We start from the raw sequence: 57,315 nt of genomic DNA on the forward strand, positions 1-57,315 counted from the left end.
CAAGCCGGTGTTGTTAATGAAATGGGCTGGCTCAACGAGCAGCAGTTTTTGGATTCAGTCGCTGTTGCCATGATCACGCCTGGGCCCGTGGTGATTACAGTCGGATTTATTGGCTTTCTGGTTTCCGGCTTCGCGGGAGCCGCTGTTGCCGCACTGGGCGTTTTTCTCCCTTGCTTTGTTTTCACGGTCTTGCCTGCTCCATACTTTAAAAATATCTCTAAAAATACCAGCATAAAAGCCTTTGTGGACGGGATTACGGCGGCTGTGGTAGGCGCGCTGGTCGGTTCGGTGTTTGTCATTGCAACCCGCTCGATCGTTGATGTGGCTTCTGCGCTCATTGCCATCGTTACCATTCTTGCACTGATTTACATCAAGAAACTACAAGAACCCTACATCATTTTAGTGGCAGCCATTGTTGGCTTTTACATCAAATCCTATTTATAAAATACCCGCTTATTAGGACGAAAGAACATTGTAACGATGGCTGCTAAAAGCAGCGCGATAAGTCCCCCGATCATAAAATCATGGTCTGGGAACTTTGTGCCTAAAAAGCCCGCTACCGGATAAGCAATCGCCCACCACAAATGTGACCAGGCAAAGTGCGCCCCATATACTTTCCCTTGCTGCTCTGATGGGATCTGCTCTCCAATCAGGATCTCAGAGGGCATTTCTGCCAGGCTCTGCCCCAGGCCAGCCAATAGCCATAGGAGAAGCAAAACAGGAAATGGTGCCAGGTTGGCGCAGCTTACAGCCACGGCAAGAATAAAGATGCCGATGGTCAATGACTTTTGTTTGCTTGATGTCTTGTCAATACTGGCCGAGAGAAATGCGGCGATGGTCGCCCCGATCCCAAACGCAGACATCACCCAGCCATAATAACTATCTGCCAGGCCCAGCCCATCTTTGATGTGCCCGACCGTGTTGACCAGGACCATAGCCCCTGCAATGGCTGAGACAAATTCAATCAGCAGTGAAAAGCGGATGGTGACGGGTTTAAAAAGTAATGTCGTCCCTTTGATGACATCCTTCCAGATCTGGCCAGGATTTGTTTTCTGCCCGTTTGCTTCTGAGGGCGCGTGCGCTATGGCTGTTGCCGGTAAAAGGATGATCAAAATACCGGCCACAATAAAGGTAGCTGCATCCACAAAAAAGATTTCCCTGGCCCCAAGCCATACGGCCAGTATCCCTGCCATGCCCGGCCCCAATACGCTCAGAAGCTGATCAGTTGCATTGGACAAAGCGATACCTTCCCGGTAATAGCCCGCCTTTAAAACCTGGGCAATGACTGAGCGGTAGGTAGGCGTAAAAAACGCATTGAAGACGTTTAAAAGAAAAACAAGCAGGTAAATTTGCCACTCGGTTTGCATGAAGGGCATGCAACCGACAATGCACATCCGCGCGAAGTGGGTCAGGTAAAGCACCTTTTTTCGGTCTACAAAATCTGCCAATACGCCCGCAAAAGGCGAAAACAAGATAAAAGCAGTAACCCGCATGGTCAGCGCCAGCGAAAGCACCTTTGCGGAATGCCCCTGCCCGAACTGATAAGATATTAGCGCGATTCCTACCCAGGTAAAGGCATCACCCAACAGGCTGATCGTCTGGGCAAAGTATATCTTGGCAAATACCTGGTTTTTTAGCGAGCCAAAAGGTGCTGTAACACTTGAAAGCAGGGACATATTAGTTTAGTTGGTACTTGTACAAGTCTGTTGCCGTCAGTTGTAAATCCCGTTCAAGCTCGGCCAGGGTATCACTGGCAGCATACAGGTAAGTCGTTTCGAGCACATATTCAATGGCTGTGATCTGTGACAGCTTCAAAGCCGTATCCAGTAGCGGCAATGTCCCAAGCCCTTCAAGTGAGATGCGGTATTGGTCCAGACCTTGCTTTTGGACCTGGTAGAGCTCATAAAGCTGCACAATCGACGAGTAATGCTGACCGCGCTCTGCCGACAAGCGGGAAGTGCTCGAAAGCTGGTTGGCCTGCGCAAGCTTCACGGTATTAGCCTGCCCCCATAACGGAACAGATAGCCCGAAGTGGAAACCCTGGTAGCGCTGGCCTAAAATGCTCTGGTAATGATAACCCACCTGGAATTTGGGAAGTGTCAGCGAGCGGCTCAGCGCTAGTCGGGCCTGATCGATCTGGATTTGCTGTTTCAAGGAAAGAAGGCCTGGATCGGCAGCTTCAATCAGGCTGTCCAATACGGGCAGGCTCGCTAGCTCTGGAAGCTCGGGATATACCGTGTCTGGCAGCTGCATGGGGTTTCCGCCATTTAACTCGGCCAACCTTTGTAGCTGCTGGCGAAGCAGGCTGCCATTGAGCCGCAACTGGTTTTCAGCATCAAGCTTTTGCAAGCGGGCCTTGTTTAAATCCAGGGCAGTGGCTGCGCTCAATTTTAGCTTCTGGGAAATATCATCCACCAAACGCTGCGCCCTCTGGGCCCTTTTAGCTAACTCGACCTGCCTTTTGTTATGATAAACAATTTGAACGCAGACCTTTTTGGCATCAGCTAAAATGTCCTGGCGAATAGCCCTGGAATCTGTTTCACTTTGAGACGTGATTTGCCGGGCAACACTGCGCCTACGGGCATATGCAGTTGGAAAGTCCAGCTGCTGGGTGACGCTGAATTCCTGCTGCACCCCTGCGCCCTCGGGGCGTCCCGGAAGCCGGTCATATTCTATAAAAGGATTTTCAGGGTTAAGGCCTGTTTTACTTTCGATTTTGCGCGCAGCTTCATAGTCACGCTGGGCAAGGATGGTTTTGTTGTTTTGGCCGACAGATTGCAGTACCGTTTCAATACTGCCCTGGGCGGCTGCCGCCAGCGACGCAGATAAGAAAATGCTGATCAGCACAATAGAACTTAATGGTTTCATATCGTCTATATCGTTGAAGACTTTAAGATTTGGCGTTTGCGCACCATCAGGTACACCACCGGCACAATAAACAGGTTCAACAGCGTCGAGCTTAAAAGCCCGCCCAAAATCACCTTGGCCATCGGGCTCTGGATTTCGTTGCCTGGCTCGCCGCCAGCAAGCGCCAGCGGGATCAGCGCAAGCCCGGCAGTCAGAGCCGTCATCAGGATGGGGCTTAACCTGTCCACTGACCCGGCAATGACGGTATCGTGCAGGTTGTGGCCCTGGGATTCGAGTGTCCTGTAATGCGAGACCAACAGTATCCCGTTCCGTGTCGCGATCCCGAAAAGTGTAATAAAGCCAATCAATGCAGTTATACTGATCACACTGCCACCTAATGCCAAACTGATCACGCCCCCGATCAATGCCAGCGGCAGGTTCAGAAGGATAATCCCGGCTAGTGATGCCTGGCGGAACTCAGATAGTAGCAGCATAAAAATGATTAAAAGCGAAAGCAGCGACGCAATGCCGATAGTATTCGATGCAGCGGCTTCACTTTCAAACTGTCCACCATATTCCAGGCGGTAGCCTTCGGGCAGCTTGATACTGGAATTGATTGTTTTCTGCACATCCTGCACCACGCTGCGAAGGTCGCGGCCGGCAACATTGGCAGAAACCACAACCCGGCGTTGCACATTCTCACGGTTGATCGTGTTGGGGCCACTCGTTGATACCACTTTTGCCACCATGCCTAGCGGGATCTTTTGCCCGTTAGCCCCGTCAATCGTTACATTCTGCAAGGCTTCTATTTTTGAACGGCTTTTTTCGTCAAAACGGACGACCAGGTCAAAGCTGCGGTTTTCTTCAAATACGTCTCCCACCTTTTCACCCGCAAAAGCTACATCAACAAACTCGGTGAATTCACCCATCGTGATCCCGTAACGGGCGAGCATTTGCCGTTCAGGTTTGATCTGGATCTGCGGGATATCGACCTGCTGCTCAATGCTTAGATCGACAAGCCCCGGCGTGGTTTCAATGGCCGTTTTAATCTCTTTCGAGATGCTGTACAGGCGCGGCAGATCCGTTCCAAATACTTTAATGGCCAGGTTTGCCCTCGTTCCTGAAAGCATATGGTCAATGCGGTGTCCAAGTGGCTGACCAATCGTAATATTGACACCCGAAATCGTCGCCAGCTTTTCTCTGACATCGGCCATAAAGGCTTCCCGGCTACGGTCTTTGAGCAGAAAAGGCGCATCAATTTCAGCAGCATTCACACCTTGCGCATGTTCGTCGAGTTCAGCCCTGCCCGTTCTGCGCGTCGTTATGCTGATCTCAGGGACAGTCAAAAGCGTTTTTTCTACCAATGAGCCAATCTTGTTTGACTCGTCCAGAGAGATCCCAGGTAAACTCACGGCGCTCACAACCAAAGATCCTTCATTGAATTCAGGCAAGAAGCTCCGTCCCATTTTTGAAAGCAGAAGCAAAGCGCCAATCAGCAGCAAGGCACTGAAACCTAACAGGGCTTTCCCATAAGGCAAGCTGCGGTCAAGCGCTTTTTGATACCACCGGTTCAGGTGCTGCACCAGCCAGGAATCGTGCGATTGGCGTTGGAGCATTTTCTCTGAGGTCAGTAAGTAGCTGCACAAAACAGGGGTAACTGTCAGGGCTATAAAAAGCGAAGCAAGCAGCGAAACAACAAAAGACACGCCCAGCGGCATCAATAGTTTGCCTTCCATGCCACCCAGGAAAAACAAGGGAAGGAAAGCCGCAATGATGATAAATGTGGCTGAGATCACCGATGCACGGATTTCAACCGAGGCGTTGTAGATCACATCAATGACCGGCGCCCGCTCTGAAATTGGCAGGCGGGCATTTTCACGGAGCCTTCGATAGACATTCTCTACATCAATAATGGCATCATCTACCAGATCACCCACCGCAATCGCCATGCCGCCAAGCGTCATCGTGTTAATCGAAAAGCCTAGCCAGCGCAGCGTAATGATGGAAACCAGAAGGGAAAGAGGAAGCGCAACCAGAGATACCACCGTGATCCGCACATTCATTAAAAAGAGCAACAGGATGATCACCACGAATATAGCTCCCTCCAAAAGTGTCCGCTGGATGTTGTCGATGGACGCCGTGATAAAATCAGCTTGCCGGAAGATCCGGGTGTTGATCTCTACATCGGCAGGCAGGTTCTTTTTCAGATCCAGGATTGCGGAATCAATTTGCGCGGTCAGCTCCAAAGTGTTGGTGTTGGGCTGTTTCATCACGGTCATGATGATGGCGGGCTCACCTTTCAATGATCCCGAACCGATCTTGGGGGCAGCCCCGACCGTAAGATCACCAACGTCAGATAAAAGCACCGGAAGCCCCTGGTTTGTCTTGACAACACCGCTGGCGAGCTGCATGGTATCGTTTGTCCTGCCCATTCCACGCACCAGGTATTCATTACTGTATTGAGAGAGAAAACCTCCGGCAGCATTTCGGTTTGCATTGGTTGCCGCATCCATGATCTGGCTCAAACTCACCTGGCGGGCTTTCATTTTCAACGGGTCTAACAGCAGCTGGTACTGCTTGTAATCGCCGCCGATGATCACCACCTGAGAGACACCTCCTGTCGCCAGTAGTCTGGGGCGCAGTGTCCAGTCGGCTAGTGAACGCAGCTCCATGGCTGGCGTCTTTTTGGCTGTCAAGCCAATGAGCATAATTTCGCCCATAATCGAAGATTGGGGTGCAAGTGTTGGCGCGCCTGCGGCTTGCGGCAGCTGGCTGGCAATGGTTTGAAGCTTTTCGTTGACAATTTGCCGGGCACGGAAGATATCAGTTCCCCAGTTAAATTCTACCCACACGATCGAGATTCCGGCAGACGAAGACGACCGCACGCGCCGGACGCTTGTAGCGCCGTTCACGGAAGTTTCAATGGGAAAAGTGACCAGCCGCTCGACTTCTTCGGGTGCCATGCCATGTGCTTCTGTGAGCACGGCAACAGTTGGCGCTGTAAGGTCCGGGAACACATCGATTTCTGTGGTTGTGGCCGTATACCAGCCGCCAACCAGCAGCAAAAAAGCGCCAACCAATACACCAAACCGGTTTTGCAGGGCTGTAAGGATTATTTTGTTCAGCATAATATTTCCGGCTTAATGTTCATGGCCATGGGCTGGCAAGGCACCTGAAAGTGATGATAACCGGATCTGATAGCCGCCTTTGGTCACAACCCGCTCACCGGGCCGAACGCCCGAAAGGATCTGGACTTTTTCACCGTCCCTTTTGCCGGTCTTCACCTCGCGCTTCTGGAAAGATTCACCCGCTGTTTGCACGTAGACATAAAAATTGCCTTGCTCTTCAATGAGTGCCGATTCCCGGGTAACCAGTGCAGTTGCCTTAGGTTGAGTTTTCAGCCAGACATTGACAAAAGTGCCGGGCAGCAGCTCGCTGGCATTGTTGACCTGCAACATCACTGGTAGATAGCCTGTCTGCGGGTCTGCACTTCGACCATAAGAAAGGATCTTCGCACCCAGCTGCTCGCCTGAGATCGTCTTATCATTATATGGGATACGGATGGATGCAGAGCGAAGTTGACCGACAAGCCCTGCGTCTTTTTGGGAGACGTCCGCCCGAATGACCAGGCTTTGGTTTTTGGTGATTGTAAACAGGGACTCTCCCTGTGAAACATACTGGCCTGACTGTACCAACACGTTTCTAATAAAACCACTTGTGGGGGCTGGGATGGATTTACCGCCAACCTTGTAATTGGCAGACAAAGAGCTGAGCACTTTGCCGGTATTTTCAAACTCGGCCTTGCTGGCTTCCACTTCCCTGCCGGTGGTCAGCTGTTTGGCTATCAATTGTTGATCGCGTTCATAAGCAGCCTTTGCCCTCTCAAAGTCAGTCTGCGCTTTGGCAAGCTGCACGTCCAGGTTATTTTCCGTCAGCTGTTTTCCGTTGATGCTTAGCAGTGTTTGGCCGCTTTTAACGGCTTGACCACTTGCAAGGGGCCTGCTGCCCAGCTGCACAATGCCGTCAAGGGTTGCAGAGACCACGACTTCATCGCCAGGTGCGGGCTGGACTTGCCCGGTGGTATAGATCACATCAGAAAACGGCTCGATACGCGCGGGCTCATTGGCAAAGTCCACCTTCCAGGCCTGTTCTTTCAGGTAGCTGATATCACTGCCCGTGGCCGCTTCTTCTGGCTGCGCTGCAATGGCCGTCTTTTCATCTGGATAAACCTGGACACTGTCAATCACGAGCTGATCGGTGTATAATTTGGTTTTGATGTCAAATACCAGTTTCCCAATGCCCGCCGTAGCAGGCGTTAATGCCAGGCGGTAAATGCCGGGGGTACTTGGTTTGTCAGCCTTTTGCCTGATCCCTTTACCTGCCATTATCAGGCTAACGGTCACTGTACCCTGTGAGAGTGCCGAGAATTGTTCACCCAAAACTGTGACATGCGTTGCGAATTTAGAGGCCGAACCCACTACCAGTGGTTTGAACTCAACAAATACCTCACAGTACTGGCTGTATAAAGTGTAGGCCAGCGGCTCTAATCCGCCCGGCTCCTCATGGGGATGCCCATGCTCTTGTGGCTGTTCTTTTGGGTTACAGCTGCTGGTTAAGACAGCTGTAACCGCCAGAAATAAAATGAATTTATTCATTGCTGTAAAAGGAATATTAGTGCTTGTGATCATCTTCGCCATGCGGGTGTGCATGCGGCTTTTCTTTGGAAGCACTATCCGCGCTGGCATTGGCAGCACTGTCACCGGCTACGGTAAACTCCTCCTGTGCGGCAGTGCTATCAGCATGGTCAGCATGCGTCGAGCCATCAGCGTGTTGGTGCGAGCCTTCCTCATGGCTGTGATCGGATTCCTTTTTGTTACAGCTAAAAATGAGGCAAGAAGATATTGCTAGAAAAAAAGCGAGCTTTTTCATTTGGAAAATTCGGGAAAGGCACTTTTCCGGTCAATTAAATTGACGCGTTTAGGACGGATGCAAGCTGTGACGCTTGTTTTATACAGCCTAGTGGGTGCGAAATGATAGAATAGTTGAATGGGCATGTGCCAGGACTGGCCATGCAAAAAGGAACACTGCTGGGATCAGCAGGTGAAAGAAGAAATCGGGGGAGCTCGTAGTTGCCGGAATGAAAACTGGTTCGGTGGTGCTTTTGCGCAGGTATACTCCGGCCAGTTTGACTGGGAAATCAAACTTAAAGCACCAAACTGGTAATCAGTGCTGATTACAGCAGCAGCTGAGAAAGAATCAACATTTAAATGCTGGTCCTGACCTTGATTAAAATAGATATTGCTGGTCTGGCCTGCGCCGTGTGAATGGGCAAACAAGCCTATTACATCAAAGTCAATTGCTTGCTTGTCGTGCTGATTACCGTCATGATCGTGGTCATGTTCATGATGCTCATGACGTGCGGCCTGTATATGGCGGTGGGGTACAAAGTCGTGCCCTGCCAACAAAATGTAGGCAACAGCAAATAATATCCGACCAAGTAACCTTCCAGCCATAGAGGGTAAAGATAGGAATCAAATTCGAAAGAACCCGGCCATATGTCTTATTTGTCTTCCTACCTTATCTGCTTAGAAAATCGAAACATAAGAGGAATAGCAATTACAATTTAAGGTGGGGGTAGTTGAAGTAATATGAACCAAAACCCACTTTAGAACCGAGAAATAAGCAAATCTATAGAAATGAAAGGTTACAGTGATATTTCAGAAAAACGACCAGATTTTTACTCACTTGTAAGATATAGACGTAATCTATTAATAGTTACTTAAAGAGGAAGAATTGCTCAACTGAGGCCACCGGACTCGATAAATTCCGTCTTCGGCAAGGGTAGGAAACAGGCATAGTAATTTTTATATATAAGTTATTTATATATCATACTGGCAAGACCTGGTGCATACCGTTATCAAGTAACATAGGCAACTTTATCTAATTGGATCAAAAAGAACAGTGTTAGAAGATATCGGAATGTAGCATAGATAGCGATAAATGATAACAGAGAAAGATAACACAATTTGAGAAAATTTCATTATCTGAGCATTGACCTGCTGAAGTCCGCGGGTAGATGCAGTTCCAATGGTTTATAATCGTTGATGTGAGCACCCGATGTCTCACGATTTTTTGAGATTTTATAAAGCGGTACCTTTGATATTCAATTTCTAATGATCTGAACACAATTCACTAGTACAATGGAAGGCGTGTCTGGATCTTAAACTAAATTTTACAATGTTGCGCGTGCCTCTATGAAGTCCCAATTTACGATGCCTACCGTGCTAAAAATTAAAGATAAAATTCATCAAAGGAGCATTAAAATCGCTCCTTTTAAAAAGGACATCCGTAAAACCTTACCTCATAAACACAACAGTTATTTTGAGATCATTTATTTATCAGAGGGTACGGGCTTTCATTCTATTGATTCTATAAAATATCAGGTGCAACCGCCTGTCGTCTATACAGTCCGCAAAGAACAGGTGCATCACTGGGAACTGGAAAGCGAACCGGAAGGATATGTTTTGATTCTTAAGAAAGAGTTTCTCGATAACAGTTTAGACAAGCAGTTGAAAGATCTTCTTGCAAACATAAGTGCGTTTCCAAGCATTTGTCTAGCTGACCCACTCAGCATCACGCAATTATTCAAAATGCTGACAGACGAGTATGATCCGGAGCAAAGCAATAACACACCGGTAATAGAAGGGCTCCTTAAAGCGCTGCTTGCAAAAATCCTTCAGACAGGAAAGCCTTTACCGTCTGCCAAGGGTAAAAAAGATAATCTTTTTCAAGAATTTCAGCAGCTGCTTACACAGGATAAATTACTTAAAAATAGCGTAGCCTTTTACGCTTTCCATTTAAATACCAGCCCGCAGAACCTGAATGCAGCCTGCCGTAAATCCGCAGGGCAACCTGCTGCGCAAGTTTTGGCAGAGTTTATTATTAATGAAGCCAAACGCCTGCTGCTATATACAGATATGGCTGTATCTGAAATCTCCAATGTGCTGGATTTCAAGGATGATTCCCATTTTATCAAATATTTCAAGCGCCACTGTGGTCAAACGCCCAATGCATTCCGCGTACTTGTTTAGTATATACCATTCTATTTTCAAATAGACCACCGCTATATTTTCTGATTGTGCGAAATTTGCTACCATCTAATGGTGTATCAGACTATTCTTTGGTCAAACTGGCAATTTCTATGTTTCAGAAAATAATACAAACCGATTTTTCCAAGACAACACTGATCATCCGCCTGATGGTTGGTGTGGTATTTCTTTCTGAGGGCATTCAAAAATTCCTGTTTGCCGACGCGCTCGGCAGCGGAAGGTTTGCAAAAATTGGGTTGCCAAATCCTGAATTTTTAGGGCCCTTTGTTGGAGGCTTTGAGATTGTTTGCGGGGCGCTGGTGCTGATGGGCTTTCTGACAAGACTGGCCTCTTTCCCACTGATGATTATCATGGTGGTAGCTATCGCAACTACCAAATCCGAAGTATTGGCCAATGACGGGTTCTGGGAAATGATGCATGGCAGCCGGACGGACTGGGCCATGCTGCTTGGGAGCATATTCCTGATCATCGAGGGCGGTGGTAAATGGTCGGTCGATAAAAACCTAACGGCCCGTTAATGGAAATACTTATCCTTTCCGTTGCAGCTTTTCTGGTTTCTATCCTTACCTTCTTTTCAGGTTTCGGGTTAGGAACCATCCTCACACCGGTATTCATGATTTTCTTTCCGGTGGATCTGGCCATAGCACTTACAGGCATTGTTCATTTTTTCAATAATGTTTTCAAACTCGTCCTGGTCGGCGGCAAAGCCGACAGACAGGTATTGATCCAATTCGGCATCCCGGCTGTAATTGCCGCTTTTGCGGGCGCTTATCTGTTGCTGCGGATCACCGACACACACCCACTCTTTTCTTACAACCTCGTAGGCAGGAACTTTGAGGTGTATCCGGTCAAACTGATCATTTCTATTCTGCTGATCACATTCGCCATCATAGATCTGCTGCCTTATTTCGGCCGGTTGCAGTTTGGTAAAGATAAGCTGGCACTTGGCGGCGTATTGAGCGGATTTTTCGGCGGATTATCCGGAAATCAGGGTGCGCTGAGAAGCGCATTTTTGATTAATGCCGGGCTCTCCAAAGAAGCATTTGTGGCCACCGCGGTAGTTGTATCGACTTTTGTGGATTTCACCAGGCTTTCTGTTTATGCGACCAGGTTTACCAAGGCGGGCTTACAAGAGAACATCACATTGGTGGTAGCTGCAACGCTGTCGGCCATTGCAGGAGCATATCTGGGAAACAGGTTACTTAAAAAAGTCACACTGAAATTCATCCAGACATTGGTTGCATCCATGCTGATTTTGATTTCCCTGGCACTCGGTGCGGGGCTGATATAAAACTAAATTCTTTCCATGAAACCAGTTATTAGAAGGAAGAAAACGAGGCATAACCAGACAAAGCTTTTTTTGCTTCATGGTTTGTTGATGCTGTTGACGGTAAATGCCCTCGCCCAGCAGCCTGCTACTTTGACAGAACTATTACAGATGGCTGAAAGCAGCTATCCCCTGTTAAAATCAAAGAAACTGGACGCTCAGGCCGCCCAGAAGGCGGTTGACGTAAGTAAGTCCACATTTATCCCGTCAATGGATGCAGCCTATCAGCTCAATTATTCAACCTATAATAACATCACCGGAATGTCCTATCCCGGCCAGCTTCTTCCAATCAGCGGCCCGCCGTCCACTGATAATCAATACGGGGGCGTATTTGGCAGTGCTACAAGTCTGTTGCTTAACTGGCAGCCAATTACTTTCGGCCAGCGGAAATCACAGGTTGACTTTGCAAAATCAGGAGCTAAATATGCCAGTGCAGATGCGGCCAATGAAATATTTCAGCACAAAATTAAAGTAGTCAATGCCTATCTGGAACTACTGACCCTGGATGAGCTGGCAAAAGTCTATGACAACAACCTGAAAAGACTAGAATCGAATCTTTTAAATGTACAGTCGCTGGTAGAAAGCGGGATAAGGCCTGGCGTCGATTCCCCGCTGCTGAAAGCAGAAGTGTCCAGGGCAACGGTGGAACTTCTCAATCATAAAAATAAACAAGCACAGGCGCGGATCGGGTTATCCGAATTGCTGGTGGCCGATGTAAACAATAGCTTCTCAGATACACTGTTTTTTGACAAATTGCCTCAAACGGCCTATACCTCCGATTCGATTAAACACCCGCTGGCTGAGCTTTACCAGGCCAGTAATGAAATAAACCTTGCCAAAAAGAATGTACTCTCCAAAATGAGTATGCCTACTTTGGGCGTCTGGGGTACTACCTACGCAAGGGGTTCGGGCATTTCTTACGACGGCACTTTAAAATCAACGGATGGCCTGGGTTTTCAGCGCTTCAATTACGGGGTCGGATTTCAGCTCAGCGTACCGCTTCTTGCTTTTGCCCGCGCCAGGCCGCAGTTGCAGCAGCAGGATTTTGTGATCAGTGCCAGTCAGCAGAAAATGGAAGGCATTGCCCTGCAATTAAAAAAGCAGCAAGAATTAGCAGATACGACCCTGGTGAGCGCATTGGCAGTAACCCAGGAAAGCCCGCTTTATCTAGAATCAGCACAGTTCTCCTATAAAGCTGTCCAATCCCGCTACCAGTCGGGCCTGGCGAATTTATCCGATCTTTTTCAGGCCCAGTATGCTCTGGTAAAGGCGGAAACGGACTACAAACTGGCCTATATGGGTGTCTGGAAAGCACTTCTTTTTAAAGCAGCCGTTCAGGGTGATCTAAACCTATTTATCAATCAGGTTAAATTATGATACGACTAATAAAACTGGCCCTTCAAAACCCGATCGCAATCATCGTTGCTTTTATCGGCATCGTGTTTTTTTCCTGGCTGACGGTCCGGTCGATGAAAATTGATATTTTCCCCAAAATGGGTGTTCCGACTATTTACGTAGCCCAGCCTTATGGCGGACTGTCGCCAGAGCAGGTAGAAGGGTTTGTGACCTCCTATTACGAATACCATTTCCTGTATGTGACCGGGGTGAAGTTTGTGGAATCCAAATCAGTCCAGGGAGCCTCGCTGATCAAAATCCAGTTCAACGAAGGCACGGACATGAGTCAGGCGATGGGGGAAGTGGTTGGTTACGTCAACCGTTCGAGGGCTTTCATGCCACCGGGCACAGTCCCTCCCTTTATTACCCGCTTCGATGCGGGAAGCGTTCCGGTTGGCCAACTGGTGTTCCGCTCAGAAACCCGTTCGCTGGGCGAAATCCAGGATCTGGCCTTATTCAAAGTACGGCCCATGTTTTCCACGCTGCCGGGCGTTTCTGCGCCACCACCGTTTGGGGGCAACCAGAAAACAGTTATTATCAAGATCAATCCTGATAAATTAAGAAACTATAATTTTTCACCCGACGAGATCGTCCAGGCCCTGGCAAAGGCCAATAGTATTACCCCGGCAGGAAACATCCGGGTAGGCGACGAAACGCTGATCACCTCCCAAAATGCGGTGGTTGAAAACATTAAGGAACTGGAAAGCGTGCCCCTAAAAATTGGCAACGGCCCCTCGGTTTACATCCGCGATATTGCCAATGTGGAGCTGGGCGCGGATGTGACGACCGGATACGCGTTGATCAATGGCAAGCGTTCGGTCTATATCCCCGTTACCAAACGGGCTGATGCGTCCACCTGGGATGTGGTGCAAAGGGTGAAAGCCGCACTGCCGGATATGCGCGCCGCAGTTCCGGATGATATCCAGGTCAGTTATGAGTTTGACCAGTCGGGTTATGTAATCAATTCGATCAGAACACTTATCACGGAAGGTATTTTAGGCGCACTGCTCACTGGGCTGATGGTACTGCTGTTTCTGGGCGATGCCAGAGGTGCTTTTATTGTGGTAATCACCATCCCGCTTTCGCTGCTGTCGGCCTTGATTTGTCTGAACCTGTTTGGGCAAACGATCAATACCATGACCCTTGGAGGACTGGCACTGGCCATCGGTATCCTGGTCGATGAAACGACAGTAACCATTGAAAACATTCACCATCACCAGGAGCTGGGCAAACCCAAAAGACATGCTATCCTGGATGCCTGCCGTGAAATTGCATTGCCCAAGCTATTGATCCTGCTGTGTATCCTGGCGGTTTTTGTCCCGGCGTTTTTTATGACGGGCGTACCAGGCTCCATGTTTCTTCCTTTGTCGCTGGCCGTGGGGCTTGCCATGATCGCATCCTTTCTCTTATCGCAGACATTGGTCCCGGTTTTTGCCAACTGGATGATGAAAGAACGCGAAAGCGCCAAAGATGACCAGCCAAACCGCTTTGAAAGGTTCAAAAGATCATACTCATCCAGGATTGGCGGCTGGATCGCTTACAAGGCTTTCGTTGCACCTGCATTTGTTATTGTTTCCATCCTGCTGGTAGCATTCTGTTTTTTTACAATCGGAACAGAGGTTTTCCCAAAATCAGATATGGGGCAGGCCCAGGTTAGGCTAAGGCTGCCAACCGGAACCCGACTGGAAAGAACTGAGGAAGCCACTCAGAAGCTGCTTTCTCTGGCCAACAAAATTACCGACAACCAGGTGGAGATCAGCTCGGCCTTTGTAGGCACGCAGCCTTCAAGTTACCCTGTAAACCTGATCCATTTATGGACGAGTGGTCCGCATGAGGCGGTAATCAAGATCAATCTGAAAGAGGGATCGGGAATGGGTATTGAAGCTTTCAAGGAAGAACTTAGAAAGTCAGTTTCCGAAAATATAAAAGGCGCATCCATCTCCTTTGAACCTGGCAACCTGGCTGAGCAGGTCATTAACCTGGGCTCAAATAATCCGGTTGAAATTGCTGTACAGGGTAAAAATCTGGCACAGTCGGGTAAGATTGCCACTGATCTGGAAGCGAGATTGAAGAACGTCAATTTTTTCAGGGATGTGCAGATCGCCACGCCCCTGAATTATCCCGGCATGAGAATCAATATCGACAGGGTAAAAGCTGGTCAGCTTGGATTGACCGTTGACCAGATCAGTAAGTCAACCGTTGCCGCGACATCTTCAAGCCGTTTTACACAACCCAATTACTGGCTGGACAAAACCTCAGGGACTGCATATCAGGTTCAGGTGGAATATCCGCAGTATACGATGAACAGCCGGGATAAACTGGAAATGGTGCCGGTTTCAGGGAGCATTGATGCACCAGTGTATCTGCGTGATGTGGCTACGATCCAGAAAACCACTTCCCCGGGAGAATATGACCGCATCAACCAGCAGCGGTTCATTACTATCACAGCCAATATTTTCAACCAGGACCTGGGAACTTCAATCAAAGAGGTTAATAGTGCAATTGCATCGCTTGGCGAGCTACCGGCGGGCGTTAAAATCATGTTAAGAGGACAGGCCGACCTTTTAAGTCAGACGATGAGCGAGCTGCAATCCGGGCTATTAATAGCCATTGTAGTCATTTTCCTGATGCTGACCGTCAATTTTCAATCCTTCAAAATATCGCTCACCATTCTGTCCATCGTGCCGGCCGTTGTAGCGGGCAGCGCCCTTTTGCTGCTGATAACCGGGCAGACATTGAATATACAGTCCTATATGGGCACCATCATGGCCGTGGGTGTAGCAGTGGCCAATGCCATTTTGTATATCACCAATGCAGAGTTTAACAGGAAGGCTGATTTTGGTTCAAACTTTTCTGTATTGGCTGCCGGTAACCGGCTCCGGCCCATCCTGATGACAAGCCTGGCCATGATTGCGGGCATGATACCGATGTCACTCGGGCTTGGAGAGGGAGGCGAGCAGAGTGCGCCACTTGGCATAGCGGTGATCGGAGGGTTAATTTTCTCGACAATAAGCACCCTGCTTTTCTTGCCAATGATGTATGCCCTGATCAATGGAAACGACCCTTACAAAAACCCGTCTCTGGATCCTGAGCATGATGTTGAATCATCAAATTGACGGCTATAATTACAAAAAACACAACAGCAAACGCTGCATACATATGAGAACGATCCCGATAATAATGATTTTCACTCTTGGTGTGTTGCTGCTTCCGGCCTGCAAAAAAGAGGCTGAGAAAGAGCAGGAAGAAAAACCAAAACAAGATTCCACGGCTGTTTTTATCCTTAAAAAGGAAAGTTTTGACAAACAGGTTTCCTTTCCTGGTGAGTTGCTGCCGCTTGAAAGAGCAGAAGTGACGGCCAAGATTGCCGGGTATGTCAGAAGCATTAAGGTGGACATTGGCGACCGTGTCCAGAAGGGCCAGGTCCTGGTGACCATTGATGCGCCGGAAATGATTACCAACTATGCCCAGGTCAATGCGGACCTGCAATCGGCCAAATCAAAATTCCAGGGAAGCCAGGATGCCTACAAAAGGATTGTCCAGGCTGCCCGTGTGGAAGGAACGGTTTCTCAGGGTGAAATCGAGCGGTTTAAAACACAGATGCTCGCAGACAGTGCCGCTTATGTATCCGTAAAGTCGAAGTTGAACGCCGCAGGGCAGTTAAACGATTACCTGACGATACGCGCGCCCTATTCGGGCATTGTTATCCAGCGTAATGTTGATCCGGGAACGCTGGTCGGGTCCGGAAACGCCAAACCGATGCTGGTCATCGAAAATAACAGCACACTTCGGTTAAGGCTGCCCATACCAGAGGCTTACACTGCGGCAAATCCTGAAAACGCGCTAGTGAGCTTTTCAGTTGATGCATACCCAGGCAGGCTGTTTGAGGCAAAATTGTCGCGGAAATCAGGCGCGTTGGATCTGGCCAACCGCACCGAGACCTGGGAGTTTTTGTATCCCAACAAGTCAAATCAGCTCAAATCGGGTATGTTTGCCAATGCCAATATCAAGTTTACCAGGCCTGCACCGACGTTTTTTGTCCCGGCATCCGCAGTGGTCACCAATCTGGAAAGACGCTTTGTAATCAGGGTGAAAGATGGGAAGACCCAGTGGGTTGATGTTCGCAATGGGATTAGTGTTAACGACCGTACTGAAATATTTGGAGACATTATGGAAGGCGATACCCTGATCTCACGGGGAACTGACGAGATTAAAGAAGGTGCGGTTTTGACTATGAAAATCAAGTAGTGTAGCATTACATTTTGGTTTTTGACAGATACTTTCACCAGCAAGGTTCCAATCTTAGGTTTTTGGAAATGCAGCGCTGCTCTGTGCTGGTGGTTACTAACATTCTGGAGACGCGACTGGCTTGGACCCTAAGTGTGAGATTGAGGCTATTTGAAAGCTACACGGTCAATATTTTCAAGGACGGGTCATGTAAGGTTTCGCACAGTACAATTTAACGTGGCGATGAAGCACTAATCTGTAATATTTTGGCATCTTCTTTGCTAAAATCGCATGAATTACGACGTACGTTAGTTTTCGATTTAACCACCGATTAATTTGGCAGGTATCCGATATCGACAATATCTATAACGTAGCCTTAGACACGGAGTGACGTTGCCTTTCGGTAATACAGCCAGGTAAGAAATATCAGAACAAAAGTGAGAGCTGTAAAGATTAGGCTCAAATGATTATTTGCCAGCAGAAAGCCGCCCGCTAACGCACCAAACGCGGAACCAGCATCCCGAAAAGTTGCATTGTTTGATACTGCATGTGTTACATCAGCCACCCCCGCAGACGCTGCGCCAGCTGCCAGAGAAGCATTAACATTATAAAAGGTAAACACAAGGATCAATCCTGACATTACCCAGCCATTTGCTGCCAATATCAAACCCAGACAGATTAGAAGAATAGAACCTGAGTAGATGTTAGCAAGCCCGTACCGGTCAGCTGACCAACCTGCAAAAGGCGAAATTAAAAGGGAACATATCCTCCGGAAGCTAAGAAACCCGGCAGCGGCGGCAGTAATTTCAACCGGTGACCAATTAGGCTGCTCATCCATCAGCAGGGCCCCGATTAAAACCACGAGCATACCTTCCACTGCAAAAGCCCCTAAAAACGCTAACCGGTTAAAGACTGATGGAAATGCTATTTTGAAGCTAAATTGACGAGCTGGCGACCGGTCCCTTTCTTTAAGTTTGAGGGCAAAGTATATTCCCGGTGTCGAAAGCAGTGCAATCACCAAAAAAATTGAACTAGGACTCATTACATCGAAAAGCATTGGGCCGATTAATAGTGCCAGTAGCGGCCCAGATTCTACAATACTTTGGCTAACCCCTAAGGCCAAGCCTTTCTTTGGATAATCCATTGCATAGGTAATTGCCCCAACTCGAAGTATAGAATAGGATATGCCCCATAAGATCCTGAGCAGTATCAAAGTTACAATGCCAAAACGAGCACCATAGCCAGCTGTGGCTAATACGGAAATCGTTGCTGCAACGATAACCGGTATACGAAAACCCACAAGACTGAAAACGCGCAAAATAAGTGGGTTAAGCAGAATCCGTGTAAAGCGGTTGATTGATAGGATAATGCCTATCCAAATGATTGGAACGTGGATGCTGGGAGCATTTATTGGCAGAAACGAATATAGGAATGCATCACCCATTAAAGCGAATGTCAAACTGAAAGACGCATACATGGGCAATTCCATTTCGGCAATATGCTTTCTCATCCTTCCCAATCGGTTTATTTAGCCCTTACAAACCTTAATTTAACTGTATAGCTTGCGGCTGGATGATGATCAGGCAAAAATACCCTTTTGCCGGTCAGCTGGCGGATTAGATCGTTATTGAGCTCATCATCTCTGGTGAATACCTTCACTTTTCCTATGGCGCTACCTTCGTCGATAGAAAATTGTATCACAACTATTCCACCATTTGCCCCAAGAACAGCAGGATAATCAATAAGGGAAGATAATTGATTGCCTATTTCATGCGGCTTGTCCCAAACCGAAAAAGGAGAGCAAGTCGCCACAGTGGTAAAGATGACCGAAAACAAAAACATCAAACCTTTCATTTCGATAAAGGTTAATACGCTTTCCTTAGATTATCTGCAAATGCATCAGGAAGCAAGCTAAGCTCTACGGCCTTCGCGGCTTTTTCGACATCGTATTCAACCCTTAAAAATTCAACCTGAACAGCATCCTGGATTTTGATACCGGCTGTCTGATCAATCGTGATAAGTACATAACAAGCACGCGCGTCACCATCCTTGGGTTTACCAACGGAACCTGTATTAACCAGGTGATGAACACGGTCACTGCCATTTTCATCCGAGTGAATAATACGGTGATAAGGCTTGTGCGAGTGCCCAAAGCAAAGGATATCGGCTTTAAATTCCTTGCATAGTTCCAGCATGTACTGCTCTGGCAGCTCCTGCAATAGATATTCGTTAATGCTTCGCGGGCTACCATGCACAAGTAGCATGTGAAGCTGCTGATCATTGAGTTGAAACTCTAACCTGAGGTGCCTGGGCAGTGTTAGCAGGTAGTCCCTTTCCTTGTTTCCGACCAGCTTATAGGCATATTCGCTGTTTTCCGCTTTGCTGCAATCGCCTTCGGAAGGGAGTATTTTTGAAACTTTCAGGTCGTGGTTTCCTGCAATGGTCGCAATACCATGTTTTCGGATCAGACCGATTACTTGATTGGGCCACACATTGTAAGCAACCAGATCGCCCAGGCAGTAAACCGCATCAGGCTTTTGTATTTCGAGATCTTCCAACACTGCCTCGAAAGCAGGAAGGTTAGCATGGATATCAGATAGTAGTGCTATTTTCATTTTGCTAAACGTAGTGATTCAGCATATGCACCTGGAAGGATACTCTCTTCTACGGCTTTGGCTGCTTTTTCGACATCATAGTCAAAGCGTATAAACTCTACCGTAATGCTTTCCTTGCTTGATGTTGAAGCATCCGCATTAATATCAAGGATCACATAACCACCTCTTGGGTCTCCATCCTTCGGTTTACCCACCGATCCAATATTGATCGCGTGTCGGAAATGATCGGTGCCGTCGGCTTGTGCTGAATCGAGTATCCTGTGATAAGGTTTGTGAGTATGGCCGAAAAGCATTACATCTGCCCCGGCCTGCTCCATAATCCGCAGCATGCTTTTTTCATCCCGGTCTTCAAACAGATATTCATTGATCCGGCGCGGGCTGCCATGCACCAGAAGCACCGAAAGTGGTTTGTCATTCAGCTGGAAATCCAGACGAATGTGTGCAGGCAGCGTTCTTAGGTAAGACCGCTGCTCATCTTTGACAATCTCATTTGTAAAGTCAATCGATACTTTGCCATTTTCCTTTTCTTCGTCTGTCTTATATGCGCAGCCGCAGTCGTCGCTGCTTCTTCCGATCCCAAAGTCGTAATTGCCTGCAATGGTAGGGATTCCCCGTTTTCTAATCTGGTCTATAACTTCATTGGGCCAAATGTTATAACCGACCAGATCACCCAGACAATAAATAGCGTCAGTATCTCTGGTTTCAACATCTTTGAAAAATGCTTCCAACGCAGGAAGGTTGGCGTGAATATCAGAAAAAAGGGCAATTCTCATCGTTTCTGTATTTTTAAGTAATCAATAATTTCAGTAACTGTCTGACGTGCAGAGCGTCCCACCCCGATCAGGGTCGCTGATGCAAAGCCGGTAAAGCTTCCATAGCCCACCAGCCAAAGACCAGCAACGTCTGCGGATTTGGTACCCAGGCAATCCACTTTTCCTTTTTCGTTCAAAATACCAAGACCTTTTAGGTGACCGGTTGCAAATCCAAACCCGGTACACCATATGATTGCATCAAATGGTTGCCGGGTATCATCCTGCCAAACCACGCCTTGATCGTAAATTGCTTTGAAGGTTTCACGGGTTTTAAGTACGCCGCGAGAGCGGGCTTCTTTAACTGGCGGCACCATCACAATATTACCAATGTTATACTGCGAAGCGACGAACTCCTTTCCTTCCTTCATTGCATGGTATTTGGCAGACGCCACATCAAAAAGTACCCGGCCATCTACATCATCGGACAAGAATTCAGGCGTATTTTGTGTAGCCCAAACCGTCTTTGCAACCTTTGAAACTTCTGCCAGGATCTGCGCGCCAGAGTTTCCCCCGCCAATGATCAGCACTGTTTTGTTTTTAAAGGCATCCGCATTTTTATATTGAGCAGAATGCAGCTGCTGTCCTCGAAAAAGGTCCTTGCCTGGAACAGATGGTATAAACGGATTTTGAAAAGTGCCAGTCGCTGAAATCACAGACCTGCTCTGATAGTCGCCCTGATTGCTCGTTAATGTGAAGACATCCCCATCTTTTTTTACATCCGTTATTTTGACGCCATGCTTAACAGGAAAATCATATCGGATCTGATAATCAACTAGATAATCTAGCACCTGTTGTTTGGGCGGGAATTCATTTTCTGATTTAGGCATCATCCACCCTGGTAATGAACTGTACTCGGCCGGTGAAAATAAAGTAAGAGAATCCCAGGTATGCTGCCATGCGCCACCACTGTGCTGCTGGTCATCCAGAATAATGTATTTCAGACCGGCACGGCGAAGAAAATATCCGCATGCCAAAGCGCTCTGGCCACCCCCGATCACGACCAAATCATATAGTTCATCTTTCATACAGGCTCAGACAGAAAACTTCTTTTGTTGTTTCAGCGCAAAATTGACCATCAGGATCAATACCGGCACTTCGATCAGCGGGCCGATTACCGCAGCGAACGCAGCCCCGGAATCAATCCCGAATACGGCGATAGCGACCGCAATTCCCAGCTCAAAATTGTTACCTGCCGCAGTGAAGGCCAAAGAAGTCGATTTAGCGTAATCCGCGCCTGCTCGCTTAGACAGATAAAAAGCAGAGAAAAACATGATTGCAAAATAGATCGTCAGCGGAAGCGCAATGCGCAGTACGTCAAAGGGGATACTGACAATCAGCTGACCTTTCAAACTGAACATAACCACAATTGTGAAGAGCAAGGCAATCAAAGTGATTGGGCTGATGGCTGGAAGGAATTTGTTCTCATACCATTCTTTACTAAACAATCTGGTCAGTAGAACTCGTGAAATGATTCCGGCCAAAAATGGGATGCCCAAATAGATAAAAACGCTTTGGGCAACCTGGCCGATCGTAATATCAACCTCAAAACCTTTCAAGCCGAAAAGCGGCGGTAAGACCGTTACGAACACATAGGCATACACCGAATAAAATAAGACTTGAAAAATGCTATTAAATGCTACAAGTCCGGCGGCGTACAAGCGGTCACCATTAGCCAGGTCATTCCAGACGATGACCATGGCAATGCAGCGGGCAATGCCAATCATGATCAGGCCGGTCATGTACTCCGGCTTATCCGGTAAAAAGATCACGGCCAGGCCAAACATGAGCAGCGGGCCGATAATCCAATTTTGAAGCAGCGATAGCCCAAGGATCTTTGTATTGTTAAATACCTTTGGCAGTTCTGCATAACGCACTTTGGCCAAAGGTGGGTACATCATCAGCACCAGGCCAATAGCAAGTGGAACATTCGTTGACCCAGAATTAAACTGATTGATAAAGTCAGGCGTTCCGGGCAAAAAATAGCCGATTGACACACCGATCAGCATGGCCAGAAAGATCCACAGGGTTAGATAGCGGTCTAGAAAGGAAAGACGTGGGTTATTCATGCGGTTTGATACTTTATATTCCTTTTCATGACAACAGCTGATGAAGGGCAAAGGCCGCTAAACTGCCTGGTTCGCTGAATTGCTTCCGGAACCTGTTGACGATCCACAGCCGTGAAGCCGTACCGGTTGAAGTAATGGTCTGCTGTGGTTGTGATCAGATAAACTGCTTGCAAATTCTGCTCGTCAGCACTGGCCAGAAGCTGCTCGACCATCCGGCCGGCGATGCCTTGGCCTTGATGAGCAGGACTGACAGCGACTGATCGCAGCAAGCCAACTGACCCGAACTGTTCCAGACCGGCCACACCAACAAGTTCATCGCCCTCTTTGGCTAAAAGAAAAGTAGGCAGGCCCTCTGGCAAATCTTCGGTAAGAAGGTCAGCTTTGTTAAGCAAGCTGACCACCAAGTCTTTTTCTTCCGGCCTAGCATTTTCAATTTGTAGTGTCATCATGTTTATTGTTTGATTAGCAGCATCCAGAACCAGGCTGGCAGCTGCCTCCATCCGAGGTAACCAATTCCAGCTCTTGTTTAACAGGTGCAGGCGCGCAGCATGAGGCTTCGGCGGGCGACGTACCGCAGCTTTGGTTACGGGTGAGCGCCTTACATTGGGTAAAGTCCGGAACTAGGTTAACCGTGAATGCTTCCCCATCAGCAATAAACTCACCAGGATACATTTGGCGCGTATCGAACTTTGAATTACCAAATTCAATCTTAACAGTTGCATTGGGATTCAAAGGCAGCGTTTTTTCCACCAGGTTCACGATCTTTAGTGCCTTATCTACCTTCATGGAACGGTCTACTTCTTTCACCGAAGGCTCCCAGAGCTGCACAATTACTTCTGTCCAGCTGTTCATTTGCCCGCCGCAGTCCACAGATACAATCGGCGCTTGCTTGATTTCGGTGATGTGGTAAGAGCTATCGACAAACTTGCCTTCTTCGTATTGAAATTGGAGGTATAAATCTGGATTTTGTTCGAGAGTGTTTTTGAAATCACCCCATGTCATTGGATTCGATTGGCTCATGGTTTCTATTGGTTAAATGTATTATTACGATTAATTTTCTCAAAAAAATACCCTGCTTAGTTACAGCAGGATGTGGTAAGTGCAAAGGTATCCAGTAATGCCCCAAATGTTTCTTGTGCTTCTGACCAGACGATTGGATTAATGCAATAGCAAACCCGCGGCGGATTGATTTCACCGTGAATGATGCCGATCCTTTTCAGCTCTTTCAAGTGTTGAGAAACTGTGGCTTGGGCAAGTTCGAGCTCATCGACCAGGTCTCCACATACACAAGATTTTCTAGCGATTAGCAGTTGCAAAATCGCAACCCTGGCCGGGTGTGAGAATGCTTTGGCCAGATCCGCAATACGGTTTTGCTGCTCAGTAAATATTTCGGTTTTAGTAACTCCCATGATGCAAATATAACGGGCAATTTATTAATTGCAATATTACGATAGAAATTTTTTTGTCTGATAAAATGAATCGTATCTTTACGATCAATCTTTCAACTCTAACTGACTTTAATAAAACATGAATCTGATCAACTTGATAATTATGACCTTTATAACTACTGCTGCATTTGTGCCTACTAACAATCACAATGATAAGAAAGCTCTTAATCCAGAGCTATCCGCTTACATTGGCACTATCAAAGAAGACTTCTCAAAAATACCCCAGGACCGGGTGGAAGAGCTTGACAAGATTGCTGCATTTATTCAAAAGCAAGTTAAAGATGGGCAGCCTGTACAGCTCACCTACATCTGTACCCACAATTCCAGGCGCAGTCACTTCGGGCAAATCTGGGGAGCAACTGCTGCTGCTTACTACGACATCCCTAATGTAAAAACATACTCTGGCGGCACAGAGTCCAGCGCGTTCAATGAAAGAGCTGTCGCTGCTTGCAAGAGGGCCGGCTTTGATATCACAAAAACATCAGAAGGGAAAAACCCAGTCTATCAAGTAAGCTATGGAGCGGATAGCGAACCTTTGAAGGCATTCTCAAAGAAATATGATGACGCCAGCAATCCCCAAAGCAATTTCTGCGCAATTATGACCTGTTCCCAGGCTGATGAAGCTTGCCCAGTTGTTAAAGGTGCTGCCGCGCGGGTTGCTGTTCCTTATGATGACCCGAAAGCGTTTGATGGTACACCGCAGGAAACAGCAAAATATGACGAGCGTTGCAAACAAATTGCAACAGAGACACTGTATGTTTTTTCAAAAATCAAAGGTTGACTTTCATTGTTTCCGGTTCTTGCCAAGAAGCTAACTAATTTAATTGCCCGTACGGTACTATGCAAATCAAAGCGCCGAGTAACCTTTCCTTTTCAGAAATGGAAGCCAAAAATCAATATGGTTATCCCAATCATGACAGCCAAAAGGAAGCTGGCCATTGTTATTTTTAATGCCGCGTTCGGGAAAATTCTCAACTGAAAACTTGAATGCCTTTTTGTAGGATGGGATTTTGAGCCTATTAGTTCTCCGGTTGACTTCGATACTCTAAAAGACGTCCTCATTAAACTGATGTTCAGTTCTTTGATTGTATGCCGCTATTGTTTGGGTAAACTCACCGGCGATATCCAGGAATTTACTATCCCTTCGAGTGACAAACCTCCATTGCCCACCATGTTATCAAATTGCCTGTCGCTGGGCACACCGTCTTTCATTTTGTTTTGCCGAATGTGAAAGAATGTCGGGATCTTGATTGCTTTGATAAGATCAGTGGGCAAAGCCGGCCTTGGCCAGGGAGCGCCAATGTAATCATACCCGCTATTGCACCAGTACAATAATTCATCTTTAAAAACCAGGGCATCAAGCTGATGGATCAGTATGAACTCGTATTCCACAAGGCTTTGATAGAAGCTAGTGGATAGCATCAATTTGTTGTACCCCTGAATATCTTTGAAATAGGCCGGATCAAACCGTTTCACCTGATCAAACACTTCAACAGATGGGAAATCTGACATATCCAGATCATCGGGCGCAATGGCAATCAACTGATAGTTGGCCAGAATCTGTCTGCACTGGATCAGTGAAAAGTGCTCATTGTAACAAAGTTGGTTTTTGTAGACCGGAATTACAATTACTACTTGTGTATTATTGATTGGCCTATTTTGCATACCTGTTTATTTAACATGATATCCGGCATGATGTGCGGATTTAAATAGGAAGAGAAGGCGCAGGTTTTTGCGCTTGAAGAGTCGCTATTTTTTTAATAAAAAAGACCTGAAGTTTGGCGATTAGTGAAGCCTGGATTTTAAAAGCTATCCGTCAACTTTATAGTCAAGACGCCTGATTTTGTCGTTCTCTGTGGGGCAGAAAACAGCGAGCTTGTATTGACTCCCAGGTTTTAATGTCTTTCCGAAGTTTTTATCCAGATAGAACCCTTCCTTGTAGTATTCACCTTGGGTAAGCATATTCAGCCGTCCGTTTTTAACGGGGTTGGCCACAAACAGATAGATGTTTGTATCGTTGTATACGACCAGGTAAATCCCTTTAAAGTAATTGGAAACAGATGGGTAATCGTCTGTATGTATGGTAAGGCATTTCCCTGGCTTGCCGCTGCAACCATCATCCTGGGATATCCTGACATTTTTCAAAACAGCTGCCCGGTTCAGCGCGCTGTGAGAAAGCTCGGCAAAGACCGGGTTAAATACATAAACAGGTTCAAGGTTATTTGCAATCGAATCACTTAGCATTTTACTTGCACCCTCATAATAGGCGGTATGCCGATAGATAATCCATTGCCCATTGGTGTTATAATTGAAAATGCCTGAGAGAAGATAAGCTTTGTAGTTTGTGAGCTTGTCGTAATTGGTGTAATAATTGAAAAGCAGTAGCAGCGCACTAATTCCGCCAAACGCCATTCCGACCACTTTTTTTCTGTTGAAATGGATCAAACAAAAGCAGTAAACCAGTATCCAGCATAGCATTGAATAGATCTTGTAGCGGCTGGACAGCGTGTTCATAGCCGCGCCAGAAGTTCTGGAGTAGGCCATAACAACAGCTGTCATAACAACAAATGAAGCCATACCCAGCCAGGCTATTTTCAAGGTCTTAATACTTGGGCTACCACCCTGCCATGTTTTTTCTCGCAAAAACAGAATAGCACCCATGCAGATCGCTAGAAACAGAAACAGGCCAAGTACCACCGCCGGTATGTTTGAGGCCTCGATAGGCGCATTGGTATTCTCAGTGTAATCCAGGATACCTCCCACAAAACCAAAAAGATTGTAAAGTAGATATAACGGTTTCTGAAAGTGTTCAGCCACACTGAAAGCTTTGGTACTGCTATGGGCTTCAAAATCTCGAAAGTACAGAAATACAGCACCGGCAGCAGCAAGTCCAAAAATCACTGCACTTTTAATCCTTTTCTGGTAAAGCAGAACGGCAACGGCAGCAACGAATGTAAACATGCCGTTACCGAAGGAAAATGTAGCCAACAGTGCTGTTAGCAGTGCCAGGATTGCGCCTGTGCGGCCGTGGTATACAAGCAGATAAATTGTCAACAGGCCCAGAAACGCCACCGGCATGTACACAGTGCTCGCACCAGCCCATAAGTTAGCTTCGTAGGTTACCGGGCTAAACAGCGTCAAAACAACAGGGATCAGATAATATAGAGAGACATTTGCTTTTCTAATCAATTTCCAGAAAAGGACTGTAAAGCCCAAAAGGGTAGCATTGCCTATCAAAATGATTGTAACGAAATTAACCTGGCTGGTAAGCCAATAAGAGAAAAGCGCTGTTAACCTTGAATACACAATCCGGTGCTCAACCCATTGCCCTGCCAACAGGTTTAAACGCTCCGAAAGAGATGATGCGTCCTGGAATTGTTGGGTAAAAAGCAGCAAGCAATAAAGGTCATCCCCATTGGGAATATTAACTGAATTAGTTATAATCAAAGAAAAAAAGACCAGGATCAGCATTACGCAAATCCCCATCGGGATAATCGATTGTAGTTTCATACAAACAGGATCGTTTTGTTGAAATCTTGGGAAAAGAGCAGAACCTCTGTTGGCATCATGAGGTCAAAGCCATGACGGGTGATGCCAAAGGCAATAAGCCATTGTCAATAAAGACCAGTGTTCCGGATGTCTATAAGAGTACTGATACCACTGTAGCCATTTCGGCCAGTGGCATTTTAGACAACCACCCTGTACGTAGGGTCCTCAATGATATTGACATCGATGATGTCGTTTGCGTTACGCAGCAGCTGGCGACAATCAGGGCTCAGGTGCTTTAAATGCACTTTCTTCCCTGCCTTATGATACCGCTCTGTGATCTTGTTGACTGCCTCGATGCCGGACATATCAGCAATCCTGCTTTCCGAGAAATCAATAACGACCTCGGCAGGATCTGCCAAGACCTCAAACTTGTCATTGAAAGCACTTACTGAGCCAAAGAAGAGTGGCCCATAGATATGGTAGTGCTTTACGCCCTTTTCGTCAACCGTTTTTTGTGCCCGAATGCGCTTTGCATTCTCCCAGGCGAAAACAAGCGCGGAGATGATAACACCAACCAAAACGGCCAATGCCAGATTATGCAGCAGGACCGTTACGGCAGCAACCAGCATACCCACAAAAATGTCGTGTTTGGGCATCCGGCCAATCATTTTAAAACTAGCCCACTCGAATGTACCAATGGCTACCATTACCATCACGCCGGTCAAGGCGGCCATCGGGATTTGCTCGATCAAACCAGAACCAAACATGATGAATGCCAGCAGCATTAGTGAAGCAACGATGCCTGAAAGCCGGGCGCGCGCGCCAGATGAAATATTGATCAGGCTTTGTCCGATCATTGCGCAACCACCCATTCCAGAAAAGAAGCCGGTCACAATATTGGCCATACCCTGCGCAACGGCTTCCTTGTTGCCACGCCCTCTTGATTCGGTGATTTCGTCAATCAGGTTCAGCGTCAACAAACTTTCAATCAGGCCAACGCCTGCAACAATTGCTGCATAAGGAAGGATAATCAACAGTGTGTCTAGTGTGAAAGGGACAAATGGGATATGAAATGGAGGAAAACCGCCCTGGATAGAAGCGATATCGCCAACTGAGCGGGTATCGATATTAAAGCCAATTACAATGGCCGAGATTGTCAGGATCGCTGCCAGTGAAGACGGGATTGCCTTGGTAAGCTTAGGTAAACCCCATATGATCAGCATCGTTAACAGCACAAGTCCGAGCATTGTATAGAGCGGGCTGCCTGCTAGCCAGGATACATTACCGGCCTGATCTACTGTTTGAAACTGGCCGATCTGGGACATGAAGATGACAATGGCCAGACCATTGACAAATCCAAACATAACCGGGTGTGGAACTAGGCGTATAAACTTGCCAAGTTTTAAAAGTCCGGCAAGTACCTGGATGATTCCGGCCAGAACGACCGTAGCAAAGATGTATTCTACGCCGTGGCTTTTGGCAAGGGCAACAATAACGACTGCACTTGCACCAGTTGCGCCTGAGATCATACCTGGCCGGCCGCCAAAAACGGATGTTATTAATCCAATCGTAAAGGCCGCGTACAAACCTGTTAAAGGTGAAAGGCCTGCGATCAATGCAAAGGCCACAGCTTCCGGGACCAAAGCGAGCGCAACGGTCAAACCGGAAAGAATTTCTGTTTTATAATTAACTTTTTGAGAAAAATCGAAAATATTGAGGTACCCCTTCATAGAAGCATGAGGTTATGAAGTAACGATAGTCCACATACCTTTGCTCGCCGATACAACAGCAGTTTTAAGCCATGAAAATCCAGGACAAGGCAGTGAAATACCTAAAATAAAATAGGATTATTTCCGGAATAAATTTTCCAGCAGGAGAAAGAAACCCGAATGTGGGCTAGAAAACCTTCAGGGGGGACCACCAGCAGGTGATGAAGATTTTACGTTGTATGTATGATGCGTTGATATCATATGTTTGCAAAACTATTGACTAAGATTTAGATAACCTAAATATTCTTATGAAAATCGCTTTAAGGTTTGGTTTAACTATCCACAAACATCGCAATAGTACATTTCAAAAATGCTCTATAAAAGATCGTTTAATATAAAATCCGATTTGAATAATTTAAAGAACCGTGTTCTATCAGTTTGGAAAAATAACCAAGCAATTTTCATCTTAAAAAGGTCATACCAGTTTGTTATTGGCTCCATAAAGTAACCTTAGTCTGCACCAGGGTTATCTTCATTTTCTTGATGCAGCCCTTTCTATGTAAGCCAACTTTATCTGGCAAGTCTAGCCCCTACTCACTAGTTTTGCCCACATGGCAAAGATGATCAACCTTCATTCCTTTAAAAAATTTTTCAAGTCCACTTCAACTGGCGGGATTATCCTGATCATCTGCGTGATCGTTTCCCTGATTATGGCAAATTCAAGTGCAGGACCGGGCTTTGAGGCACTGCTTGCCAATGAAATTGGTGCTGACATTGCAGGGATTCACTTGCGCTATTCTGTCCTGCTTTGGATCAATGATGGCTTGATGGCAATATTTTTTCTCTTGGTTGGTCTTGAAATCAAACGGGAAATGATTGAAGGCGAGCTTTCATCGTTCAAAAAGGCTTCTCTGCCAATACTTGCAGCCATAGGAGGCGTGTTAGCTCCTGCAACCATTTATTTCTCACTAAATGCAGGCACCCAGACAGCTGGGGGTTGGGGAATACCGATGGCAACGGACATAGCCTTTGCCAATCTCAATAATATCCATGCTGGGGAAACGTGCTCCATCTTCGTTAAAGGTGTTCCTTTCGGCCTTGGCCATCGTCGATGACTTGATGGCAATTCTGGTTATTGCCATCTTTTATTCATCTGATATCCATTACACATATCTTTTGTATGCGTTTGGAATATTTGTCTTCCTGCTAATCTTAAATAAATTAAAGGTTAAGAACCTGGCTGCCTATCTTATCCCAGGCCTGTTCATCTGGTATTTTATTCATCACTCGGGCGTGCATGCAACTATTGCAGGTGTTTTGACTGCATTTGCAATCCCTACTACGCCGGACGCTACTGAATCCCCGCTGGAAAAGCTCGAACACTTTTTGGTCAATCCGGTCAACTTTATCATTATGCCAATTTTCGCATTGACCAATACCAATATCGCCTTTGAAGCTGGAATGCTGCAAGGGCTGACCACTGTTTTAGGCCTAGGGATCATTGCAGGGCTGGTTATAGGCAAACCACTGGGTATTACACTATTCTCCTGGATTGGCGTAAAGCTTGGAATTGGCAAAATGCCCAAACACGCTTCATGGATGCACATCATTGGTGTAGGGATGCTAGGAGGAATAGGCTTTACAATGTCAATATTCATTGCCCTGCTATCTTTCTATGGTGAAGAATTGATTCTTTCCGAGGCTAAATTCTCGATATTAACCGCTTCTGTGATTTCAGGAATTTTAGGATTTCTGTGGTTGAGTAAGGTCGGGAATGAGCCGGCTAATTCCCGATCTAGAATTGACACATTGTAACTTCCATCTAATCTCGAGGATATTACAGTTTAAGGTAATATCCCATCAGGTTTAAAGAACCGGAATAGTTCTTTAATGCTAATAAAGCGACATTTTCTTAATCTTGCGAAGTATTTAGAAATTACGCTTTAACGACGGTTTTAATGAACCCTTGTGTGCAAAATATATTTATTAAAAAACGTAACACAATTCTAAAATTCACTGGCGAGGATACACTTAATCAAAGTACCCGCAAACATTTTTGCTAAATCACGAACTATCAGGTCTTTAATTTTGCCTTGATTCTATAAACTAGCGAGGTTATATACTAATCCTATGGTCCTTCGTAGCATTCCCACTTGCAGTGTGGCTAACATCGATGACCTGTTTGCCATTTTTAAAGATTTTCAAACCAAATTGAGTCGTTTCCGAAGAGCCGTTTTCCTTAATGCGCAATACAAGATCTAATCTATTGAGTGATCCTTCCGTTTCAAAAATGTAGCTGGTATTCAGAAGATCCTCGTTTGAGAATAGGATTTTACCATTATAACCTTTTAACAAAGTTCCTTCTCCGAAGGTAAGACTTCTTTGCACAGTCTTATAATTCCCATTTTGCGCGAACTCCAAACGATATATTGGAACTGACATAGGTTCAAGAAAAGCATCAGCATTTTTCCTACAGGACATTGAAAACAGCAGAAGGCAGATGACATAATAGCTAAAGAGCGTTTTCATGATTTAGTAACATCAAGGTGAAATAGTTATGATCTCAGTAATAGAATTCAATGTCTTAAAGATAAGTATTGGGATTATAATCCCAATGAAAACAAACACTTTTTTCCTCACTTTGGCTTGTGGAATCCCAAAAGCTAAATAAACATTACCGTGACGACGAGCGCTTGCATAAAATCGGAGATAAAATCCGGTTCTATCGTACAGTGAAAGGACTCACTCAAGCTGAGCTAGCGCAAGAATGTGGAGATAAAGACTGGTCGCAAATTTCACGCATGGAAAGAGGGCTGGTGAATTTTACGGTTTCTTACCTCTTTTTACTAGCTAAAATTTTGGATGTTCCAGTAGAGAAGTTTTTAGAGGATTGATAAAATAACAAATGGGAAAGAAAATTCTTTTCCCATTTGTGTAAACTTTAAGCTTAATCCTCTGAGATGCCGTACTGTCCGGCAAACACCTTCATCCTCTCCTCAATCTGAGAAACACAGCTAAGTAAGTACAAAATGACCTCGATGTTCGTCGATTCCTTTTGCAGGTCCATGACGGACTTTTTCAGATCCTTAACGTGTCGGATTAGATTTGGTATTAAACTTTTGCTGAGCACAAGTTCATTAATGTTATAGTTGGCTTTTTGGATAGCCATTCTCAACTCCACTGCCATTTCCGAAAACTCTTTGCTAACCAGTACATCATATTCGGTGCGTTTCGCTATTAACAACATACTTCCCGTCATTTTGAGCAAGTTTGTCATCTCGGCTCTCACTTCCGGATCAATCGGTTTAGATAGAGTTACCGCTTCTCTATCCAGCAGCTTTTCTCTGAGGAAAACACCAAAGTCAACGACATAACCAGCGTGCTCTTTCCGCAGCTGCTCAACCTCCAATGGTGTTAACATTAGAGTCACGTTTTGCCTACGCTCTTGCGCTGGCAATCGAGGCCTTCCGCCCTTTTTTCGAAATTTCTTTTCTTCCATAATTTTTCACAATGAGCCGTAGGGCGAATTGATTCCCAAAGGGCAAGCGGTTTTCCCGTGGACAGAATATGCCTAGCGATATTATGACCATGGGAAAACATAGCTTGCTATTTAAGAAAAACCCTAAAAATTAGAATTGGAACGAAATCGGTCGATTCCGGTCGAAAATGTTAGTAAATAACTGATAAGTATCGAATTGGTTTGAAGCAGATCTAATTCCTACCCAAAGGAATCAAGATCCGCTTCGTTCGTCCGTCAAATACGTACTCTTTGCCGATTAGTATGTCACCAGCGCCCTTATCGGCCAATGTCAGAGTCAAACAATATTGTCCTTCGCGTTTGACTATCTCTCCTTCCTGCATCAGAATCTTATAGGAATGTACATTCCCATATGCTTGTGCTATCCGTTTCAACTGCCTATACTCCTCGGTACTGGTCTGGTACCAAAATATTAACGCAGCAATAAAGCTACATGCGCCTGCAATTGGAGCGGAAAAACCGACTCCTAAACCAAACGCTTCTTGCTTATTCTTAAAAGTAATTTGGGTTACCTCACCTTTGATGTTTTTGGCTGCTTCGTCTATTTGAGTCACAGACTTATCAACAGAATGGGTAAGAAATTGAAATCGTTGACTGATTTCAGTCATTACCATAGCAGACCAATCGTCCATCTCTATTCCGTATTTTGCTGAAAAGTGGCCTTTAATTTTTGTCAGCATCTCTTTTGATATCTTACCCATTATTGAAGTTTTCTTTTAGTTCTTTTTTTATACGAATCTTTGCACCGGCAGAGTAACTGTTAAGTGAATACCCTTTCCTAATCCCATCCAATACCTGCCCTCCAAGAAGAGTTGATGGTTCGAAGTCACCAAACCGTTTGTACGTTAACCCCATCCTTTTACAGTTGTCTGCTAGTTCTGTTGATAGAGCTGGGAATTGATTGAAACTCGTGATGTTTTCCCAAACAATAACTTTGAACTCGTCATTCAAAATGGAAATAATTTTCTGAAGGTAATCCACGGATGCTTTATAAGCACCTCCCCCACCAACAACAATATTGAAGATTACTTCGAAACATAGTTCATCGCAAAATTCTTTGAAGGGGATGTCTCTATGAATAAGTGCCGGAATCTGTTCTGATTCTGGTGCGCCAAAATCCATATAGATTTTTTCAAAGCTACTTTCTGCTAGACTCTCCATGTATCCCAAAAACGTATCCCGCACCAATACGTCGCGATTATCAAGAAGAGAAATGGTTTCCAATCTATCTGCACCAAGAAATTTGAGTTGACGTGTAGACGTTTGCGTGGAGCTATCCACGTCAACAAAAAGTGAATGCTCATCCGGCACAGAAAGCGCTCGGAAGTAAGTATGGAAGCTCTTACCTACCCCTCCTTTGGATTGTAGGGTAAATTCAATAATACGACTCATTATTTTGAAAATTTAGATTTGATAATTTGATTTTGACTGGTGCTTAGCTCATCAGGGTCTGACCATTGTACGCCTGACCGGGAGTCAGATGCTTTCGCCTTTTCTTCGCGTTTCGAAGGCATAACCATTGGAGAGCGTATTTTCACAGCATTTTTCATCTTACCATGAAAATAGAACCGGCAGTATTTGATATCGCTCACTGTTACGAGGCCCGGCGTTCCCAAATCTCCATTGATAGTCTCGGCAATAAATACGGATGATAACCCTGGCTCAAAATAGTCCTGGTATAAACTGTACAGAATCTTCCTGCGCTTACGGTCCTTCTTTTCAAAAAGACGGATTAAGATTTCGTTATCCATGACGTGTCGAAGTTTACGGTTGCCTAGAACCGCATTTGTTGAATACTAAACTTGGAGAATGATAATTCTTTGAAAACAGGTACTACTACACCCGCTACATTACTACACATCATTTTAGAAAGCTCTTTCTCAGCCAGTTGTGCAATAATCATTTACCACTTCACTTACTACACTTCAATCTTGGTCCTACTTCAAATTCTTTCTGACCCCATTTTGTAGTAAGTGGTAGTAAAAGAATAATAACCGTCTTACTTCACTCAACTCTAAGATTATCAATGCAATAGACCTATTTGTAGTAGGTAGTAAGATCATTATGCAAAATATAATATCCTTTCACAGGAAACCTTTGCTCCTCGTGCCCTCTTTTCTGAGTTTGAGCGAACCCCAAAAATTTAAGTGCTTTACCGATCTCGACTGGGCTAATTTTCAGTTTTCCGTCTGTTCTGATTGCTAGGTTCTCACACAGATCAGTTGCGGTGTAAAACTGATCAAAACTGTCCTTTGTGGCCGGAGAATAGAATTTCTGTATCAGTTCGAACTCGATAGTAGTGGTCTTATACTTACTGTTTGCCAGCTCATTATCTAAAATCTCGTGCACTGTCATTTCGTACTTAAATCCAGATTTGTAGAGTTGATAAGCTTGCGACCAGACAACGTTGATATCAATGTCTGATTTGTAAGCCCAATTAATCTCTCGAACTCCGAAACACAACCATCTGACGCTGCCAGTTTCATCAACTAAGAACTCAGCTTTGTTAGTCGAGCCCCATATAGATGCTCTTCTCGGCTCCATCTTTGGCCTTCGATCGTATGGGTGACGTACCTTAATATACGACTTGCTCATTAAGGTCTTTTGTGCATTAATTTCTGTCTTGGACAAAGTAGAAAGTTCATCTTGAATGACACCGAAATTTTGACACAACGCAATCAGACTGTCCTTATCAACAGAAATGTTTTCAACCTGATAGTCTTTGAGCACCTCAGGAATCAAAAACCGTGTCAGCGTCGTTTTTCCACTATTTTGGTCGTCCTGAACAAATATCAGTGCCTGTTTATTGAAGTAATCATCGTCTAATGCACATACAACGCAGCGAACCAGCCATTTCTTAAACTGAATGATAAAGCGTTGCGGATCATCGACACTGATGTACTGAGCAAACTTTTCAATATAATCGCCATGTATTTCTTCCTTCCACAGACATGCGTTTGTCTCAAAATAGGATTCGAATGGATTGATCCTGGGGATATAATCGGAACACAAAAACGTGTTGATCTCTCCAACACTTGTTTTAAATCCAGCCTCTCTGGCTTCAATGTACAGCGTATTGAGGTTGACCGGATGGTATTCTGACTTACCTTTCTCTCTAACAAGCACTTCATTTAAGATGACATTGTAAAGGAAATCATACTTGGACGACAAAAATCTAATTACTTTGACAGTGGAACTCTTCGAGGTCAGGCTAATAGATTTTACTCCCTGATGTTTTTTCATCATTCTGCATAGATATTGATTATCATGAACAGAAATGGTATATTTGTCTCACCACAAGCACAATACCATTTCAAGTAATTGAGGAAGCGAACCCTACAAGGTTCGCTTTTTACTTTCTCGCACTAGACGGTTGCCTGTTTGCGACATATGAACGGGCTTCGTCTTCGATTTCCTCTATTGTCTTTCTTCTACCGGTTCTGATATAATCTAAAAGCTCCTTGCGGGAAAAATACAATCTCTTCGACTTTTTCATCACGGGTATCCTTCCGGCAGATACTAGATTGTAAACGGTAGGTACCGCAAGCTCCAATATTTGTGCCGCCTCAGTAATGTTCACAAACTTGTCGGGCATAGCACGTGTAGCATTAACAGTGTTTGATCTGAGCTCCATTACCAGAGATTCAATTCGCTCTAGTCGTTGGTCAATTACAATAAAAGGATTTTCCATTTGCAGTTATGTTTTGTTTCTACAAGGATATGGGGTTTTATTAGGTGTTTTTTCACTTTTGTACTGGTTGTAAATTTTGTATGTCATTTTTGTACCGTTTTCTCACTTCTGGTAAGCAACTCTTCTTATTTGACCTGAAATTCTTCAGTATTGTATCAAAGTCAAACCCATCAAAATGATCTGTCAGTAGTCGTAAGTATCTTTCCCTATCTTTATTTTCATATAATTCATTAGAAGTTTCCTGCATAAACCGGTGAAAGACATCCTGAGTTACGCCAACTTTAAATCTATCCAGCTTGATCTTTTCACCTTTCACTTCTCCCAAAAATGCCATTTTCAAAAATCTAGTAAAATCTCGTTTTGCCATTTGAGGAATGTCATTTTTGCATGCAGAACAACACATGACGCCAAAGTAGTCAATCACCTTCGGCATGGGCATTCCGTTGAACTGATTTTTCTGCTGACTAATTTCAAATAACTCAAGTTGGAACTCACTGTCGGAGTAAACTGCTGTTCCCTTCGCATCGATGGAACCCGGGTTATCCGCAACCACAATATCATTACTAAGTTGATGATCAACATCCGAGAATAGTTTGCGAGTAGCAGCATTATCCGCTTGATCACTCTCCATTCCTTCCTTGGCTTCAATTTTCACATCATCCGGAGTGGAACTTGTGACTGTATCTTCCTGATCCCTCTGTAAATCAATTAAACTAAGATTCTGATTAGACTCAAGCTCTCCGGTTTCGATTTTAGAGGCTACTCCTCCGGTAGTCTGTTCAATGCCATACTTATGAAAGTCTCCCTTTAAAATTTCCCTTCCCAATTTTTCAAAAATCAAAGGGTCCCCGACCGTGGCATTTTGTAATTGGACAATATACTGGCTAGTTGTAAGCGCACGTGTCGTGTGGATGAAATTCTTACGGATAATTCTCATGAAGCTCCAAAAAATAACTGAGAGAAAACATATTGAAACTCCGAGCGTCAAGTAAGTAATTGTCCATTTTCCAGCAAACAGGCCGTCCCAGAACCTAGATTGGTAAATAGAGAAGCAACCTAACATAATTAGCAATGCATTAATACAGTACACAAAGCGGTTGACCCGCTTATGTCTTGTGAAATGAAATGCCACAAAAAGATCGGGGGACAAACCGTAAGCGTCGAAAAGTCTAAGCCCAATTGCTAAATACTTAAGTCGTGTTGCTAGTTCAGCTTTTCTATCATATACGCATAGGTACTCACGCGCCTTATAATTGTTAATATTAATTCCTTGAATTGCTGGGAATACCTTACCATCATAATTTTCCATGCAGTTACAGTTTTATTCGATTAGCAGCTTCAATTTTCTTTTTATCGATTACCTTGGTATAGATCTCAGTCGTCTTTAAATGCCTGTGTCCTAACATTTTTGAGACAGTGTAAATGTCTGTACCAAGTGTCAGCTGCAGCGTTGCGAACGTGTGCCGAAAACAGTGAAATGTAATTTTCTTGTGAATCCCTGCATTCATTATCCAACGAGAAAGTATCAAATTCGTATGCGCCGAATATTTGAGTCCTCGAAAAACACGCTCTTTATCATCTTCCCTATCCCCCATTTGTTCATATGCCTGCTCTGGAATATGCAGGGTTTCCGCACCTTTAGTTTTTTGCTGGGTAAATCTGAGAAAGTAGCCATCGATTTCAGAATGCTGCACTTCCTTCCAGGTCAGTTTTATCATATCAGACCATCTAAGTCCTGTCAGTGCTGAGAAAATTGCAGCACGCTTTAAAACTGGGTGCTCGCATTCAGTTAGATAAACTGCTTTGAGCTCTTCAAGAGTTAAAAATTCACGGTGCGTTTCTCCCTGCGGCACGCCTTTCACTCTTAGCAGCGGATTGACTGCGAAGAGCCTATCTTCAAACGCTTCTTTAATACAAGCCCGAAACTTATTGTAGTAGCTATACTTGGTATTGGTTGAAAGACTGGCTTGCTCCGACTTTATGGATTTTACCTTATCTAAAAACATCTTAAATCCTTCGCAAAACTTCTCATCAACTTGGCCAAAGGTGCATTTACCCATTGTATACAGATCCAGGTATTTATATGTCCCATACCAATTATCATAGTTGCCCTTCGACTTATTTCGTTTCGCAGCCATAGCTTTAAAATATGCCAGGAAATCCTTTTTGGCATTGAGCCTGTCAGCGAAATCAAAATTCTGATTGATAAATTGAAGCTCTCTTTCCGAACGAATGCTTTCTGCCTTAGCCTTGCTTATTCTATTGTATTCTTTCTGAGTAGGATTCGTCGGTTTATCGTATAAGTATATTTTCAAGAACTCTCGGCGAGTCTCCTTCCCCGTTTCCGGAATGTAAATAGCAGGGTAATAATCCAGGTAAAGACTTTTTCTCCCGTCTGACAATATTTTTTCTCTAAGCTTTACACTTCTTGTCCTTTCCATTATATGAATAGTTTATCTATTGAACTTCTTGATATCACAATGCGGCGGCCTAGCTTGACCGATTTGATCTTCCGATCACCGATGAGTCTCCATAATGTCGTCCTGCTAATCGTTAGCAACGAGCATGCATCCCTTACAGATAAATAGCTCTTTGACGATACATCACTTTTTGTGATTTGTCTCTTCTCAACTGTCTCCTTTTCGCTCTGCTCCACCTTGCCCTGACGAACCCTCTTTTTATAGTTCCTCCTGTTACATTTTAGGCAGCAAAATCTGGTCTGCGTAGTCCTCGCGGTGAACCGTTTACTGCATTCCTGACAGATCCGTACAGTTTCGATTGTTGAGCTCATTTCGAGAATTTTTTAAAGTGTTTCAGCATGTTTCTCAACGTTTCAGAATGTTTCAGTTTGTTTCATCATTTCCCCCCTAAATCGTGAATTTTTGTACCTTTTTGTACCTCGGCTTAAAAATACCATAAAAGGTACAAAAAGGTACAAACCACCCAGATATTATCACAAAATACCAATAAATGTAAAACCCCATCAGGACGATCCTGACGGGGTTTTACTTACGTTTGTTTATATATATTTATGGTTACTTACGGTCTATTACTTGCCAATGCAAAACTTCGAAAAAATATTATCCAGCAAATCATCCGTCACAATAGTCCCCGTAATCTCCCCTAAATGATGCAGCGATAACCGGATATCCTGGGCTAGAAAATCACCTGTTACTCCTAGCGTCAGCCCGTTGATTACGTCGGTCAGTGAGTTGAAGGTTTTTTGGAGATGTTCGTAGTGTCGCAGGTTCGTTACTACTGTGTCGGTAGCGGATTGTTTGTGAACGAGGGCGATCAGTTTGGTGGTCAGCGCGCCCAGGCCGCTTTGGGTTTGGGCGGAAATTGCAATGGTCTCTTCATGCAATAAATAAAGGCGGGGGGCGCTATTGATGTCGATATCGATTTTATTCAATACAAACAAAAAGTGCTTGTCTGCTGGAAGGGTTTCAGACAAGGCTTTGATATCCCTGAAAGTCTCCTCACTATCAAACAAAAAGATCACAATATCGGCCTTTTCCATTGCTGCTATCGATCGTTCGATGCCGATAGATTCGACAAAGTCGACAGTTTCCCTAATCCCGGCGGTGTCGATGAAGCGGAATTTAATGCCCCCAAGCAGCATCGTATCTTCAATAACGTCGCGCGTCGTGCCGGCAATGCTCGTCACAATCGCCTTTTCTTCATTCAGCAATGCATTCAGCAATGTGGATTTTCCAACGTTGGGCGAGCCGATAATCGCAACTGGCACGCCTTCCTTGATCGCATTACCCAAATCGAAAGATTCAATCAGCGGCGCGATCGTTTCCAGCAAATGCTCGATCAGCTTTCTCAGATCGTCGCGCTCGGCGAATTCAACATCTTCTTCGCCAAAGTCCAGTTCCAATTCAATCAGCGAAGCGAAATGTATCAGCTCAGTGCGCAATGCAGCCAGCTTTTTTGAAAAGCCGCCGCGCAGTTGGTTCAATGCCGTTTTATGACTGGATTGCGAGTCAGCCGCGATCAGATCCGCGACTGCCTCGGCCTGGACGAGGTCAAATTGTCCGTTCAGAAAAGCTCTCTGGGTAAACTCTCCGGGCTTCGCAATCCGCGCACCTTTTGAGATCAGTATTTTTAATATTTGCCTGATAATATAGTCGGAACCGTGACAGGAAATCTCAATCGAATCCTCTTTGGTAAATGACCGCGGGGTTTTAAAAACAGTAACGAGCACTTCGTCGATAATATCTGTCCCGTCAGAAATCGTCCCGAAATGTACCGTGTGGGACTCCGCTTTTTCCAGATTTTTACCCTTAAAAATGGCGTTAACCATTGAGATCGAGCCTTCTCCCGAAACCCTGATCACCGCGATCGCACCTACTCCCGAAGGCGTCGCCAGCGCGCAGATAACTTCCTGCTGATGAACTGGTGTAGTATTCATGCCGCAAATATGCCACTAAATCCAGTATGGGGCAAAGTTCAGAGCACGATTGACCGATATGTTGACCGATTGCAAATCAGCAAAAAGCTAGCGGACGACGATTCGTTTCACCACCGAGCCGGCCGCTGTATGAATGCGGATCAAATAAGAACCCTGCGAGATTCCCGCCAGATTAAGGATAGCCCAGTCGTGCTGGTCATAGCGCACTTCTTTCAGCTTCGCGCCGGAAATGGATAGTACTTCTAATGTCTGGATCCCGCCCCGTGTCGACACTACATTAACCTCTGCCGTAGCCGGATTTGGAAATACATCGAAGCCAGCGGCAGTCAGCAGCTCGGTACCCAGCACATCCGCGCTCATTTTCTTGTGCGTAATGCTCGTGATCGCCGACTCCGCATTTTCGGTTACACCCCGGATCGAGTAAATATATTCCACTCCCTGCTTCGCCGATTTATCAGCATAACTAGCTTGCAGTGGCAAATGCAGGATTTCGTGCGAGCCGGCTGAATCCGCTTTGCTATGCCTTTCGAGAATATAGCCAGTTACTCCCGGCAGCTCATTCCAGGTCAATTCCACGTTGCCGACATCGTCCCGCGCAGCCAGTGTGATTTTACCCAGGTCCGGAAAAGGATGAATTTTGTTGTGGTGAAATGCCAATGCCCTGAAACCCTTGTCATTTCCTAAAAAAGGTCCTATATAAACCCACGGCGCACTCAGCAAGCCTGCATAGTGATATTTAGAAGGCAGGTATTTGATCGTCGAATCGGGCCCCGTGGTCTTTTTCTCCACGATGATCCTGTTAGCCTCGGCCCTACCCGATTTCAGCTTCTGCCACTCTGCGTTCAGGTAAAAGAAATCTTTGACCGAATAATTCGAAACGGGTTCCAGGCTGCCTTCGATATTGTTATTTAATGTATCATTAGGGTAAACCATTTTTTGGTAATCCTCGAATACCATAGTGATCTCCGTCGAGTCTTTGGTAGAGTAAAAAGCCTTTTTCAGACTCGGCGAAGTGATCTTTTCTTTTTGTTTATAATGATAAAACCCGGCCATATCTGCCAGCTCCTGGCCTAGTTTGAGATAACCCTCCAAACCGTAGTGAAAGCCATTCCAGCCTGGCGCGCCTAATGCGGCATACGGTTGCACAATCGGATATTTTTCTTCTAAAAGTCTCTGATCTTCCCTGAACTGGCCGATCCGGTCGTCGTAACCGCCGCCGCCAAACAGGGGAAGCTGAAAAACGTATGCTTTTTCGATCATCGGATAATCTTCCTTCCAGTTGGAGACCATTTGCGCAAAGCGCGGCGCCCAGGACAGCGGGTCCGGTGAGGCAGCTTCATTTTCTCCCTGCCAGTAAAATATCCCCTTCAATGCAGGCAGCAAGCCCGATTGCATCGCATAGCTGAGTAATACCCCGTAAGGTTTGGAAGCGTCTGCGTGGTCGTTTGGATTGCGGTCGATGAGCTGGGCAAGGGAAGCGCCGGCAAGTGCGCCGTTGATCACGCAGGTTGGAAAGCCGTACTTTTCGGCTACGCGTCTCTGAAATTCAATACCAAAAATCCCTACACGCGGACTGATCTCATTTGAAAGCCCGAAACTATTTCCCTGCGGGCCGGTCCCGAAAGTGCGGCAATATTCGTTTCGGTATTTATAGTCCACTTCCCAGGCTACTGCATTGGATTGACCATAGATCAGGTAAAAATCGCCTGCAACGACATTTTCCCGCTTCACGATCAACGTAGAATCTGTCGCCGATTTGCACACATACACTTCGAAAGCATACTCCGCAAGTTCGGATTTGATCTTAGAAACGACACTGAATGCACCACTTTCGCCGGTATATTTCAGCTCATTTTTGTGGTAACCAACCCGCGCGCCATTACGTGATTTGACAACTGATATGTAGGAATAGCCGGTGGCTTCCACGTTTCCGGAAATCGTAATATCCGCTTCATTATTCGCATTGCGCGGAAACAGCTGCATATTCGCAGGTAAGGATTGGAAGTTGACAATCTGAATTTTCTCTGCAAACGAGGGAATAAATGCATGCAAAGTCAACAGGAAAGCGACACAGCGTAAAGTTTTGTTCATAAATGTTCGAGGAATTGAGTTGGGGCATATAACAAACTTAAAATAAAGCGCTTATATATCAACACAATCTACTTGCGGGTTTAACATAAAACGGCTGTTTCGATTTTTGTATCTTTGCAAAATGTTAACTGAGACTTTACCTATTGAAACCACTACGCTTCCGGTGATGGAGGCTTTTTACACTTTGCAGGGCGAGGGGCAGCATAGTGGGCGCGCCGCCTATTTTATCCGCCTGGGCGGCTGCGAGGTGGGCTGCCACTGGTGTGATGTGAAAGAATCGTGGGACGCGAATCTGCATCCCAGATTTTCCATTGACTCGATTGTGAATGGTGCATTGCAGTACCCTGGCCGCCTGGCCGTTATTACCGGAGGCGAGCCGCTGATGTACAATCTGGACAACCTGACCGGCGCATTACAGCAGGCCGGGTTTAAAACCAATATCGAAACCTCGGGCGTTTATCCGTTTACCGGGCATTGGGATTGGGTTTGTTTTTCACCCAAAAAATTCAAAACGCCGCACCCGGATATTTACCGCCACGCCGACGAGCTGAAAGCGATTATCTACAACAAAAGTGATTTCGATTTCGCAGAAGAGCACGCCGCGCTGGTATCCGACCGTTGCACCCTGCTGATGCAGCCCGAATGGAGTAAGCACGATGTAATGCTGCCTTTGATTATTGACTATATCAAAGACAATCCGAAATGGAAAATGTCGTTACAAACCCACAAGTTTATGAACATTCCATAATGCGACGGGCCGTCTTTTTCGTAATCCTTTTTTGTTTCACAGCATCATATTCCCTTGTAGCACAAGAAACAACATTGTCTAAAAAGGGGCGCGAGAATTTTGATAAAGCTCAAAAAGCGTGGCAGGAGCGGCAACTGGGAGAGGCGATCATTCTTTTTGAAAAAGTACTCGCCGAAAATCCAAAAAGCTACGATACCAATATGCGGCTGGCGCAGATCTACGATTTGCAGCGTAATGCCGATCTCACCCAAAAATATTACACTGCCGCTGTTTCGATAAAACCCGACGCCCCACAATCTGCGACGGCGTTCCAGTGGCTGGGCAGATATTACTTCCAATCTGAGCGGTACGATTCCGCTCAGGTTTTTTTTGAGAACGCATTCAAGTTATTTCCTCCTAAATCCAGCCTCTCTCGCCTGGCGGAGAAATCTATTGTATCTTCCAAATTTGCCCGCGAAGCGATCAAAAGCCCTTTGAATATTGAGAAAAGATCAATGGGCGATACCGTCAATTTCCTGCGCACACAGTATTTTCCGGTTATGACAGCGGACAATGAAACGCTCATATTCACCGGATTAACCGAAAACAGGGACGAGAATATTTACATTTCCAGGCGCTCAAAAGACAGCTGGGATACGCCCGAAGAAATTTCTCCTGCTATCAATACCATTAATAACGAAGGAACATGCAGTGTTTCCGCCGACGGACGGACGCTGGTTTTCACAGCCTGTAACCGACCCGACGGTTATGGTAGCTGCGACCTTTATATTTCCCAAAAAGAGGGTTCCGATTGGAGTGCGCCCGTGAATCTTGGCCAGCAGGTCAATACCCGCGACTGGGAATCGCAACCATCGCTGTCAGCCGACGGACATACCTTGTATTTCGCCTCCGAGCGGAAAGACGGGCAGGGGAAGCGGGATATTTGGGTGAGTGTTCTGGATGAAAAAAAGCAATGGGGCGCGCCGAAAAACCTGGGGCCCGCTATCAATACGTCCGACGATGAGAATGCACCATTCATTCACGCCAACGGCCGCACTTTGTTTTATGCTTCAAATGGGCTGCCTGGAATGGGCGGATTTGACATATTTGTTTCCCAAAAAATAGATACTGTCTGGTCGGCGGCAAAAAACCTGGGGTATCCTATTAATACCGCCGCCGAGCAGGTCGGACTTTTCATCGCTTCCGACGGCCGCACTGCCTATTATACCGACGATACTTCCGACCGAGGCAAAGGCCGCTCGCTGCTTTACAGTTTCGAAGTGCCCGAATCGTTACAGAATATCATTGTACCCGCGCGCTACGCAAAAGGCAAAGTCACAGATAAAAAAACGGGTGAGCCGCTGGCTTCGGAAATCGACCTTTTTGACCTCAAAACACAACAAAAAGTAGGCGCCTTTTCCTCTGATAGCAAAACAGGCTCTTTTTTGACGGTCCTGAACAAAGGGGGCGAATACGCATTTTATGTTTCCAAAGCAGGTTACCTCTTCAAAAGCCTCTCGTTTTCGGTCAGTGACTCGGTGTCTTTTGTAGACCTGGAAATTCCTTTGGAAGCAATTGAAAAAGATCGCGCTGAGGTTTTGAACAACATTTTTTTCCAAACCAGCAAATATGAGGTGGACGAAAAGTCGAAGGTGGAACTGGATAAAATGGCCGATTTCCTGACCAGAAACAAGTCGATCAAAATCGAAATTTCCGGGCATACCGATGATGTGGGGTCTGACGGAGAAAATATGGAGCTATCCAGGAGAAGGGCGCAATCGGTTCAGGAATATTTGCACAAATCAGGCATTGCCACCGAGCGCATTTCTTCGCGGGGATACGGTGAAACCAAGCCGGTTGCAGGCAATGATTCGGATGAAAACCGTCAGAGAAACAGGCGGATAGAGTGGCGGATACTCTGATAAACTTGCATAAAGGGCTTAAATTTCGCACTTTTGTCAATCTGCCTTTGTTGTAGTTATTGAATGCCTGAATGGCATTTCTCCAATTCGCACACTCCTGTTTTCGATCTGTTTTCAAGAAGATTTAACACGCGTCATTTACCTAAGTTATCGTTATCCATGTCATCTGAGAAAGTTTCCTGCTTAATTATCGGCTCCGGCCCTGCCGGTTACACCGCCGCCATATATGCAGCCAGAGCAGGTTTGAATCCTGTACTTTACCAAGGCGCCCAGCCGGGCGGCCAGCTTACTATTACGACCGAGGTTGATAATTATCCGGGTTATCCCGACGGTATTACCGGGCCTGAGATGATGATCAATTTCGAGAAACAGGCTAAAAGATTCGGTACGGATATCCGTTACGGAATGGCCACTGAGGTGGATTTTACATCTTATCCTCACAAAGTAATTATCGACAACAAACATGAGATTACAGCCGATTCGGTGATCGTTTCGACAGGTGCTTCGGCCAAGTGGCTGGGTATCGAAGGCGAAGACAGACTGAACGGAAGAGGTGTTTCTGCCTGCGCGGTTTGCGACGGTTTCTTTTTCCGCGGTCAGGATGTGGTTGTGGTAGGCGCAGGAGATACTGCTGCCGAAGAAGCCAGCTATCTTGCCAAGTTATGCCGGAAAGTATACCTGCTGGTGCGCCGCGACGAAATGCGCGCTTCGAAGATCATGCAGAAAAGGGTTGAAATGCTTCCTAATATCGAGGTTTTGTGGAATACTGAAACCGTTAAATTGAACGGAGAAGAAGGTCTTGAATCTGTTTTGGTTAAAAATAATAAAACAGGCGAAGAGCAACTTCTGGACGTAACTGGTTTCTTTGTAGCAATCGGTCACAAACCTAATACGGATATTTTCAAAGGATACCTGCATATGGACGAAACCGGCTATATTCAGACAGTAAAAGGAAGTTCGTGCACTAATATCAAAGGCGTTTTCGCTTGTGGTGATGCGCAGGATAATGTTTACAGACAAGCAATTACCGCAGCGGGTACTGGCTGTATGGCGGCCCTGGATGCTGAAAGATTTTTGATGGAAAGAGAAGTGAAAGAGATTATCGAAGAAACAACAGCTTAATTATTTGCCCAACCCCTAAAATTTAACCAGACTACACGCATTATTCCGTTTGCGTGTAGTCTGCCCCATTTTAAGTATGAAAGTAAAGCTTATTGTAAGTTTGCTAGTGATGGTGTGTTTGATTTCATGGAACACGCAAGCCCAAGAGCGAGGTAAATTCAGAAGAAACCCAAAAATTAATCAGTCCGGAAACAACGCCAACGAAGGACCTGTCAGCAAAACTGCCGTTCCTCAGCCTGAGGATGAATACGAGGTAGAAACTTCCAACCTGAGATTTCAAAACCAGTTTGAACCCGTAAAACCACTCAATCCAACAGTTAATGAAGATACAACTACCATCGACGAAGGAGATACCGAAGTAGTGGAGGTAGTTGATTCATTGCAAGTTGGAGACGAATGGGTAAAGGCTGCCGAATACTATGTGATCTGGGATGCACGCACGATCAATCCTTATGGTTTGAACCCGCTGGAATTCGACGAGCCAGTTGATCTTACTTTATATAATGAAGCGCTGAACCGTAAATGGGCCACGCCGATGGAGAAAACTCCCACCACTTCGCATTTCAGTTACAGGTGGGGAAGGTGGCACAACGGAACCGATCTTGACCTGGAAACGGGTGATACAGTCCGCAGTACTTTTGACGGAATGGTCCGGATTGTAGCCTGGGATGGTTCAGGCTACGGGCGCTTCATTGTGATCAGGCATTATAATGGTCTGGAAACCCTTTATGGCCACTTATCGAAACAATCGGTTGAATCGGGTCAGATGGTAAAAGCGGGAGAAATGATCGGATTGGGCGGAAATACCGGCCGGAGTTCGGGCTCGCATTTGCATTATGAAAACAGGTATGAGGGTAACCCTTTCGACCCAAGATATATTTTTGATTGGGATAATAAAACGATCAAATCCGATCACTTCACGCTGACAAGCAGCGTTTGGAATCATTTACGTGGTAAGTCAAATAAAAGTGAATTTGCGTCAGGCGATGCGGCGCCTGTTGCTTATAGTCGCTCCGTACTTCACAAAGTACGTCCGGGCGATACCCTCGGCGCGATCGCAGACCGGTATGGTGTGAGCATTTCATCCATAGCACGCCGGAATAGAATGTCAGCGCGGGCTACATTACGGATCGGCCAGAAACTCCGCATTAAATAACCTCAACTATGAAACTGGATATTTTAGCCATCACAGCCCACCCAGACGACGTGGAGCTGTGTTGTGCCGGTACGCTTTTGTCTCAAATCGCTTTGGGAAAAACAGTAGGTATTATTGACCTGACCCGCGGCGAGCTTGGCACGCGGGGAACACCCGAAGGCCGGATTCAGGAAGGAAAAAACGCTGCGACTATCCTGGGCGTTTCTGTCAGGGAAAACGTGGGTTTGGCTGACGGTTTTTTCCGAAACGACGAGGAACATCAGAAGGCAATCATCCCATTTATCCGGAAATATCAGCCCGATATCGTCATCACCAATTCGATCGACGACCGGCACCCGGATCATGGGCGTGGCGGTAAGCTGGTTTCGGACAGTTGTTTCTATTCTGGTTTGAGAATGGTGAAGACTTATGATGCATTGGGTAACGAACAGGAGGCCTGGCGGCCGAGACAAGTCTTTCATGCAGTGCAGGACAGGTATATTAAACCTGACTTTGTGGTTGATATAACTGCATTTCACGATCAGAAAATTGAAGCTGTGCGGGCATTCAAAAGTCAGTTTCACATTCCCGAATATAGAGGGGAAGGCGAGCCGCAAAGCTATATATCCACACCCGAGTTCCTCGAATTCATCATTGCCCGCGCCCGTGAAATGGGGCACGCAGTTGGGGTAACGTTCGGGGAAGGCTTTACCAATGCAAGAATGCTGGGTGTGAAAGATCTTTCCGTATTCATTTGACTTTTTCGCCGATAAAATTGTTGCAATAGTAATGGCCAAAGTCAACTACGGGCGGCGTTTCATCGTATATAAGGAAAATCAAAATCAACAAATATGAAAAATACAGTAGTGCTAGCGGTTTCGGTGATGTTGATGCTGTTGCTTCAAAACTGCTACGGACAGTCGGCCTCCAAACAAACGGACCAGAAAAAAGCGACAGAGTATTCGCGGACCGATTCAGCTCCCGTCAATAAAAGTAACCAGGACTGGCAGAAGGTACTTTCACCGGAAGTGTATGAAGTAGCGCGGTTGAAAGGAACGGAAAGACCATTTACCAGCGAATATGAGCATTCCAAAGAGATCGGCACTTTCTATTGCGCGGTTTGTGGAAATGCCCTTTTCAAAAGTGATGCTAAATATGAAAGCGGTTGTGGCTGGCCTAGTTTCTTTGAACCGATCAACAAAAAATCGATCATTGAAGCAAAAGACAACAGCCACGGAATGCAACGGATCGAGGTAATGTGCGGTCGCTGCAAGTCGCATTTAGGACACGTTTTCGACGACGGCCCGCCTCCTACCGGTCTTCGCTATTGCATTAATGGTGTTGTTCTGGATTTCGAGAAAGCCAAAACTGCCGAGAAAAAATACAGTGCGGGTAAAAAAGCAAACTCGGGAAGCTAGATCATATCAATCTTCAAACTTCCCAAGCACAATACCCAGGTGGAATCCCAACACCAGGCTCGGCACAAAATCGCGCGTGCCTGGTGTTGAGGATGCCCAGAATTCATCCGGACCTCTTACAAATGCATCGTTCAGGCCGGGTGTCAATGTCCGTACCTTGATACTCCGCATTCCCATCCCGGCGAAAAGGTCCATCGTGAGCCGGCTGGGAAAATAAAATTGCCAGCCTATTTTTCCGTGCCCCGCGCCTACTACCCGCGCAATGCGGACATCCTTATTTTCGAAATAGCCGCAGCCGCCAAAACCCGAGCAGTCCATTCCTACCCATTGATTTTGCCGGTACACAACCTGTTTGAACATAAACTCACCGCCAAAATATCCCCTTACGCGCCGCTTCGTAAAATAGTAATATCTCAGCGTGGTCCTGCTTTTGTAAGTAGTTTTATCCGGCACATTGGTCGATTCGGTGTACCAGGCGCTGAAAGTGGACCGACCAAAACCCAGATCCTGCTGTAAGGTAACCCCGCTTTTCCCTAATGGGATTTCGACACCGACCTGGATCGTGTTGTCAAAATCAAACATAGGTAGCGGCGAATATTTGATGATCACGTGGTCCGAGGCAGTTTGCGCATCTACCTGCGCGGAAACTCTGGTAAGGATCAAACAAAAAGCGAGGACAAGCAAATAGTTATTTCTCATAAAACGGGAATCTTGCTGAGCAGTTCAAATTTGTCTGCCTGATCGTATTGATACTGGAAAAGACCTTTCTGGCCGGTTACGATTAAATGATTTGGTCTGACGATCACATCGTATGCAGGAATATCCTGGTGAAACTTTGTTTCTACCGCCTTTTCCGGATCGGAAATATCCATGACCCTCAATCCCAATTCTCCTTCGCAAACAAATAACTTATTGCCCGAAACGCCCAGCCCGTAAGGCGACGACATGGTTTGTGAGTTAACCAATTTTGGATTGGAAGGATCGCTCACATCGACAATGTCCAGAGAGCTCCGCGTATTGCCCTGCCGGCAAACCACGCCACTTCTCAGGGTTACGTAAGCATATTGGTTCTGCACCACGACCGGGTCGCAGGATTGCACGTGCGTGAATTTGCTCAGCAGTGCGGGGTTTGCTGGATTACTGTTATTATAAATATACATCCCGTCGTTTGCGCCTATGAAAAGGTGATTTTTGTAAGGAAAAATCGTCTCTATCCCCATACTCATATCTTTCGTGACCGTCTTGACCGGATTGGCACCGTCGGCGATATTATAAACCTCCAACGATTGCTTTGAAACGATATAAAGTGTGTTACCGGTGATCGCAAAGCGGGCCATGGAGCCGCCGGTACCAGTCTGTGGAGTGAGTGACGAATCCTTGCCCTCATTGCAGGAGGTAAGGATCATGCAGAGCCCTAGAACAGCAAGGCCCAGGTAAAGGATCGGAATTATTTTTTTCATATTTTAAAATAAAAAAGCCGGACGAACGAATAGAATTATTTCTTATCTAAAACACTTAGGCTGAGCCGACATAGGCACTTTTTCCCAGCCCGACACAATACCTTTTTTGGTATCCACACATTCGAAATATACATTCTGAAAAGGCGGAAAATTATTATGGGGAATCGCGTCGGCGATTGTCTTGGAAAGCTTAGGTGAAAGTGGATCGGTAATGTCAAAAACGAGCAGGTTTGAAACATTGTCTGCGTAGAGCCAGTTGCCTTTCACCGCAATATCGTAATTGCCGGTAATGGCTATGAACGACAGATTTTTAGGGTTTTTAGGATCTTTATTGTCGATGATGTGAATCCCTTTTCCTAGCTCATTGATAAAAATGTAGGGGTCAAAAAGGTAGATCTTGCCCGGTTGGGCCAGGGGCTGCGCTCCCGCAATCTGAATTCTGGCAAGCTCGTCCGGCGAAGAATAGATCGGCCGGTAACCGGTACCTGTAAAGTCAACGCCGTTCGGCGGACTGTCGGTTGGTTCTACACAACCGAAACCAATAAAGACAAGTGATAGCAACCTGAAAAATTTCTGCATAATTTGAGCTGTGAAAGATGAGACCCGGCACTTTGACACACTGTTACTAAAAAGGGTTGCAACTAATTTGGGAAAATCCGGGCGATGCATATACAAATATCCGTTAACTAAGTTTTCCCCATATAATTCCCTTAGCTCCCAGGTTGCTGCTATTTTCGCGCCTTTAACACCTTGAACCATTTTCCCCTCATTTACTCAATGAAAAAGTTCTTCAAAATCTTCGGCGTGATCCTGCTGTTGTTCATTATCCTTGTTGCCGGCGCCGGTATTTATGTCAAGTCAGCGCTTCCCAATGTAGGCGAACCTCCGGTGATCACGATTGAAAAAACGCCGGCCCGGATCGAGCGTGGCAAATATCTGGCAAATCACGTTTCCGTTTGTATGGATTGTCACTCGACCCGCGACTGGAATTACTTTGCGGCCCCACTTTCCGGAAATTTCGGTGGCGGAGGCGAGAAGTTCAGTGCTGAGATGGGGTTTCCAGGCAATTTTTACGCAAGAAACATTACCCCCTACGCACTGGCCAACTGGACTGACGGAGAGATTTTCCGAGCGGTTACGACAGGCGTAAGCAAAAACGGCAACGCATTGTTTCCGGTAATGCCTTACCACGGTTTCGGACAAATGGACCAGGAAGATATTTACAGCATTATTGTTTACCTGCGCACATTGGAGCCCGTGAAAAACGAAGTACCCGAATCGGTAGCGGATTTCCCCGTCAGCATCTTACTGAATACGATGCCTTCCAAAGCAACTTTCACAAAAATGCCGGCAGAAACCGATCAGATCGCCTACGGAAAATACCTGGTTACAGCTGCAAGCTGCGTGGAATGCCACAGTAAAATGGAAAAAGGAGCGCGCGTGGAAGGAACCGATTTCGGCGGCGGAATGGAGTTTAAGATACCAACCGGTACGCTGCGGTCTCCCAATATCACATCAGACAAAGCTACCGGCATCGGCTCGTGGACTGAGGAAGGATTTGTGAAACGCTTTAAAACATACGCCGACTCTTCCTACAAGCCGCACCGGGTCGGCCCGAAAGAATTCAATACCGTAATGCCGTGGAACATGTATGCCGGCATGAAGGAAAGCGATTTAAAGGCAATATACGCCTACCTGCAAACAGTACGTCCGCTCACGAATGTGGTAACCAAGTTTGAGCCGATTCCATAACTATTGAACTGATATTAGCAAAGTCTGATCAGCGATACCTGGGAGATTCCTATTTTCCCGGATTGATGATCAGACTTTTTTCTTGCGCGCCTTTCTGAAATTCAATCCCCTTTTTCGCTTTCGACACGTCTGTTTTTTGCACAGTGATATTCCTGCTCCTTTCGCCGGAAACAGAAAACAGAACTTCACTTTCAACATCGTACCTGATCGAGTCGAGGCTGATGTTGCTGCTATTCTCCATAAAAACAACAGGCTTCGTTTCCTTCGTGATCAGCTGCACATTTTTGAACCGAATCTGATCTGCATCAGTGAGTTCTATCCCCTTATCGGCGGAAAGCACCATATTTTCCATCACGATATTGCTGACAGGCATTTCAGGAAGTCCGCGCACGAAAACGCCCTTTACCGCGCCATTGCAAACAATATTCTCAAAATGCATATCCCTGAATACCGGCGTACCTTCATTCACTACCGGCCGCATATCCCGCTCGCCGTCAGTGGCAAACTTGACAAAATAATACAGATCGAAAAACACAGCTTCCTGCGCGATGTCTTTCATATAAATATCTTTTGCATAGATCTTTTCCACCACACCTCCCCTTCCCCGCACCGATTTGAAACGCAAGCCTTTATCAGTACCCATGAAAGTACAATTCTGAACGAAGATGTTCCGCGCTCCGCCGCTCATTTCACTGCCTACCACAAAGCCCCCGTGTCCGTTGTATACGATATTATTCCTGATCACCCCATTTTCTGTGGGCATATTCCGTTTTCTTCCCTCTTCGTCTTTTCCGGATTTAATGCAAATCGCATCGTCGCCCACATCCAGCGTACAGCCTTCTATCAGAAAGTTTTTGCAGGATTCGATATCCATTCCGTCGCCGTTGTGCGCGTATTCCGGATTTTTTACCCGCACATCACGAATCGTTAAATCCTGGCACATGAGGGGGTGAATGCACCAGGCAGCTGAATTTTGGAAGGTCACTCCTTCCAAAAGCACTTTACGGCAATTATTGAATACGATCAGGTTAGGTCTGAGGAAATCTTTCATATCCGCAAAATCCGCGGGGGACTTACCTGGTGTGAGCAGCATGCTCTTGTTTCCCACGCTGGCTTTCTTGAATTGTTCGCTTGGATACCACGTTTTCCCATCGTCTTTAAGCACTCCGCCGGAAGCCAGTTTCTCTTTCCACTGACTTTCCGTAAGCTGACTTTTATGGACCGCCCGCCACGCATCGCCGTTTCCGTCAATGATACCTTTGCCGGTTATCGCTACATTTTCAAGGTCGATCCCTGAAACAGGGGACTGATTTCGCGCCGCACTTTTTCCCTCATAAAAACCTTCCGTAAGTGCGTATTGTATTTTGTCAGGCGTAAAAAGAAGGGTCGCAGCGACACGCAGGTGCAGATTTACATTGCTCTTCATCACCACAGGCCCGGTGATCCACAATCCGGCGGGTACCAATACAACGCCTCCACCCTTTTCGCTGCAAGCCTCAATAGCCGCATTGATTGCCTTCGTATTTAAAGTGTGACCGTCTGGCCTGGCACCAAAAGTGGTGATCAGAAAGGTGTCCTTCTTAAAAACCGGCTGCTTTATCTGTGGCAGATTGGTCCAGCTGTACGCTGTTGTGCTTTGCGCGAATGCATTCGAAAACCAAAAAACAGCAGCTATTATCAGTAAATATCTATTCTTAAAATTCATATAATTGAAATCTGGCCACTAATACCGAAAGGATGATCGTAACGGTAAATACGTGAGCATACCATTGAAAAATGTAACTTTTACCAGATCGGACGAATTCCCAATCTCCGGATCCGAGAGAATTTGAAGCCAATTTTGAACGCGAACAATACATTATGCCTATTTTTTTACGCAGACGTTGCCGGGAACGTTGCCACCTGGTTTACCACTCCCGCCGGGCCGATGCTAAATCATCATATGGGGGCCAAAATGAAAAACCACTTTGTAGGTTGGTTTTAAATATTACAGGAAAAGCTTCTGATCTATCCGCCCGTTAAGGCTATGAGGCGGGCAGATCCGTTGGCAGGATAATTGCAAGGCGGGCTTACATTTATTCACCCTGCCGCAATGGCAAATTACAGCGACATTGAACTAAACATGGAAAATCTTGACAAAGTACTTATTCACGCAGCCCGGCTGGGCAATGCGCCGGTTATCAGTGAAATCATTGAAAAGGGGCAATCGGTGAATGTGCAGGACGAAAAAGGATATACGCCGCTGATCATCGCCTGTTACAACAATCATTACGAGGTCGCGGAGCTTCTGCTGAAAAACGGCGCAGATGTGAATGCAGCTGATCATGGCGGCAATACAGCTTTGATGGGCGTGAGTTTCAAAGGTTATGAAGATATTGCCCAGCTGCTGATCAGTAATGGCGCCGATTTGAACCTGCAACACGGAAACGGCGGTACCGCGTTGATGTTTGCGGCAATGTTTGGCAGGAATGAGCTTGTCAAACTGTTACTGGCCGAGGGCGCGGATACTAGTATTCTGGATGTGAGGGGCTTATCTGTTAAAGATCTCGCATTGCAACAGGGAAATCACCAGGCGATTGAAATGTTAGCTTGACGTTTCGGTTAAAAGTAAAGAGGCTGTCTCCACAAATGGAAGACAGCCTCTTTTTCATGGTATAGACTCCTGTTAAGCAGGAATCTTTCTTGGTTTTTCTCTTTCCCAGAAACGGTGTTGAGATATCGCAAGAATGAATTTATCAGCCAGCGAATCTGCATCATCACCAACTACAATACCTTCTCTCAGCACAGTTTGATCTGAAAAGTCAGAAGGGATTTTCTTGCTGAAATAGGTCGCTTCCAGCACTTGCGCTGCACCGGTGTCGGCTGCAATTGGTTTACAATGCTTGAAAGCTTCGTTTAGAAAATGAACCGCGTCGGCTTCGGCCTCGATTGTGGCGACACTATTGGTACCACCCGGAACATAAACGGCATCGTACAAAACTGATGCAGCTGTCAGAAAGCTGTGGTCAACGGCGATCTGCTCATCTCCTTCTGAAACGATGAAGTTGAGTCTTGGCGCGATGATCTCCACAACCGCTCCTGCACCTTCCAAAGCTGCTCTCACTTTTGTCAACGATTTCTCATCAACTCCGTCAGCAGCCAGAAATGCAATCTTGCGCGTTGCAATGGTATCTTTTACCGTATTGGCCATACTCAGCGCAGCAGACGATTTCAACGATGCTTCGAAAATGACAGAATCAAAATCAGCAGGGTTTCCGTCGGCCGGAATGCTGTGGTTCATCGGCAGCTCAGGATCCTGAGGAACCGGTAAGCGCAATGCAAAAGCAACTGCCGCAGCCAGACTTTTATCTATCATCGACAAAATCCCCAGCATCCGGTGCCGGATCTCCACTGAATTCACCTTACCAAGCTCAAAACTCAGCGCGTCAATAATGTGGTTTTTTTCAGGATCTGACTGGCTGTTAAAGAAAAGCTGCGCCTGGGAGAAGTGATCAAAAAAGCTTTTGCTGCGCGCCCGTATCTTCTTCGCGTCGATGCGCTCGGGATAAGTAGTAAAGCCGCCTTCCGATGCCTTGGCTTGCAGCGGATATCCGTTCCCGATTGTATTGGGGTTATAACTTGATTTGCCGCGGTTGATAGTCTGGCGCATAAAACCATCGCGCTGGTTATTGTGTACCGGTACCACGGGCCTGTTAATAGGAATCTCGTGGAAATTGGGCCCGCCAAGCCTGATCAGCTGCGTATCAGTGTATGAAAACAACCTGCCTTGCAGCAACGGATCGTTTGTGAAGTCGATACCTGGTACCACGTGCCCAATGTGAAATGCCGCCTGCTCGGTTTCAGCAAAGAAGTTATCAGGATTCCTGTTAAGCGTAAGTTTACCAATGCGCTGCACAGGTACCAGTTCTTCGGGGATGATCTTGGTCGGATCAAGGAGGTCAAACTCAAATTTGAATTCATCTTCCTCAGGTACGATCTGCACGCCAAGCTCCCACTCGGGGAAATTGCCGCTCTCGATCGCATCCCACAAATCGCGACGATGGAAATCGGGATCTTTTCCAGAAATATTTTGAGCTTCGTCCCACGCTACTGAATGTACGCCAAGCAATGGTTTCCAGTGAAATTTCACAAAGTTGGAAACTCCCTCCGCATTGACGAACCGGAATGTATGCACACCAAAACCCTCCATCATGCGGTAGCTCCGAGGAATTGCTCTGTCGCTCATTACCCACATGATCATATGCGCCGATTCGGGCATTAAAGAGATAAAATCCCAGAAGGTATCATGGGCGGAAGCCGCCTGTGGAATTTCATTATCCGGCTCCGGCTTCACTGCATGGACCAGATCCGGGAACTTGATCGCATCCTGAATAAAGAACACGGGCATATTATTGCCCACCAAATCAAAGTTACCCTCCTGGGTATAGAACTTCACCGCAAATCCGCGAACATCGCGCGCCAGATCCGTCGACCCGCGTGAACCTGCAACGGTTGAGAAACGCACAAAAACAGGTGTTTCCAGTGATTCGTCACTCAGAAAGTGCGCCCTGGTCACATCGGCCATTGATTTATATACCTTAAATACACCATGGGCACCCGAGCCTCTGGCGTGCACGACGCGCTCAGGAATGCGCTCGTGGTCAAAGTGTGTTATTTTTTCACGCAATATAAAATCTTCCAGCAGCGACGCCCCGCGCTCTCCTGCTTTCAGGGAATTCTGATCATCGTTAATACGCGTACCGTGATTGTTGGTCATTAATTCTCCCGAACTATCTGCGGTATGTGCTGCTAACTTCTCAGTCTTTTCGGTTTCCTGCTTTACGCTTGGATTAACCGCCTTTTTATTTTCGTCCATAAGTATCGTTAAGAATGTTAAGCCTCTGTGGAAGCCTGATAGTTGATATCGCTTTCTGCGACCTGGGTAAGCAGCTGATCGGCGGTTTTTTCTTCGGCTAGCGTTTGGCTGAGTATCTCAGCAGCGTCGGTCAGCCCCAGCGT

General features: G+C 46.0%; 57 protein-coding genes (2 of these 57 running past the window's edge). 19 read left to right on the forward strand and 38 right to left on the reverse strand.

Annotated elements, in window-relative coordinates; genetic code table 11:
* On the forward strand, positions 1-444 hold the end of the coding sequence (locus tag KOD92_RS25450; RefSeq protein ID WP_215236432.1) for a chromate transporter. 744 nt of this gene lie to the left of the window's left edge; 444 of the gene's 1,188 nt are visible here — the last part of the coding sequence; its start codon lies beyond the left edge, outside the window; its stop codon occupies positions 442-444.
* On the opposite strand, the gene KOD92_RS25455 is transcribed toward KOD92_RS25450, so the two are convergent.
* The 6 genes from KOD92_RS25455 to KOD92_RS25480 all read right to left on the reverse strand — a co-directional run bounded on the left by KOD92_RS25455 (position 435) and on the right by KOD92_RS25480 (position 8,360).
* Entirely contained in the window at positions 435-1,676 is a 1,242-nt protein-coding gene (locus KOD92_RS25455; RefSeq protein WP_215236433.1) for an MFS transporter, read from the reverse strand. The two genes, KOD92_RS25450 and KOD92_RS25455, sit on opposite strands and share 10 nt — an antisense overlap.
* 1 nt (position 1,677) lies before the next feature.
* Positions 1,678-2,868: a TolC family protein gene (locus tag KOD92_RS25460; RefSeq protein WP_215236434.1), complete on the reverse strand. Its 1,191-nt coding sequence runs from the start codon at positions 2,866-2,868 to the stop codon at positions 1,678-1,680.
* A 5-nt stretch (positions 2,869-2,873) separates the two neighbouring features.
* Positions 2,874-5,975 (reverse strand): efflux RND transporter permease subunit, encoded by a 3,102-nt coding sequence (locus KOD92_RS25465; protein ID WP_215236435.1) that lies wholly within the window; start codon positions 5,973-5,975, stop codon positions 2,874-2,876.
* A 12-nt stretch (positions 5,976-5,987) separates the two neighbouring features.
* Positions 5,988-7,556 (reverse strand): efflux RND transporter periplasmic adaptor subunit, encoded by a 1,569-nt coding sequence (locus KOD92_RS25470; RefSeq protein WP_215236436.1) that lies wholly within the window; start codon positions 7,554-7,556, stop codon positions 5,988-5,990.
* Complete coding sequence (locus KOD92_RS25475) at positions 7,519-7,776, reverse strand: hypothetical protein (protein ID WP_215236437.1); 258 nt, start codon at positions 7,774-7,776, stop codon at positions 7,519-7,521. Before KOD92_RS25475 ends, KOD92_RS25470 begins: the two co-directional genes overlap by 38 nt.
* 164 nt (positions 7,777-7,940) lie before the next feature.
* Positions 7,941-8,360 carry a hypothetical protein gene (locus tag KOD92_RS25480; protein ID WP_215236438.1) on the reverse strand — a complete coding sequence of 140 codons (420 nt, stop codon included), beginning with the start codon at positions 8,358-8,360 and terminating at the stop codon, positions 7,941-7,943.
* A 759-nt stretch (positions 8,361-9,119) separates the two neighbouring features.
* Between KOD92_RS25480 and KOD92_RS25485 the strand changes: the two genes are divergently transcribed.
* The 6 genes from KOD92_RS25485 (at position 9,120) to KOD92_RS25510 (ending at position 16,926) form a co-directional block, all read left to right on the forward strand.
* The gene (locus KOD92_RS25485) at positions 9,120-9,938 is read left to right on the forward strand and encodes an AraC family transcriptional regulator (RefSeq protein WP_215236439.1); all 819 of its coding nucleotides are present in this window, start codon (positions 9,120-9,122) and stop codon (positions 9,936-9,938) included.
* Positions 9,939-10,048: 110 nt separating this feature from the next.
* A complete protein-coding gene (locus KOD92_RS25490) occupies positions 10,049-10,474 on the forward strand; it encodes a DoxX family protein (RefSeq protein ID WP_215236440.1) in 426 nt (141 codons plus the stop codon).
* The gene (locus tag KOD92_RS25495) at positions 10,474-11,247 is read left to right on the forward strand and encodes a sulfite exporter TauE/SafE family protein (protein ID WP_215236441.1); all 774 of its coding nucleotides are present in this window, start codon (positions 10,474-10,476) and stop codon (positions 11,245-11,247) included. The genes KOD92_RS25490 and KOD92_RS25495 overlap by 1 nt, the downstream gene beginning before the upstream one ends.
* Positions 11,248-11,262: 15 nt before the next feature.
* Positions 11,263-12,660 (forward strand): TolC family protein, encoded by a 1,398-nt coding sequence (locus KOD92_RS25500; protein ID WP_215236442.1) that lies wholly within the window; start codon positions 11,263-11,265, stop codon positions 12,658-12,660.
* Positions 12,657-15,794, forward strand: coding sequence for an efflux RND transporter permease subunit (locus KOD92_RS25505; RefSeq protein ID WP_215236443.1), 3,138 nt, complete (start codon positions 12,657-12,659; stop codon positions 15,792-15,794). Before KOD92_RS25500 ends, KOD92_RS25505 begins: the two co-directional genes overlap by 4 nt.
* A gap of 64 nt (positions 15,795-15,858) precedes the next feature.
* A complete protein-coding gene (locus KOD92_RS25510) occupies positions 15,859-16,926 on the forward strand; it encodes an efflux RND transporter periplasmic adaptor subunit (protein ID WP_215236444.1) in 1,068 nt (355 codons plus the stop codon).
* A 355-nt stretch (positions 16,927-17,281) separates the two neighbouring features.
* On the opposite strand, the gene KOD92_RS25515 is transcribed toward KOD92_RS25510, so the two are convergent.
* The 9 genes from KOD92_RS25515 to KOD92_RS25555 are packed head-to-tail and all read right to left on the reverse strand — an operon-like array spanning position 17,282 to position 23,807.
* A complete protein-coding gene (locus KOD92_RS25515; protein WP_215236445.1) occupies positions 17,282-18,415 on the reverse strand; it encodes an MFS transporter in 1,134 nt (377 codons plus the stop codon).
* Positions 18,416-18,429: 14 nt separating this feature from the next.
* Positions 18,430-18,759, reverse strand: coding sequence for a hypothetical protein (locus tag KOD92_RS25520; protein ID WP_215236446.1), 330 nt, complete (start codon positions 18,757-18,759; stop codon positions 18,430-18,432).
* A gap of 11 nt (positions 18,760-18,770) precedes the next feature.
* Complete coding sequence (locus KOD92_RS25525) at positions 18,771-19,520, reverse strand: metallophosphoesterase family protein (RefSeq protein ID WP_215236447.1); 750 nt, start codon at positions 19,518-19,520, stop codon at positions 18,771-18,773.
* Positions 19,517-20,293 carry a metallophosphoesterase family protein gene (locus KOD92_RS25530; protein WP_215236448.1) on the reverse strand — a complete coding sequence of 259 codons (777 nt, stop codon included), beginning with the start codon at positions 20,291-20,293 and terminating at the stop codon, positions 19,517-19,519. Before KOD92_RS25530 ends, KOD92_RS25525 begins: the two co-directional genes overlap by 4 nt.
* Positions 20,290-21,357 carry an ArsO family NAD(P)H-dependent flavin-containing monooxygenase gene (locus KOD92_RS25535; RefSeq protein ID WP_215236449.1) on the reverse strand — a complete coding sequence of 356 codons (1,068 nt, stop codon included), beginning with the start codon at positions 21,355-21,357 and terminating at the stop codon, positions 20,290-20,292. Before KOD92_RS25535 ends, KOD92_RS25530 begins: the two co-directional genes overlap by 4 nt.
* Positions 21,358-21,363: 6 nt before the next feature.
* A complete protein-coding gene (arsB, locus tag KOD92_RS25540) occupies positions 21,364-22,398 on the reverse strand; it encodes an ACR3 family arsenite efflux transporter (RefSeq protein ID WP_215236450.1) in 1,035 nt (344 codons plus the stop codon).
* Positions 22,395-22,847 carry an arsenic resistance N-acetyltransferase ArsN2 gene (gene arsN2 / locus KOD92_RS25545; protein WP_229254860.1) on the reverse strand — a complete coding sequence of 151 codons (453 nt, stop codon included), beginning with the start codon at positions 22,845-22,847 and terminating at the stop codon, positions 22,395-22,397. Before arsN2 ends, arsB begins: the two co-directional genes overlap by 4 nt.
* Before the next feature lie 13 nt (positions 22,848-22,860).
* Positions 22,861-23,418 (reverse strand): DUF6428 family protein, encoded by a 558-nt coding sequence (locus tag KOD92_RS25550; RefSeq protein ID WP_229254861.1) that lies wholly within the window; start codon positions 23,416-23,418, stop codon positions 22,861-22,863.
* Between the two features lie 56 nt (positions 23,419-23,474).
* Entirely contained in the window at positions 23,475-23,807 is a 333-nt protein-coding gene (locus tag KOD92_RS25555; protein ID WP_138485325.1) for an ArsR/SmtB family transcription factor, read from the reverse strand.
* A 118-nt stretch (positions 23,808-23,925) separates the two neighbouring features.
* Between KOD92_RS25555 and KOD92_RS25560 the strand changes: the two genes are divergently transcribed.
* Positions 23,926-24,627 carry a low molecular weight phosphatase family protein gene (locus KOD92_RS25560; protein ID WP_215236451.1) on the forward strand — a complete coding sequence of 234 codons (702 nt, stop codon included), beginning with the start codon at positions 23,926-23,928 and terminating at the stop codon, positions 24,625-24,627.
* Positions 24,628-24,693: 66 nt separating this feature from the next.
* Here KOD92_RS25560 and KOD92_RS27785 read toward each other — a convergent pair whose 3' ends face one another.
* From KOD92_RS27785 to KOD92_RS25575, 4 genes are all read right to left on the reverse strand, one after another.
* On the reverse strand, positions 24,694-24,888 hold the full coding sequence (locus KOD92_RS27785; protein WP_406566178.1) for a DUF5672 family protein: 195 nt from the start codon (positions 24,886-24,888) through the stop codon (positions 24,694-24,696).
* A gap of 53 nt (positions 24,889-24,941) precedes the next feature.
* Positions 24,942-25,511, reverse strand: coding sequence for a DUF5672 family protein (locus KOD92_RS27570; RefSeq protein WP_215236452.1), 570 nt, complete (start codon positions 25,509-25,511; stop codon positions 24,942-24,944).
* A gap of 144 nt (positions 25,512-25,655) precedes the next feature.
* A complete protein-coding gene (locus KOD92_RS25570) occupies positions 25,656-27,356 on the reverse strand; it encodes a hypothetical protein (RefSeq protein WP_215236453.1) in 1,701 nt (566 codons plus the stop codon).
* A 176-nt stretch (positions 27,357-27,532) separates the two neighbouring features.
* Positions 27,533-29,065, reverse strand: a complete 1,533-nt coding sequence (locus tag KOD92_RS25575) for a SulP family inorganic anion transporter (protein WP_215236454.1) — start codon at positions 29,063-29,065, stop codon at positions 27,533-27,535.
* Positions 29,066-29,655: 590 nt separating this feature from the next.
* Between KOD92_RS25575 and KOD92_RS27610 the strand changes: the two genes are divergently transcribed.
* Both KOD92_RS27610 and KOD92_RS27615 read left to right on the forward strand, forming a co-directional pair.
* Positions 29,656-30,159: a Na+/H+ antiporter NhaA gene (locus KOD92_RS27610; RefSeq protein WP_310589454.1), complete on the forward strand. Its 504-nt coding sequence runs from the start codon at positions 29,656-29,658 to the stop codon at positions 30,157-30,159.
* Positions 30,095-30,859 carry a Na+/H+ antiporter NhaA gene (locus KOD92_RS27615; protein ID WP_310589455.1) on the forward strand — a complete coding sequence of 255 codons (765 nt, stop codon included), beginning with the start codon at positions 30,095-30,097 and terminating at the stop codon, positions 30,857-30,859. The genes KOD92_RS27610 and KOD92_RS27615 overlap by 65 nt, the downstream gene beginning before the upstream one ends.
* A 300-nt stretch (positions 30,860-31,159) precedes the next feature.
* Here the strand turns inward: KOD92_RS27615 and KOD92_RS25585 are convergent, their stop codons facing one another.
* Positions 31,160-31,573: a hypothetical protein gene (locus tag KOD92_RS25585; protein ID WP_215236455.1), complete on the reverse strand. Its 414-nt coding sequence runs from the start codon at positions 31,571-31,573 to the stop codon at positions 31,160-31,162.
* A gap of 119 nt (positions 31,574-31,692) precedes the next feature.
* Between KOD92_RS25585 and KOD92_RS25590 the strand changes: the two genes are divergently transcribed.
* Positions 31,693-31,938 (forward strand): helix-turn-helix domain-containing protein, encoded by a 246-nt coding sequence (locus KOD92_RS25590; RefSeq protein ID WP_215236456.1) that lies wholly within the window; start codon positions 31,693-31,695, stop codon positions 31,936-31,938.
* Positions 31,939-31,991: 53 nt separating this feature from the next.
* On the opposite strand, the gene KOD92_RS25595 is transcribed toward KOD92_RS25590, so the two are convergent.
* The 12 genes from KOD92_RS25595 to KOD92_RS25645 all read right to left on the reverse strand — a co-directional run bounded on the left by KOD92_RS25595 (position 31,992) and on the right by KOD92_RS25645 (position 42,781).
* Positions 31,992-32,465, reverse strand: a complete 474-nt coding sequence (locus KOD92_RS25595; RefSeq protein WP_215236457.1) for a hypothetical protein — start codon at positions 32,463-32,465, stop codon at positions 31,992-31,994.
* Between the two features lie 290 nt (positions 32,466-32,755).
* Positions 32,756-33,283 (reverse strand): hypothetical protein, encoded by a 528-nt coding sequence (locus KOD92_RS25600; RefSeq protein WP_215236458.1) that lies wholly within the window; start codon positions 33,281-33,283, stop codon positions 32,756-32,758.
* Positions 33,276-33,974, reverse strand: coding sequence for a P-loop NTPase family protein (locus KOD92_RS25605; protein WP_215236459.1), 699 nt, complete (start codon positions 33,972-33,974; stop codon positions 33,276-33,278). The genes KOD92_RS25600 and KOD92_RS25605 overlap by 8 nt, the downstream gene beginning before the upstream one ends.
* A complete protein-coding gene (locus tag KOD92_RS25610) occupies positions 33,974-34,333 on the reverse strand; it encodes a hypothetical protein (protein WP_082214104.1) in 360 nt (119 codons plus the stop codon). The genes KOD92_RS25605 and KOD92_RS25610 overlap by 1 nt, the downstream gene beginning before the upstream one ends.
* Before the next feature lie 23 nt (positions 34,334-34,356).
* Complete coding sequence (locus KOD92_RS27575) at positions 34,357-34,485, reverse strand: hypothetical protein (protein ID WP_255567401.1); 129 nt, start codon at positions 34,483-34,485, stop codon at positions 34,357-34,359.
* Between the two features lie 134 nt (positions 34,486-34,619).
* A complete protein-coding gene (locus KOD92_RS25615) occupies positions 34,620-35,828 on the reverse strand; it encodes a virulence-associated E family protein (protein ID WP_229254863.1) in 1,209 nt (402 codons plus the stop codon).
* 106 nt (positions 35,829-35,934) lie between these two features.
* Positions 35,935-36,273, reverse strand: coding sequence for a helix-turn-helix domain-containing protein (locus KOD92_RS25620; protein ID WP_138481369.1), 339 nt, complete (start codon positions 36,271-36,273; stop codon positions 35,935-35,937).
* Positions 36,274-36,325: 52 nt separating this feature from the next.
* Complete coding sequence (locus KOD92_RS25625) at positions 36,326-37,582, reverse strand: hypothetical protein (RefSeq protein ID WP_215236460.1); 1,257 nt, start codon at positions 37,580-37,582, stop codon at positions 36,326-36,328.
* Positions 37,583-37,586: 4 nt separating this feature from the next.
* Positions 37,587-38,714: a site-specific integrase gene (locus tag KOD92_RS25630; protein ID WP_215236461.1), complete on the reverse strand. Its 1,128-nt coding sequence runs from the start codon at positions 38,712-38,714 to the stop codon at positions 37,587-37,589.
* Positions 38,714-39,064 carry a helix-turn-helix domain-containing protein gene (locus KOD92_RS27790; RefSeq protein WP_215236462.1) on the reverse strand — a complete coding sequence of 117 codons (351 nt, stop codon included), beginning with the start codon at positions 39,062-39,064 and terminating at the stop codon, positions 38,714-38,716. Before KOD92_RS27790 ends, KOD92_RS25630 begins: the two co-directional genes overlap by 1 nt.
* Before the next feature lie 258 nt (positions 39,065-39,322).
* A complete protein-coding gene (gene mnmE / locus KOD92_RS25640) occupies positions 39,323-40,690 on the reverse strand; it encodes a tRNA uridine-5-carboxymethylaminomethyl(34) synthesis GTPase MnmE (RefSeq protein ID WP_215236463.1) in 1,368 nt (455 codons plus the stop codon).
* A gap of 87 nt (positions 40,691-40,777) precedes the next feature.
* Positions 40,778-42,781, reverse strand: a complete 2,004-nt coding sequence (locus KOD92_RS25645) for a T9SS type A sorting domain-containing protein (protein WP_215236464.1) — start codon at positions 42,779-42,781, stop codon at positions 40,778-40,780.
* A 121-nt stretch (positions 42,782-42,902) separates the two neighbouring features.
* Between KOD92_RS25645 and KOD92_RS25650 the strand changes: the two genes are divergently transcribed.
* From KOD92_RS25650 to msrB, 6 genes are all read left to right on the forward strand, one after another.
* Positions 42,903-43,529, forward strand: coding sequence for a 7-carboxy-7-deazaguanine synthase QueE (locus tag KOD92_RS25650; protein ID WP_229254865.1), 627 nt, complete (start codon positions 42,903-42,905; stop codon positions 43,527-43,529).
* Between the two features lie 74 nt (positions 43,530-43,603).
* The gene (locus KOD92_RS25655) at positions 43,604-45,430 is read left to right on the forward strand and encodes an OmpA family protein (protein WP_229254867.1); all 1,827 of its coding nucleotides are present in this window, start codon (positions 43,604-43,606) and stop codon (positions 45,428-45,430) included.
* Positions 45,431-45,589: 159 nt separating this feature from the next.
* A complete protein-coding gene (gene trxB, locus KOD92_RS25660) occupies positions 45,590-46,552 on the forward strand; it encodes a thioredoxin-disulfide reductase (protein ID WP_215236466.1) in 963 nt (320 codons plus the stop codon).
* A gap of 76 nt (positions 46,553-46,628) precedes the next feature.
* A complete protein-coding gene (locus tag KOD92_RS25665; protein ID WP_215236467.1) occupies positions 46,629-47,708 on the forward strand; it encodes a M23 family metallopeptidase in 1,080 nt (359 codons plus the stop codon).
* A gap of 8 nt (positions 47,709-47,716) precedes the next feature.
* Positions 47,717-48,445, forward strand: coding sequence for a bacillithiol biosynthesis deacetylase BshB1 (bshB1, locus tag KOD92_RS25670; RefSeq protein ID WP_215236468.1), 729 nt, complete (start codon positions 47,717-47,719; stop codon positions 48,443-48,445).
* A gap of 93 nt (positions 48,446-48,538) precedes the next feature.
* Positions 48,539-49,105 (forward strand): peptide-methionine (R)-S-oxide reductase MsrB, encoded by a 567-nt coding sequence (gene msrB, locus KOD92_RS25675; protein ID WP_215236469.1) that lies wholly within the window; start codon positions 48,539-48,541, stop codon positions 49,103-49,105.
* A gap of 6 nt (positions 49,106-49,111) precedes the next feature.
* On the opposite strand, the gene KOD92_RS25680 is transcribed toward msrB, so the two are convergent.
* From KOD92_RS25680 to KOD92_RS25690, 3 genes are read right to left on the reverse strand one after another with little or no spacing between them, the layout of a single operon-like run.
* Positions 49,112-49,804 (reverse strand): hypothetical protein, encoded by a 693-nt coding sequence (locus KOD92_RS25680; protein WP_215236470.1) that lies wholly within the window; start codon positions 49,802-49,804, stop codon positions 49,112-49,114.
* The gene (locus KOD92_RS25685) at positions 49,801-50,565 is read right to left on the reverse strand and encodes an LVIVD repeat-containing protein (protein ID WP_215236471.1); all 765 of its coding nucleotides are present in this window, start codon (positions 50,563-50,565) and stop codon (positions 49,801-49,803) included. The genes KOD92_RS25680 and KOD92_RS25685 overlap by 4 nt, the downstream gene beginning before the upstream one ends.
* Positions 50,566-50,607: 42 nt before the next feature.
* Positions 50,608-51,144, reverse strand: coding sequence for an LVIVD repeat-containing protein (locus KOD92_RS25690; protein WP_229254871.1), 537 nt, complete (start codon positions 51,142-51,144; stop codon positions 50,608-50,610).
* A gap of 198 nt (positions 51,145-51,342) precedes the next feature.
* On the opposite strand from KOD92_RS25690, the gene KOD92_RS25695 reads away from it, so the two are divergent.
* Positions 51,343-52,317: a c-type cytochrome gene (locus KOD92_RS25695; RefSeq protein ID WP_215236472.1), complete on the forward strand. Its 975-nt coding sequence runs from the start codon at positions 51,343-51,345 to the stop codon at positions 52,315-52,317.
* A 49-nt stretch (positions 52,318-52,366) separates the two neighbouring features.
* Here the strand turns inward: KOD92_RS25695 and KOD92_RS25700 are convergent, their stop codons facing one another.
* Positions 52,367-54,022, reverse strand: coding sequence for a glycoside hydrolase family 28 protein (locus tag KOD92_RS25700; protein ID WP_215236473.1), 1,656 nt, complete (start codon positions 54,020-54,022; stop codon positions 52,367-52,369).
* Positions 54,023-54,439: 417 nt separating this feature from the next.
* Between KOD92_RS25700 and KOD92_RS25705 the strand changes: the two genes are divergently transcribed.
* Positions 54,440-54,910 carry an ankyrin repeat domain-containing protein gene (locus KOD92_RS25705; protein ID WP_229254873.1) on the forward strand — a complete coding sequence of 157 codons (471 nt, stop codon included), beginning with the start codon at positions 54,440-54,442 and terminating at the stop codon, positions 54,908-54,910.
* A gap of 72 nt (positions 54,911-54,982) precedes the next feature.
* On the opposite strand, the gene KOD92_RS25710 is transcribed toward KOD92_RS25705, so the two are convergent.
* Positions 54,983-57,172 carry a catalase gene (locus KOD92_RS25710; RefSeq protein WP_215236475.1) on the reverse strand — a complete coding sequence of 730 codons (2,190 nt, stop codon included), beginning with the start codon at positions 57,170-57,172 and terminating at the stop codon, positions 54,983-54,985.
* A gap of 17 nt (positions 57,173-57,189) precedes the next feature.
* Positions 57,190-57,315, reverse strand: partial view of a YciE/YciF ferroxidase family protein gene (locus KOD92_RS25715; protein WP_229254874.1) — the 3' portion only. The gene runs 549 nt beyond the window's last position; the window shows 126 of its 675 coding nt (coding positions 550-675); its start codon lies beyond the right edge, outside the window — the gene reads right to left on this strand; the stop codon is at positions 57,190-57,192.

The sequence above is a fragment of the Dyadobacter linearis genome, assembly GCF_907165045.1.
Taxonomy (GTDB): domain Bacteria; phylum Bacteroidota; class Bacteroidia; order Cytophagales; family Spirosomataceae; genus Dyadobacter; species Dyadobacter linearis.

What these genes read in the sequence shown, in the direction of transcription:
- KOD92_RS25455 (WP_215236433.1), bottom strand. Translation starts at nt 1,676, where the DNA reads ATGTCCCTGCTTTCAAGTGTTACAGCACCTTTTGGCTCGCTAAAAAAC.
- KOD92_RS25460 (WP_215236434.1), bottom strand. Translation starts at nt 2,868, where the DNA reads ATGAAACCATTAAGTTCTATTGTGCTGATCAGCATTTTCTTATCTGCG.
- KOD92_RS25465 (WP_215236435.1), bottom strand. Translation starts at nt 5,975, where the DNA reads ATGCTGAACAAAATAATCCTTACAGCCCTGCAAAACCGGTTTGGTGTA.
- KOD92_RS25470 (WP_215236436.1), bottom strand. Translation starts at nt 7,556, where the DNA reads ATGCACACCCGCATGGCGAAGATGATCACAAGCACTAATATTCCTTTT.
- KOD92_RS25475 (WP_215236437.1), bottom strand. Translation starts at nt 7,776, where the DNA reads ATGAAAAAGCTCGCTTTTTTTCTAGCAATATCTTCTTGCCTCATTTTT.
- KOD92_RS25480 (WP_215236438.1), bottom strand. Translation starts at nt 8,360, where the DNA reads ATGGCTGGAAGGTTACTTGGTCGGATATTATTTGCTGTTGCCTACATT.
- KOD92_RS25485 (WP_215236439.1), top strand. Translation starts at nt 9,120, where the DNA reads ATGCCTACCGTGCTAAAAATTAAAGATAAAATTCATCAAAGGAGCATT.
- KOD92_RS25490 (WP_215236440.1), top strand. Translation starts at nt 10,049, where the DNA reads ATGTTTCAGAAAATAATACAAACCGATTTTTCCAAGACAACACTGATC.
- KOD92_RS25495 (WP_215236441.1), top strand. Translation starts at nt 10,474, where the DNA reads ATGGAAATACTTATCCTTTCCGTTGCAGCTTTTCTGGTTTCTATCCTT.
- KOD92_RS25500 (WP_215236442.1), top strand. Translation starts at nt 11,263, where the DNA reads ATGAAACCAGTTATTAGAAGGAAGAAAACGAGGCATAACCAGACAAAG.
- KOD92_RS25505 (WP_215236443.1), top strand. Translation starts at nt 12,657, where the DNA reads ATGATACGACTAATAAAACTGGCCCTTCAAAACCCGATCGCAATCATC.
- KOD92_RS25510 (WP_215236444.1), top strand. Translation starts at nt 15,859, where the DNA reads ATGATTTTCACTCTTGGTGTGTTGCTGCTTCCGGCCTGCAAAAAAGAG.
- KOD92_RS25515 (WP_215236445.1), bottom strand. Translation starts at nt 18,415, where the DNA reads ATGAGAAAGCATATTGCCGAAATGGAATTGCCCATGTATGCGTCTTTC.
- KOD92_RS25520 (WP_215236446.1), bottom strand. Translation starts at nt 18,759, where the DNA reads ATGAAAGGTTTGATGTTTTTGTTTTCGGTCATCTTTACCACTGTGGCG.
- KOD92_RS25525 (WP_215236447.1), bottom strand. Translation starts at nt 19,520, where the DNA reads ATGAAAATAGCACTACTATCTGATATCCATGCTAACCTTCCTGCTTTC.
- KOD92_RS25530 (WP_215236448.1), bottom strand. Translation starts at nt 20,293, where the DNA reads ATGAGAATTGCCCTTTTTTCTGATATTCACGCCAACCTTCCTGCGTTG.
- KOD92_RS25535 (WP_215236449.1), bottom strand. Translation starts at nt 21,357, where the DNA reads ATGAAAGATGAACTATATGATTTGGTCGTGATCGGGGGTGGCCAGAGC.
- arsB (WP_215236450.1), bottom strand. Translation starts at nt 22,398, where the DNA reads ATGAATAACCCACGTCTTTCCTTTCTAGACCGCTATCTAACCCTGTGG.
- arsN2 (WP_229254860.1), bottom strand. Translation starts at nt 22,847, where the DNA reads ATGATGACACTACAAATTGAAAATGCTAGGCCGGAAGAAAAAGACTTG.
- KOD92_RS25550 (WP_229254861.1), bottom strand. Translation starts at nt 23,418, where the DNA reads ATGAGCCAATCGAATCCAATGACATGGGGTGATTTCAAAAACACTCTC.
- KOD92_RS25555 (WP_138485325.1), bottom strand. Translation starts at nt 23,807, where the DNA reads ATGGGAGTTACTAAAACCGAAATATTTACTGAGCAGCAAAACCGTATT.
- KOD92_RS25560 (WP_215236451.1), top strand. Translation starts at nt 23,926, where the DNA reads ATGAATCTGATCAACTTGATAATTATGACCTTTATAACTACTGCTGCA.
- KOD92_RS27570 (WP_215236452.1), bottom strand. Translation starts at nt 25,511, where the DNA reads ATGCAAAATAGGCCAATCAATAATACACAAGTAGTAATTGTAATTCCG.
- KOD92_RS25570 (WP_215236453.1), bottom strand. Translation starts at nt 27,356, where the DNA reads ATGAAACTACAATCGATTATCCCGATGGGGATTTGCGTAATGCTGATC.
- KOD92_RS25575 (WP_215236454.1), bottom strand. Translation starts at nt 29,065, where the DNA reads ATGAAGGGGTACCTCAATATTTTCGATTTTTCTCAAAAAGTTAATTAT.
- KOD92_RS27610 (WP_310589454.1), top strand. Translation starts at nt 29,656, where the DNA reads ATGGCAAAGATGATCAACCTTCATTCCTTTAAAAAATTTTTCAAGTCC.
- KOD92_RS27615 (WP_310589455.1), top strand. Translation starts at nt 30,095, where the DNA reads ATGCTGGGGAAACGTGCTCCATCTTCGTTAAAGGTGTTCCTTTCGGCC.
- KOD92_RS25585 (WP_215236455.1), bottom strand. Translation starts at nt 31,573, where the DNA reads ATGAAAACGCTCTTTAGCTATTATGTCATCTGCCTTCTGCTGTTTTCA.
- KOD92_RS25595 (WP_215236457.1), bottom strand. Translation starts at nt 32,465, where the DNA reads ATGTTAACACCATTGGAGGTTGAGCAGCTGCGGAAAGAGCACGCTGGT.
- KOD92_RS25600 (WP_215236458.1), bottom strand. Translation starts at nt 33,283, where the DNA reads ATGGGTAAGATATCAAAAGAGATGCTGACAAAAATTAAAGGCCACTTT.
- KOD92_RS25605 (WP_215236459.1), bottom strand. Translation starts at nt 33,974, where the DNA reads ATGAGTCGTATTATTGAATTTACCCTACAATCCAAAGGAGGGGTAGGT.
- KOD92_RS25610 (WP_082214104.1), bottom strand. Translation starts at nt 34,333, where the DNA reads ATGGATAACGAAATCTTAATCCGTCTTTTTGAAAAGAAGGACCGTAAG.
- KOD92_RS27575 (WP_255567401.1), bottom strand. Translation starts at nt 34,485, where the DNA reads ATGATTATTGCACAACTGGCTGAGAAAGAGCTTTCTAAAATGATGTGT.
- KOD92_RS25615 (WP_229254863.1), bottom strand. Translation starts at nt 35,828, where the DNA reads ATGATGAAAAAACATCAGGGAGTAAAATCTATTAGCCTGACCTCGAAG.
- KOD92_RS25620 (WP_138481369.1), bottom strand. Translation starts at nt 36,273, where the DNA reads ATGGAAAATCCTTTTATTGTAATTGACCAACGACTAGAGCGAATTGAA.
- KOD92_RS25625 (WP_215236460.1), bottom strand. Translation starts at nt 37,582, where the DNA reads ATGGAAAATTATGATGGTAAGGTATTCCCAGCAATTCAAGGAATTAAT.
- KOD92_RS25630 (WP_215236461.1), bottom strand. Translation starts at nt 38,714, where the DNA reads ATGGAAAGGACAAGAAGTGTAAAGCTTAGAGAAAAAATATTGTCAGAC.
- KOD92_RS27790 (WP_215236462.1), bottom strand. Translation starts at nt 39,064, where the DNA reads ATGAGCTCAACAATCGAAACTGTACGGATCTGTCAGGAATGCAGTAAA.
- mnmE (WP_215236463.1), bottom strand. Translation starts at nt 40,690, where the DNA reads ATGAATACTACACCAGTTCATCAGCAGGAAGTTATCTGCGCGCTGGCG.
- KOD92_RS25645 (WP_215236464.1), bottom strand. Translation starts at nt 42,781, where the DNA reads ATGAACAAAACTTTACGCTGTGTCGCTTTCCTGTTGACTTTGCATGCA.
- KOD92_RS25650 (WP_229254865.1), top strand. Translation starts at nt 42,903, where the DNA reads ATGTTAACTGAGACTTTACCTATTGAAACCACTACGCTTCCGGTGATG.
- trxB (WP_215236466.1), top strand. Translation starts at nt 45,590, where the DNA reads ATGTCATCTGAGAAAGTTTCCTGCTTAATTATCGGCTCCGGCCCTGCC.
- KOD92_RS25665 (WP_215236467.1), top strand. Translation starts at nt 46,629, where the DNA reads ATGAAAGTAAAGCTTATTGTAAGTTTGCTAGTGATGGTGTGTTTGATT.
- bshB1 (WP_215236468.1), top strand. Translation starts at nt 47,717, where the DNA reads ATGAAACTGGATATTTTAGCCATCACAGCCCACCCAGACGACGTGGAG.
- msrB (WP_215236469.1), top strand. Translation starts at nt 48,539, where the DNA reads ATGAAAAATACAGTAGTGCTAGCGGTTTCGGTGATGTTGATGCTGTTG.
- KOD92_RS25680 (WP_215236470.1), bottom strand. Translation starts at nt 49,804, where the DNA reads ATGAGAAATAACTATTTGCTTGTCCTCGCTTTTTGTTTGATCCTTACC.
- KOD92_RS25685 (WP_215236471.1), bottom strand. Translation starts at nt 50,565, where the DNA reads ATGAAAAAAATAATTCCGATCCTTTACCTGGGCCTTGCTGTTCTAGGG.
- KOD92_RS25690 (WP_229254871.1), bottom strand. Translation starts at nt 51,144, where the DNA reads ATGCAGAAATTTTTCAGGTTGCTATCACTTGTCTTTATTGGTTTCGGT.
- KOD92_RS25695 (WP_215236472.1), top strand. Translation starts at nt 51,343, where the DNA reads ATGAAAAAGTTCTTCAAAATCTTCGGCGTGATCCTGCTGTTGTTCATT.
- KOD92_RS25700 (WP_215236473.1), bottom strand. Translation starts at nt 54,022, where the DNA reads ATGAATTTTAAGAATAGATATTTACTGATAATAGCTGCTGTTTTTTGG.
- KOD92_RS25705 (WP_229254873.1), top strand. Translation starts at nt 54,440, where the DNA reads ATGGAAAATCTTGACAAAGTACTTATTCACGCAGCCCGGCTGGGCAAT.
- KOD92_RS25710 (WP_215236475.1), bottom strand. Translation starts at nt 57,172, where the DNA reads ATGGACGAAAATAAAAAGGCGGTTAATCCAAGCGTAAAGCAGGAAACC.